Source organism: Nocardia sp. NPDC004860, assembly GCF_040609015.1.
Lineage (GTDB): Bacteria > Actinomycetota > Actinomycetes > Mycobacteriales > Mycobacteriaceae > Nocardia.
Genome location: NZ_JBEXJI010000006.1, coordinates 113809 through 169245 on the forward strand (window position 1 = coordinate 113809; position 55437 = coordinate 169245).

General features: G+C 68.8%; 56 protein-coding genes and 1 pseudogene (2 of these 57 cut by a window edge). 27 read left to right on the plus strand and 30 right to left on the minus strand.

The features are described 5' to 3' along the window. Positions 1 to 692, minus strand: partial view of an SDR family oxidoreductase gene (locus ABZV44_RS15055; RefSeq protein WP_354836221.1) — the 5' portion only. 127 nt of this gene lie to the left of the window's left edge; 692 of the gene's 819 nt are visible here — the first part of the coding sequence; its start codon is at positions 690 to 692; its stop codon lies beyond the left edge, outside the window. A gap of 182 nt (positions 693 to 874) precedes the next feature. Between ABZV44_RS15055 and ABZV44_RS15060 the strand changes: the two genes are divergently transcribed. From ABZV44_RS15060 to ABZV44_RS15070, 3 genes are all read left to right on the plus strand, one after another. Beyond that, the gene (locus ABZV44_RS15060) at positions 875 to 2278 is read left to right on the plus strand and encodes a lipase family protein (protein ID WP_354836223.1); all 1404 of its coding nucleotides are present in this window, start codon (positions 875 to 877) and stop codon (positions 2276 to 2278) included. A gap of 115 nt (positions 2279 to 2393) precedes the next feature. After that, positions 2394 to 3494 (plus strand): hypothetical protein, encoded by a 1101-nt coding sequence (locus tag ABZV44_RS15065; protein ID WP_354836225.1) that lies wholly within the window; start codon positions 2394 to 2396, stop codon positions 3492 to 3494. A 247-nt stretch (positions 3495 to 3741) separates the two neighbouring features. Next, a complete protein-coding gene (locus tag ABZV44_RS15070) occupies positions 3742 to 5391 on the plus strand; it encodes a cutinase family protein (RefSeq protein WP_354836227.1) in 1650 nt (549 codons plus the stop codon). Between the two features lie 91 nt (positions 5392 to 5482). On the opposite strand, the gene ABZV44_RS15075 is transcribed toward ABZV44_RS15070, so the two are convergent. Further along, entirely contained in the window at positions 5483 to 6439 is a 957-nt protein-coding gene (locus tag ABZV44_RS15075) for an undecaprenyl-diphosphate phosphatase (RefSeq protein WP_354836557.1), read from the minus strand. Between the two features lie 187 nt (positions 6440 to 6626). Between ABZV44_RS15075 and ABZV44_RS15080 the strand changes: the two genes are divergently transcribed. Further along, positions 6627 to 7502 (plus strand): alpha/beta hydrolase, encoded by an 876-nt coding sequence (locus ABZV44_RS15080; protein ID WP_354836229.1) that lies wholly within the window; start codon positions 6627 to 6629, stop codon positions 7500 to 7502. A 53-nt stretch (positions 7503 to 7555) separates the two neighbouring features. Further along, positions 7556 to 7819 carry a hypothetical protein gene (locus tag ABZV44_RS15085; protein ID WP_354836231.1) on the plus strand — a complete coding sequence of 88 codons (264 nt, stop codon included), beginning with the start codon at positions 7556 to 7558 and terminating at the stop codon, positions 7817 to 7819. Positions 7820 to 7893: 74 nt separating this feature from the next. On the opposite strand, the gene ABZV44_RS15090 is transcribed toward ABZV44_RS15085, so the two are convergent. From ABZV44_RS15090 to ABZV44_RS15100, 3 genes and pseudogenes are all read right to left on the minus strand, one after another. Further along, complete coding sequence (locus ABZV44_RS15090) at positions 7894 to 8289, minus strand: helix-turn-helix domain-containing protein (protein ID WP_354836559.1); 396 nt, start codon at positions 8287 to 8289, stop codon at positions 7894 to 7896. Positions 8290 to 8424: 135 nt separating this feature from the next. Further along, a pseudogene (locus ABZV44_RS15095) lies at positions 8425 to 8604 on the minus strand (helix-turn-helix domain-containing protein); the annotation flags it as partial. 235 nt (positions 8605 to 8839) lie between these two features. Beyond that, positions 8840 to 9922, minus strand: a complete 1083-nt coding sequence (locus tag ABZV44_RS15100) for a substrate-binding domain-containing protein (protein ID WP_354836233.1) — start codon at positions 9920 to 9922, stop codon at positions 8840 to 8842. Between the two features lie 132 nt (positions 9923 to 10054). Here ABZV44_RS15100 and ABZV44_RS15105 point away from each other — a divergent pair, with 132 nt between their 5' ends. Beyond that, complete coding sequence (locus ABZV44_RS15105) at positions 10055 to 10708, plus strand: TetR family transcriptional regulator (RefSeq protein ID WP_354836235.1); 654 nt, start codon at positions 10055 to 10057, stop codon at positions 10706 to 10708. On the opposite strand, the gene ABZV44_RS15110 is transcribed toward ABZV44_RS15105, so the two are convergent. Further along, a complete protein-coding gene (locus ABZV44_RS15110) occupies positions 10657 to 11607 on the minus strand; it encodes a hypothetical protein (RefSeq protein WP_354836237.1) in 951 nt (316 codons plus the stop codon). The genes ABZV44_RS15105 and ABZV44_RS15110 overlap by 52 nt on opposite strands. 78 nt (positions 11608 to 11685) lie before the next feature. Here ABZV44_RS15110 and ABZV44_RS15115 point away from each other — a divergent pair, with 78 nt between their 5' ends. Further along, positions 11686 to 13272, plus strand: coding sequence for a beta-N-acetylhexosaminidase (locus ABZV44_RS15115; RefSeq protein ID WP_354836239.1), 1587 nt, complete (start codon positions 11686 to 11688; stop codon positions 13270 to 13272). Here ABZV44_RS15115 and ABZV44_RS15120 read toward each other — a convergent pair whose 3' ends face one another. After that, on the minus strand, positions 13273 to 14181 hold the full coding sequence (locus ABZV44_RS15120; protein ID WP_354836241.1) for a C40 family peptidase: 909 nt from the start codon (positions 14179 to 14181) through the stop codon (positions 13273 to 13275). A 299-nt stretch (positions 14182 to 14480) separates the two neighbouring features. Here ABZV44_RS15120 and ABZV44_RS15125 point away from each other — a divergent pair, with 299 nt between their 5' ends. Both ABZV44_RS15125 and ABZV44_RS15130 read left to right on the plus strand, forming a co-directional pair. Then, positions 14481 to 15227 carry a ParA family protein gene (locus ABZV44_RS15125; protein WP_354836243.1) on the plus strand — a complete coding sequence of 249 codons (747 nt, stop codon included), beginning with the start codon at positions 14481 to 14483 and terminating at the stop codon, positions 15225 to 15227. Then, a complete protein-coding gene (locus tag ABZV44_RS15130) occupies positions 15227 to 16279 on the plus strand; it encodes a hypothetical protein (protein ID WP_354836245.1) in 1053 nt (350 codons plus the stop codon). The genes ABZV44_RS15125 and ABZV44_RS15130 overlap by 1 nt, the downstream gene beginning before the upstream one ends. Positions 16280 to 16502: 223 nt before the next feature. On the opposite strand, the gene glpR is transcribed toward ABZV44_RS15130, so the two are convergent. The 4 genes from glpR to ABZV44_RS15150 all read right to left on the minus strand — a co-directional run bounded on the left by glpR (position 16503) and on the right by ABZV44_RS15150 (position 20862). Continuing rightward, positions 16503 to 17609 carry a gephyrin-like molybdotransferase receptor GlpR gene (gene glpR, locus ABZV44_RS15135; protein ID WP_354836247.1) on the minus strand — a complete coding sequence of 369 codons (1107 nt, stop codon included), beginning with the start codon at positions 17607 to 17609 and terminating at the stop codon, positions 16503 to 16505. A gap of 273 nt (positions 17610 to 17882) precedes the next feature. Beyond that, positions 17883 to 18533: a GNAT family protein gene (locus ABZV44_RS15140; protein WP_354836249.1), complete on the minus strand. Its 651-nt coding sequence runs from the start codon at positions 18531 to 18533 to the stop codon at positions 17883 to 17885. A 9-nt stretch (positions 18534 to 18542) separates the two neighbouring features. Next, a complete protein-coding gene (gene glp / locus ABZV44_RS15145; RefSeq protein ID WP_354836251.1) occupies positions 18543 to 19802 on the minus strand; it encodes a gephyrin-like molybdotransferase Glp in 1260 nt (419 codons plus the stop codon). A 97-nt stretch (positions 19803 to 19899) separates the two neighbouring features. Beyond that, positions 19900 to 20862: a UTP--glucose-1-phosphate uridylyltransferase gene (locus ABZV44_RS15150; RefSeq protein WP_354836253.1), complete on the minus strand. Its 963-nt coding sequence runs from the start codon at positions 20860 to 20862 to the stop codon at positions 19900 to 19902. Between the two features lie 199 nt (positions 20863 to 21061). Here ABZV44_RS15150 and ABZV44_RS15155 point away from each other — a divergent pair, with 199 nt between their 5' ends. The 5 genes from ABZV44_RS15155 (at position 21062) to mscL (ending at position 24905) form a co-directional block, all read left to right on the plus strand. Continuing rightward, positions 21062 to 22717 (plus strand): metallophosphoesterase family protein, encoded by a 1656-nt coding sequence (locus ABZV44_RS15155; protein WP_354836255.1) that lies wholly within the window; start codon positions 21062 to 21064, stop codon positions 22715 to 22717. A gap of 23 nt (positions 22718 to 22740) precedes the next feature. Further along, positions 22741 to 23325: a 5-formyltetrahydrofolate cyclo-ligase gene (locus ABZV44_RS15160; protein WP_354836257.1), complete on the plus strand. Its 585-nt coding sequence runs from the start codon at positions 22741 to 22743 to the stop codon at positions 23323 to 23325. Positions 23326 to 23395: 70 nt separating this feature from the next. Beyond that, on the plus strand, positions 23396 to 23695 hold the full coding sequence (locus ABZV44_RS15165) for an FmdB family zinc ribbon protein (protein ID WP_354836259.1): 300 nt from the start codon (positions 23396 to 23398) through the stop codon (positions 23693 to 23695). Between the two features lie 87 nt (positions 23696 to 23782). After that, a complete protein-coding gene (locus tag ABZV44_RS15170) occupies positions 23783 to 24430 on the plus strand; it encodes an SAF domain-containing protein (protein WP_354836261.1) in 648 nt (215 codons plus the stop codon). A gap of 76 nt (positions 24431 to 24506) precedes the next feature. After that, entirely contained in the window at positions 24507 to 24905 is a 399-nt protein-coding gene (gene mscL / locus ABZV44_RS15175; protein ID WP_354836263.1) for a large conductance mechanosensitive channel protein MscL, read from the plus strand. An 89-nt stretch (positions 24906 to 24994) separates the two neighbouring features. Here mscL and ABZV44_RS15180 read toward each other — a convergent pair whose 3' ends face one another. The 7 genes from ABZV44_RS15180 to ABZV44_RS15210 form a co-directional block, all read right to left on the minus strand. Then, on the minus strand, positions 24995 to 25675 hold the full coding sequence (locus ABZV44_RS15180; RefSeq protein WP_354836265.1) for an MspA family porin: 681 nt from the start codon (positions 25673 to 25675) through the stop codon (positions 24995 to 24997). A 65-nt stretch (positions 25676 to 25740) separates the two neighbouring features. Next, entirely contained in the window at positions 25741 to 26418 is a 678-nt protein-coding gene (locus ABZV44_RS15185; RefSeq protein WP_354836267.1) for an MspA family porin, read from the minus strand. A gap of 403 nt (positions 26419 to 26821) precedes the next feature. Continuing rightward, positions 26822 to 27070, minus strand: coding sequence for a hypothetical protein (locus ABZV44_RS15190; RefSeq protein WP_354836269.1), 249 nt, complete (start codon positions 27068 to 27070; stop codon positions 26822 to 26824). Beyond that, complete coding sequence (locus ABZV44_RS15195) at positions 27067 to 27561, minus strand: MogA/MoaB family molybdenum cofactor biosynthesis protein (RefSeq protein ID WP_354836561.1); 495 nt, start codon at positions 27559 to 27561, stop codon at positions 27067 to 27069. The genes ABZV44_RS15190 and ABZV44_RS15195 overlap by 4 nt, the downstream gene beginning before the upstream one ends. A 98-nt stretch (positions 27562 to 27659) precedes the next feature. Beyond that, positions 27660 to 28844, minus strand: coding sequence for a trypsin-like peptidase domain-containing protein (locus ABZV44_RS15200; protein ID WP_354836563.1), 1185 nt, complete (start codon positions 28842 to 28844; stop codon positions 27660 to 27662). Between the two features lie 740 nt (positions 28845 to 29584). Beyond that, the gene (locus ABZV44_RS15205; RefSeq protein WP_354836565.1) at positions 29585 to 30970 is read right to left on the minus strand and encodes a HAMP domain-containing sensor histidine kinase; all 1386 of its coding nucleotides are present in this window, start codon (positions 30968 to 30970) and stop codon (positions 29585 to 29587) included. A gap of 89 nt (positions 30971 to 31059) precedes the next feature. Further along, entirely contained in the window at positions 31060 to 31749 is a 690-nt protein-coding gene (locus ABZV44_RS15210) for a response regulator transcription factor (protein ID WP_354836271.1), read from the minus strand. A gap of 330 nt (positions 31750 to 32079) precedes the next feature. Between ABZV44_RS15210 and ABZV44_RS15215 the strand changes: the two genes are divergently transcribed. The 5 genes from ABZV44_RS15215 to ABZV44_RS15235 are packed head-to-tail and all read left to right on the plus strand — an operon-like array spanning position 32080 to position 37390. Next, positions 32080 to 35040: an ATP-binding protein gene (locus ABZV44_RS15215; RefSeq protein ID WP_354836273.1), complete on the plus strand. Its 2961-nt coding sequence runs from the start codon at positions 32080 to 32082 to the stop codon at positions 35038 to 35040. Then, positions 35037 to 35444: a roadblock/LC7 domain-containing protein gene (locus ABZV44_RS15220; RefSeq protein ID WP_154789962.1), complete on the plus strand. Its 408-nt coding sequence runs from the start codon at positions 35037 to 35039 to the stop codon at positions 35442 to 35444. The genes ABZV44_RS15215 and ABZV44_RS15220 overlap by 4 nt, the downstream gene beginning before the upstream one ends. An 11-nt stretch (positions 35445 to 35455) precedes the next feature. After that, positions 35456 to 35833 (plus strand): DUF742 domain-containing protein, encoded by a 378-nt coding sequence (locus ABZV44_RS15225; RefSeq protein ID WP_040812792.1) that lies wholly within the window; start codon positions 35456 to 35458, stop codon positions 35831 to 35833. After that, positions 35814 to 36509, plus strand: coding sequence for an ATP/GTP-binding protein (locus ABZV44_RS15230; RefSeq protein WP_354836276.1), 696 nt, complete (start codon positions 35814 to 35816; stop codon positions 36507 to 36509). The genes ABZV44_RS15225 and ABZV44_RS15230 overlap by 20 nt, the downstream gene beginning before the upstream one ends. A 47-nt stretch (positions 36510 to 36556) precedes the next feature. Beyond that, positions 36557 to 37390, plus strand: a complete 834-nt coding sequence (locus ABZV44_RS15235; RefSeq protein ID WP_354836278.1) for a hypothetical protein — start codon at positions 36557 to 36559, stop codon at positions 37388 to 37390. Positions 37391 to 37402: 12 nt separating this feature from the next. Here ABZV44_RS15235 and ABZV44_RS15240 read toward each other — a convergent pair whose 3' ends face one another. Next, the gene (locus ABZV44_RS15240; RefSeq protein ID WP_354836280.1) at positions 37403 to 38203 is read right to left on the minus strand and encodes a VOC family protein; all 801 of its coding nucleotides are present in this window, start codon (positions 38201 to 38203) and stop codon (positions 37403 to 37405) included. Between the two features lie 217 nt (positions 38204 to 38420). Here ABZV44_RS15240 and ABZV44_RS15245 point away from each other — a divergent pair, with 217 nt between their 5' ends. After that, a complete protein-coding gene (locus ABZV44_RS15245) occupies positions 38421 to 39440 on the plus strand; it encodes a DUF1906 domain-containing protein (RefSeq protein ID WP_354836282.1) in 1020 nt (339 codons plus the stop codon). A gap of 294 nt (positions 39441 to 39734) precedes the next feature. On the opposite strand, the gene rpmF is transcribed toward ABZV44_RS15245, so the two are convergent. Genes rpmF through ABZV44_RS15260 form a run of 3 tightly spaced genes read right to left on the minus strand, consistent with a single transcriptional unit; the run spans position 39735 to position 41489 of the window. After that, entirely contained in the window at positions 39735 to 39908 is a 174-nt protein-coding gene (gene rpmF, locus ABZV44_RS15250) for a 50S ribosomal protein L32 (protein ID WP_354836284.1), read from the minus strand. Positions 39909 to 39910: 2 nt separating this feature from the next. Then, entirely contained in the window at positions 39911 to 40195 is a 285-nt protein-coding gene (locus tag ABZV44_RS15255; RefSeq protein WP_354836286.1) for a type B 50S ribosomal protein L31, read from the minus strand. Positions 40196 to 40199: 4 nt separating this feature from the next. Beyond that, positions 40200 to 41489, minus strand: coding sequence for a GTP-binding protein (locus tag ABZV44_RS15260; RefSeq protein WP_354836288.1), 1290 nt, complete (start codon positions 41487 to 41489; stop codon positions 40200 to 40202). A gap of 111 nt (positions 41490 to 41600) precedes the next feature. Here ABZV44_RS15260 and rpmB point away from each other — a divergent pair, with 111 nt between their 5' ends. The 4 genes from rpmB to rpsR are packed head-to-tail and all read left to right on the plus strand — an operon-like array spanning position 41601 to position 42614. After that, positions 41601 to 41837 (plus strand): 50S ribosomal protein L28, encoded by a 237-nt coding sequence (gene rpmB, locus ABZV44_RS15265; RefSeq protein ID WP_354836567.1) that lies wholly within the window; start codon positions 41601 to 41603, stop codon positions 41835 to 41837. Between the two features lie 11 nt (positions 41838 to 41848). Next, positions 41849 to 42019, plus strand: a complete 171-nt coding sequence (rpmG, locus tag ABZV44_RS15270) for a 50S ribosomal protein L33 (protein ID WP_354836290.1) — start codon at positions 41849 to 41851, stop codon at positions 42017 to 42019. A gap of 1 nt (position 42020) precedes the next feature. Next, on the plus strand, positions 42021 to 42326 hold the full coding sequence (gene rpsN / locus ABZV44_RS15275) for a 30S ribosomal protein S14 (protein ID WP_354836292.1): 306 nt from the start codon (positions 42021 to 42023) through the stop codon (positions 42324 to 42326). Positions 42327 to 42359: 33 nt separating this feature from the next. Next, positions 42360 to 42614 carry a 30S ribosomal protein S18 gene (gene rpsR, locus ABZV44_RS15280; RefSeq protein ID WP_040695439.1) on the plus strand — a complete coding sequence of 85 codons (255 nt, stop codon included), beginning with the start codon at positions 42360 to 42362 and terminating at the stop codon, positions 42612 to 42614. Positions 42615 to 42706: 92 nt separating this feature from the next. Here rpsR and ABZV44_RS15285 read toward each other — a convergent pair whose 3' ends face one another. Beyond that, positions 42707 to 43267, minus strand: coding sequence for a LysM peptidoglycan-binding domain-containing protein (locus ABZV44_RS15285; protein WP_354836295.1), 561 nt, complete (start codon positions 43265 to 43267; stop codon positions 42707 to 42709). A 215-nt stretch (positions 43268 to 43482) separates the two neighbouring features. On the opposite strand from ABZV44_RS15285, the gene ABZV44_RS15290 reads away from it, so the two are divergent. After that, positions 43483 to 43944 carry a hypothetical protein gene (locus ABZV44_RS15290; RefSeq protein WP_354836297.1) on the plus strand — a complete coding sequence of 154 codons (462 nt, stop codon included), beginning with the start codon at positions 43483 to 43485 and terminating at the stop codon, positions 43942 to 43944. A gap of 123 nt (positions 43945 to 44067) precedes the next feature. On the opposite strand, the gene purH is transcribed toward ABZV44_RS15290, so the two are convergent. The 6 genes from purH to sucC all read right to left on the minus strand — a co-directional run bounded on the left by purH (position 44068) and on the right by sucC (position 51455). Next, positions 44068 to 45642 carry a bifunctional phosphoribosylaminoimidazolecarboxamide formyltransferase/IMP cyclohydrolase gene (gene purH, locus ABZV44_RS15295; RefSeq protein WP_354836299.1) on the minus strand — a complete coding sequence of 525 codons (1575 nt, stop codon included), beginning with the start codon at positions 45640 to 45642 and terminating at the stop codon, positions 44068 to 44070. Beyond that, complete coding sequence (purN, locus tag ABZV44_RS15300; RefSeq protein WP_354836569.1) at positions 45639 to 46271, minus strand: phosphoribosylglycinamide formyltransferase; 633 nt, start codon at positions 46269 to 46271, stop codon at positions 45639 to 45641. The genes purH and purN overlap by 4 nt, the downstream gene beginning before the upstream one ends. Before the next feature lie 105 nt (positions 46272 to 46376). Then, complete coding sequence (locus tag ABZV44_RS15305) at positions 46377 to 47948, minus strand: DUF6350 family protein (protein WP_354836301.1); 1572 nt, start codon at positions 47946 to 47948, stop codon at positions 46377 to 46379. A gap of 123 nt (positions 47949 to 48071) precedes the next feature. Beyond that, positions 48072 to 49067, minus strand: a complete 996-nt coding sequence (locus ABZV44_RS15310; RefSeq protein ID WP_354836303.1) for a DUF5336 domain-containing protein — start codon at positions 49065 to 49067, stop codon at positions 48072 to 48074. A gap of 292 nt (positions 49068 to 49359) precedes the next feature. Next, positions 49360 to 50274: a succinate--CoA ligase subunit alpha gene (sucD, locus tag ABZV44_RS15315; protein ID WP_354836305.1), complete on the minus strand. Its 915-nt coding sequence runs from the start codon at positions 50272 to 50274 to the stop codon at positions 49360 to 49362. A gap of 14 nt (positions 50275 to 50288) precedes the next feature. Further along, entirely contained in the window at positions 50289 to 51455 is a 1167-nt protein-coding gene (sucC, locus tag ABZV44_RS15320; RefSeq protein WP_154789973.1) for an ADP-forming succinate--CoA ligase subunit beta, read from the minus strand. A gap of 510 nt (positions 51456 to 51965) precedes the next feature. On the opposite strand from sucC, the gene ABZV44_RS15325 reads away from it, so the two are divergent. Next, a complete protein-coding gene (locus ABZV44_RS15325; RefSeq protein WP_354836307.1) occupies positions 51966 to 53249 on the plus strand; it encodes a M23 family metallopeptidase in 1284 nt (427 codons plus the stop codon). Between the two features lie 385 nt (positions 53250 to 53634). On the opposite strand, the gene pgi is transcribed toward ABZV44_RS15325, so the two are convergent. Continuing rightward, the gene (gene pgi, locus ABZV44_RS15330) at positions 53635 to 55275 is read right to left on the minus strand and encodes a glucose-6-phosphate isomerase (RefSeq protein WP_354836309.1); all 1641 of its coding nucleotides are present in this window, start codon (positions 55273 to 55275) and stop codon (positions 53635 to 53637) included. A gap of 153 nt (positions 55276 to 55428) precedes the next feature. On the opposite strand from pgi, the gene ABZV44_RS15335 reads away from it, so the two are divergent. Then, on the plus strand, positions 55429 to 55437 hold the 5' portion of the coding sequence (locus ABZV44_RS15335; protein ID WP_354836311.1) for an NAD-dependent succinate-semialdehyde dehydrogenase. 1443 nt of this gene lie beyond the right edge of the window; only the first 9 of its 1452 coding nucleotides appear in the window; the start codon lies at positions 55429 to 55431; the stop codon falls past the right edge of the window.

The following is a 55437-nucleotide window of genomic DNA, read 5'->3' on the forward strand; positions in this document are numbered from 1 at the left end:
GCGTCGACGACGGCGAGGATCGCGGCGCCGGTGGCGCCCGGATTGCCGGAGCGGACCGCCGAACGCTGCGCGGCGCGGGCCGCGCGGGCGGCGTCATAGGCCGGGTTGGGCGTGGCGTGCCGCGAGGACGGCCCGGACCAGTCGGTGGCGAAGCCGCCCGGCTCGATGAGCGTCACGTGAATGCCGAAGGGCGCGACCTCCTGAGCCAGCGACTGGGACAGACCCTCGAGTGCCCACTTCGAGGCGTGGTAGGCGCCCAGATTCTGGAAGGCGGAGATGCCGCCGATACTGGAGACCTGCAGGATGTGGCCGCTGCCCTGCGCGCGCAGGATGGGCAGCGCGGCCTGGGTCACCCACACCGCGCCGAACACGTTGGTCTCCAGCTGATCCCGGAGCTCCTGTTCGGTGAGCTCCTCGATCATGCCGAACTGGCCGTAGCCGGCATTGTTCACGACGATGTCGAGGCGTCCGAAATGGTCGGCCGCCTGCCGCACGGCGGCGAAGTCGGCCGCGCGGTCGGTCACGTCGAGCCGCAGCGCCAGGAAGGTCTCCGGATACTTGGCGACCAGCTCGTCGAGGGTGCTCAGATCGCGCGCGGTACCCGCGACCCGGTCCCCCCGCTCCAGTGCGGCGAGCGCCCATTCCCGCCCGAAACCCCTTGATACACCGGTGATGAACCACACTTTGCTCATGTTCTCCGACCCTAGACAGCTGGAGTGCACTCCAAGCAAGGGCCGAGACGGTCGCGCCGGGATATATGCCGATTCCGCCACGCACGCATATTGCGAGCCGGGTCACAGCTGTGGCAAGGTGAGCTCGGCAATATTGAGACTAGATAGTCTCACAATGGGGATCAGGGTGAGGAAGTGGGTCGATGAAGACCAGACGATTGACCGGGCGGTTACTGCGGCTCGGGACGATGTCCATCAGTGCGCTGGTGGCGACGGGGCTGACCGCGGGACCGGCGCCGGCCGATCCCGCCGCGCCGGTCCTGCCCTCGATTCAGCCGGCGCAGATCCTGCCGCTGCCACCGGAACTCGATCCGGGCTTCTACCAGCCGCCCGCCGACGTGGTCGCGGCCGCCGCGCCCGGTGAGATCATCGCCGCCCGGCAGGTCAACCTCGCCAACTTCGGCCTGATCCCGCTCAATGTGGATGCCTGGCAGGTCTCCTACCGCTCCAACAACGGTCGCGACGAGGCGATCCCGGCGGTGGCCACCCTGATCAAGCCGCGCGGGGTCGCGCCGGCGCCGCGCAAGCTGCTCTCGGTGCAGATCGCCGAGGACTCGACCCAGGGATACTGCAGTCCCTCCTATGCGCTGCAACATCTTTCGGCCGCGCCGTTCGTCGGGCAGATCGTCGCGCCGGCCGAGTTCCTGTTCGCGCAGGCCGCGCTGCAGAAGGGCTTCGCGGTGGTGATCCCCGATCACGAGGGACCGAACTCGGCCTATGCGGCGGGCCCGCTGGGCGGCCGCATCACCCTCGACGGCATTCGCGCCGCCACCTCCTTCGCGCCGCTCGAGGTCGGCGCGGGCGCACCGGTGGCCCTCTACGGCTACTCGGGTGGATCGATGCCCACCATGCACGCCGCCGAACTGCGCAAAACCTATGCGCCGGAACTGAATATCGTTGGCGCGGCCTCCGGCGGCACCGGCGCGGATCTGGGCGCGACCCTGCTCATGGCCAACAACCAGGCGACCGCGGGCCTGGTGCTCGGCGCGGTGCTGGGTTTGTCGCGCGAGTATCCGGACTTCAACACCCTGCTCGATCAGAAGCTCAATCCGCTCGGGCAGTTGCTGCGCGCGGTGAAGGCCCCGTTCTGCGTGCAGTACCAGACGGCGTTGCTGCCGTTCCTGAACATCACCGGCATGATCAATTCGCCCGACCCGCTCCAGGAACCGGCGGTGCAGGCCATGCTCGAGGACACTCGTCTGGGTAAGAGCCTGCCGGATATGCCGCTGTTCATCTGGCACTCGCACTGGGACGAGATCCTCCCGCTGCCCTCGACCAACCAGCTGGTCGACACCTACTGCCAGCAGCCCGCCGCGCAGGTGACCTACACCCGGGACTGGGCCAGCGAGCACATCCTGGCCGAGGTCACCGGCGGGCCCGCCGCGCTCATGTGGCTCTTCGATCGGCTGAACGGCGTTGCGGCGCAACCGGGTTGCTCCACCACCGACATGCCGTCCATGCTCGGCACCCAGGGCGAGCTGCAGACCCTCGGCGACACCCTGGGCGAGACCTTCGCCTCCTTCTTCGGCAAGCCCATCGGGGCCTGATCGACCCGGCCCATCAGGGCCCGGCCGACATGGGCGATGCGGGCCCGGTCCAGGTGTAGCAACGTGTCAGCTACCTTGGACTGGGCAGAAGAAATCGACTTCGTGGAGGGTGAGCATGCTGCATACAGATATCCCCACGCGCGGCGAGATTCTGGCGCTGGCGTCGACCACCGGACCGTGGTGCGTATCCGTCTACACCCCGACCGAGGCGGACACCCCGACCCCGGACAAGAACCGGGTGGCCTTCGAGAACCAGGCGAAAGAGGTGCTCGACCGGGTCACCGACAAGCAGGCCCGGATCACGCTGACCGACGCCTTCGCCGACCTCGTCGACGACGAGGACTACTGGCGCTTCCAGTCCCGCACCCTGGCCGTGCACGCCACGCCCGAGGGCATGCGCACCTACCGCCTGCCCAACCGGCTCGAACCCGGCGCCACCCTCGGCGACCGCTTCTACATCAAGCCGCTGCTGCGAGCGGTGACTTTCCCGCAAACCGCCTTCGTACTGGCCCTGTCCGAGAACGCGGTGCGGCTGGTGGAGGTCGCTGCCGAGGGCCCGGCCGCGGAGGTGGCGGTCGCCGGACTCCCGACCGATCTGAACAAGTACCTGGATCTGCCGCCGCTGGGCCGCAGCCCGCACGGCCGCCTGCAGGGCAGCGAGGGCCGCAAGGTGCGGGTGCGGCAGTTCTGCCGGGCCGTGGACCAGGCGCTGCGGCCGGTGCTGGCCGGTCACGACATCCCGCTCATCCTGGCTGCCGCCGAACCGACGGATTCGCTGTACCGCTCGGTCGACAGCTACCCGCTGCTGCTGGCCGCGGGCATCCCCGGCAATCCCGAGCACCTCTCCGACGGCGACCTCGCAGCCCGCGCCCGGCAGTTGCTCGATCAGCACTACGCCGCCGAATTGGCCGATGTCCGAAGCGAATTCGAGAAGCGCCGCAGCGACGGCCGCGGCGTCATCGACCTCTCCGACATCGCCCGCGCCGCCACCTACGGCATCGTGCACACCCTCTTCGTCGATATCGACGCGTCGGTTCCCGGCGCCGTGACCCAGGAGGGCGCACTCGCCGCCGCCACCGGAGACGGCGAGTCCCCGGGCGTCCTCGACGAAATCTCCAGGCGGGTGCTCCTTTCCAATGGCCGCGTGCTGGCCGTCCGCGGCGACGACATTCCCGACGGCGCACACGCCGCGGCGATCCTCCGCTACGCGCCCTAGTCCACCCGGTAACGCCGGGATCACACCCGTCACCCGTACCCGACCGGTCCGCCGGAACCGGGTGCGGGTGACCACGTTTTCGCTGCTCCAGGACCTGCGCCGGGCCCCGGCCCAGGTCCTGGTGCGGTAACGACTCATTCGATCAAGTAACGTTCGAATCTCCTGTGACGACGTCTCCGGTGGTAGACGGCCCGGACGCGCGCAGGGCCTGACAGTTCACTTGTCGGGGTGAGATGGGGATTCGGGCATGGATATTCGTGGCTTCATGAAGCGACATAAGATCGCGTCGGCGGTGGCGGCGCCGGCGACGCTGGGCGTGGCGGTAGCGGTCGCGGCCACGTTCGCGATCACGTCGTCGCCGGACTCGAAGCAGGCCGATCCGGCGCTGAAGGCCTCGGTCACGGAATGTCACGACATGGTGACCATCTCGGTGGCCGGGCGCAACGACTCGCCGCAACAGGGCACCACGAAGATGCTGGTCGACGCCAATGGCAACGAGCTGCCCGCGGCCCTGTCGGACGACTACCAGAGCCACTGGGTGGATCCGGTGGTGAACGCGCCCGGCGGATCGGTCGACTCCAACTCGTACTGGGCCGTGTACGTCTCCTATCCGGCGAACCTGAACAGCTACGAGGACGCCGTGAACACCGGGGTCGCCAATACCGAGCAGGTGATGCGCGACATCTCCGCGGCCTGCCCCAACACCAAGTACGCCATCGTGGGCTACAGCGAGGGCGCGGACGTCGCGCGCCGGGTCGCCATGGATGTCGGGCACCAGAGCGCCGGGGCGGACGGCAAGTACGGGATCGTCGATCCGGGCAATGTGGCCGGTGTCGTCATTCTCGCCGACTCGGGCCGGACAGCGGGTGAGGGTCCGTTCCCGGGTGCGAAGGATCCCAGCCATCCCGACAACTTCAACCAGAGCTATCAGACCGGCAAGGACGTCGCCGGCGGTCAGGGCGCACTGCCGGACCAGTCCGGTGACTTCGGCGCACTGAACGGCCGGATCGCCTCCTTCTGCTCCGACGGCGACCTCACCTGCGCCGCGCCGAAGAACATCTCGCTGCTCCAGCTGGCCATCAATGTCGGCCGCCAGATCAATGCCGACCAGATGCAGAGCGACGGCCTCACCCCCACCACGGGCATCGATGTCGCGATGGTGCTGGGAAAGATCGCCGGTGACGCCTTCGCCGACATCGCGCACAACCCGGGCTGGTGGACGAGCAAGGAGACCTTCCTCGACGTCCTGCTCAAGGTCTCGCAGCCGGGCTACAAGCCGAATCAGGACAACCCGACCCCGGTGGCCGCGGATTCGATTCAGGCCGAGACCATGTCACCCCTGGCGTACCTGCCGCAGAAGGTCTTCAACGAGGTCGTCGGTCTGATCACCACCAACCAGAACACCATCCCGGTGCTCCTGAACGACCCGTACAACCTGACCCTCGGCCCCAACGGCACCGGTCACCACTTCGACTACTGGCGGGATTCCAACCCGGACAACGGCAAGCCCCTGACCTCCGCGGAGTACGCCGCCGCGTGGCTCACCGAGCTCGCCAAGGAGGCCCAGGCCGGCCAGCTGAACCCGAAGACGCTGACCCCGACCGCCACCACCGCCCCCAACGTGCTGGCCGCGGCGCCGAAGAGCGCCACGTCCGGAACCACCACTCCCGCAACCGGTTCCACGACACCGGCCGCCGGAACCACCACCCCGGGCACGACGACGCCCGCCACCACGACGACGCCGCCGACCACCACGGTCACCCCGGACGCGGCCACCCCGGCGACGACCACGCCGCCGGTCACGACCACCCCGCCGGTGACCACCACGACGGTTCCGGTCACCACCACTCCCCCGGTGACCACCACGACACCGCCGACCACCACGGTCACGCACTGACCCACCGGCGAAACGAGCATGCGCTGGGGCGCACCCGGAAGGGTGCGGCCCCAGCGCATGCTCGTTTCCGAAGGAGCTCGCCGGTTCCGGCTCAGCGGATGGTGAACCAGACCAGGCTGCCCAGGCCTGCGACCAGGCAGTAGATGGCGAACGGGGTCAGGGTCTTGGTCTCGAAGTAGGCCGTGAGGAACTTGACCGAGATATAGGAGAGGACACCCGCGACCACACTGCCCGCGAAGGCCGGGCCGAGGATGGCGTGGTTCTCGTGCTTGAAGAGCTCCGGCATCTTCAGCACGCCCGCCGCCAGGATCACCGGCGTGGCCAGCAGGAAGGCGAAGCGGGCGGCGTCCTCGTGACGCATGCCCTTGAACAGGCCCGCGACGATGGTGCTGCCGGACCGGCTGATACCGGGGAAGAGGGCGGCGATCTGCGCGGCGCCGATCAGGGTGGCGTCGCGCATGCCGAGGCGGGACAGCCGGACATCGGAGGCGCGGGCCGGGTCGGTCATCGGGAGCACGACGGTGTCCTCCATGGAGAGGTCGCCGGTGCGGCCGGTGGGGCTGGCGAGCTGGAACTCGGGTTCGTGTTCACGCTTGCGCATGAGCTCGGCCGACAGCAGCACGAAGCCGTTGATCGCCAGGAAGATCGATGTCGGAACAGGCGTGCCGAGATAGTTGCGGACCGCCTTCTCCAGCAGCAGGCCGGCCAGGCCGACCGGAATCGTGGCGATGACCAGCAATACGCCCAATCTCGCTTCGGGCGTTCGTATTTGGCGTGTCAGCGCCACATCCCACAGCCCCTGAACGATGCGCACCCAGTCCCGCCAGAAGAAGATCACCAGGGCGAGCGCGGTGGCGACGTGCATGGCCACCAGCAGCGCCAGATACGGGGAGTCCTTCGCGGACATGCTCAGATCGTCGGCCCATTTACCGCCGACCCAGGCGGGCAGCAGGATGCTGTGGCCCAGGCTGGATACCGGGAAGAGCTCACTCACCCCCTGGAGCGCGCCGACGATGATCGATTCCAGGTAACTGATGGCCATTCGAATTCCTGTCGGGGGCGGTGCGGGGATCCGAACACCCCGGGCCGATACACGGGCATTGCGTGATCGCGACGGGGCAGCTCGCTTGGCGAGGCTACTCGATGCCGTGTCGGCGTGCGCACACGTGGTGGATCGGCGGAGGATGCGGCAGGATGAGAACGATCGGTATACCGACGATGGGCGGGAGACGGAAATGCGAGCGGAACTCACGGAGTGGATGTCGCGGGGGAGCTACTTCGACTTCGACGGGCATCGGATCTTCTACATCCGGGAGGGGAAGGGACCGACGCTGCTGTTGATCCACGGCTATCCCTTCAACTCCTACGACTGGCATCGCATCTGGCCGGATCTGACCGCCCACTACGACGTGATCGCGCCCGACATGCTCGGGATGGGCTTCTCCGACAAGCCCATTCGCCACCACTACAGCGTGCTCGAGCACGCCGATATGCACGAGGCCCTGCTGCGGCGGCTCGGCATCGGCGAAACCCTGCTGCTGGCACACGATCTCGGCGTGAGCGTGGCGCAGGAGCTGCTGGCCCGCCACCTCGACGGCACCGCGGCGGCCGACATCCGGGCCGTGGTGTTCCTCAACGGCGGGCTGTTCGTGGAGGCGTATCGCCCGCGCCTGGTGCAGAAACTACTGGGCACACCCCTTGGTCACCTGGTGGGCCCGCTCATGACCGGCGGGGTCATCGCGCCCGCGGTGCGCGAGGTGTTCGGCCCGGACACCAAGCCCACCGACGACGAGATGCGAACACTGCAGGAGGTGCTGTTCTACGGCAACGGCCGCTTCGTCAATCATCTGGTCGGTCGCTTCGTGGCCGAGCGCACCACCTACCGCGACCGCTGGGTCGAACCGCTGCTGCGCAAGGAGATTCCGATGCGGCTGATCAACGGCCCGCTCGACCCGAACTCCGGTGCGCACATGGTGGCCCGCTACCGCGAACTGGTCGCCGACCCGGATGTGGTGAGCCTGGACCGGATCGGGCACTGGCCGCAGCTCGAAGACCCCGCCGGGGTATTCGATGCGGCGCACGCATTCCTGCGCGCCGCGAATTCGACCTAGACGCAATCCATTTGCGCGACGCGGAGCCCGGCTGCGTGGAATACTTCCGCGATATGCAGTACAGGGGATTCGACAATCCCGACGCCGGCGAGGATCCCGAGTTAGCTCAGGCCCGCATCTTCCTGGACGAATTGGAAAGGCATGTAGTCAAACTGACCCGGCGATTGCAGACCGCACCCACCCTCGAAGCCCGGCAGTCGATCAGTGCCGAACTCTCCACGGTGCGCCGGTATGTGGATCGCATTCACCACAGATTCCCGGGAATTGCCGTCGCGAATCCATTTCGCGGCTCACCACCCGGAGCACCCGCGCTCTAGGCCGGCTACCGGGCCGGATTCGATTGCGGCTCAACCGGCAGGCCTCGATTGCGGCGCACCGGGCCAATTGCGGCTCACCGGGCCAGGTGTGCGCGCCAGCGTTCGGCGGAGCGGACCATATCCAGGCCCACCCGCTCGAGATACTCGCTCATGCCCAGCAGCCGCACCCCGGCGGGCGTGGCCGAACCCAGTGCGTCGGCGCCGTCGCGCGCCGTGGCGGCCAGTCGCTCATTGGTGCGCGCACCCGCGAGAGTGGCGCGATACCAGGCGGATTCGTCGATCACATAGCGGTCGCGACGACTGCCCGGATCCCGGTCCCGCCGGATCAGCGCCTGCTCCTGCAGGTAGCCCACGGCCGCGGACACCGTCGCGGGACTCACCCGCAGCCGGGCCACCAACTCGGCGGCGGTGAGGCTGCCCGAGTCCGCGGCGTACAGGCGGGCCAGCACCGCCGATGCCATGCGCGGCATGCCGGACTGCGCGAACAGCGCCGCGAACTGGGCGCTGAAATCGGCCAGCAACACCGGATTGCGGCCGTATTCATCGACGGCAGCGGGCTTCTCGACGGGTCTGGGCCGGGATGCGCGACGGCGTGAGCGCACCACGGTGGCGGCCTGCGCCCGATCGGCGCGATAGCGACCGGGCCCGCCGTTGCGGGTCACCTCACGGCTCACGGTGGACGTCGGCCGTTCGAGGCGGCGGGCGATCTCGGCATAGCCGAGCCCATGGGCCAGCCCCGCGGCGATGAGACGGCGATCCTCCTGGCTGAGTCTTCCTCCGGGCATCGGAGCGGCTCCTTCATCAGATGCCGCCGAGGCGGCGCGGCTCACCCTATTGCAACACACCACGTGCGGAATCGGCCTGGAACACGGTCCCGGCGAAACATGAATTCCCTTGTGACACAGTTGTTATCCTGTTCATGACGGCATCTCCTCATTGCCATCGCTGTGAACGCAACGTAGCGTTCGCCCTCATTCGAACGAGCTGCCCGAGGGCGAACGGCGGACGAGGACAGCCGATTCAGAGCCCGGTCAGATCGGCGATCACGCTGAAGTCCATGACATCCGTCCCCGCCAGGTACACCGGCTGCGTCGTGTGCGCCCCGCGCACCCGTACCTCGCCGCGCGGACCCCCGTAACTCACCCGCGCCGCTTCGCGCTCGATGACCCGCACATCCAGGCTGCGCGCCGCCTCCGCCAGCGAGGCGAACAGCAGCAGGCCCTCGTAGCAGGATTCGCCGATATTGTTCAGCGCCGGGGCCAGCTGCCCGAAGCGGGCCGTGTAACGGCCACCGAACGCCATACCCTCGCGCGACACCAGACTCTCGAAATAGCCACAGGCCGTGAACAATCCGCGCGCGCTGTCCGGACCGCCCGCGTACAGCACGTCCTCACCGATCATCATGCTCAGCCGCAGCCGCCCGTCGTCCAGCCCGGCTGCCGCGAACGCCTGATTGAAGGCCGCGCAGTCCGCGCCGACCATGAACACCAGCACCCCCTGCGCGGGCGAGCGCCGGATCAGGTTCAGGGCAGCGGTGAAATCGCGGCCACCCAGCGGGACGAACACCTCGCCGACCACGTCGATATCGGTGCTGCGCACGAATTCCCAAGTGGCCCTGGATGTTTCACGCGGCCACACGTAATCGTTGCCGACGACGCACCAGCGCCGCACCCCCAGCTCGGAGCGGAACCAGCGCAGCGCGGGGAACAATTGCTGGTCGGGCGTCTCCCCCACCATGTAGACGCCGTCGGAATCCTCCCCGCCCTCGTAGAAGGTGGTGTAGACGTAGGGCACCCGGCCCGCGGTGTGCGGCGTGATCACCTTGCGGGCATTGGACAGGTGCCAGCCGACCACCCCGTCGATCATGCCCAGGCTCACCATCCGGTCGATCTGCGCGGCCAGCACCGGCAGCGGCGCACCGGCGTCCACCGGGTGCAGCCGGACCGGCCGGCCCAGAATGCCGCCGACGGCATTGATGTCCTCCACGGCGAGCGTCGCACAGGCCTCACAGGACGGCCCGAAGATGCCCGCGGGACCGCTCAGCGGCACCACCAGCGCGAGGTCCACCGTGGCCCGGCGCGACCGGAAATACCGTCGCGTCATCGAACATCACCACCGTCATCGCCGCCTGCGTCCGCCCGGTACGGGGCGGTACATGCCGAAGGGGCACGATAGTACCGTTTCGCCGCGAACCGGGAAATCGCTACAGCCCGGCCCCGCCCTATAGTGACCCCGGTGAACAGTCCTGACGCGCGCGAGCTGATCCTGCTCGCCGGTGAGCGCACCATCGCCGAACGCGGACCGGACGCCGCCCTGCGCGATATCGCGGTGGCGGCGGGACAGCGCAACAACTCCGCGGTGCATTACCACTTCGGTTCCCGGGACGGGCTCATCGCGGCCATCATCGAACGGCATCAACCGGCACTGGAATCCCGGCGCACCGAACTGCTGGCCGAGCACGAGGCCACGGGCGCACCGGACAGCGTGGCCGCGCTGGTCGCCATTCTGGTGCGGCCCATGTTCGACGTGCCCTACGCCGAGGGGTCGACGCACTACGCGCGATTCCTCGAGCAGGCGCGCGCGCATCCCGCCGTGACCGGACCGAACCTGCACGAGAAGCGCTGGGCCGCAACACGAGTCCTGGTGGCGCGGCTCTACCGCGCCATGCCCGACATCACCCCGGCGCAGCGCCGATATCGGCTGCAGGCCATGACCACCGTCATGTTCGCCCTACTCGCCGACTACGAACGCCAGGACCTGCCCACCGCGGCCGAGCGCGCCGACGCCCGGGACAGCATCATCGCCATGATCGTCGGGCTACTGACCGAACCGGTCGGTCAGGACGTCGCGGTCCGGGCATCCGAGTCGAAGCCGCCGGGGATCTCGTAGACCATCCCGCTGAAGGTGATGCCGAACAGCCGCCCGGCCGAGAAGCCCTGGCCGCCACGGCCGTACTGCACCTCACTGGTCAGCTGCGGTCCGGAGCCGAGCACGCAGTACTGCCCCGGCGCGTCGATACGGACCACCTGACCGGACGAATTGAACGGCAGCACCGGGCGTTCCAGCGAATCCAGCGTCAGCCCGTCGGGCGCGGCGAGCAAGTCACCGCCGGACAGGTCCAGCAGCGACTGCGGGGCCCACGGGGCATTGGTGGGGATCCGGCTCACGCCCGGGTTCACGAAGGTGCGCGACACGTAGAGGTACGAGTCGTCCGGGTCCAGCGCCGCGCCATTGGCGCTGGGGAAGCTCGCCCAGTTCGGCTGCACCGCACCGTTCGGCACCACCCGGCCCACCAGGGAACCGAAATCATTGGTGACATAGACGGTTCCGTCGTGCGCCACGTCCATGCCGTCGGCCGCCGAGAGACCCGTCGCGAAGGGAGCCACGGCCCCGGTGTCCGGGTCGACGGTGACGATCCCGGCCTGCCGCAACGCATCACCCACGAACACCCGGGGATCCGCGCCGTAGCCGACCAGCAGCCGGCCGTCCGGCAGCCAGGCCAGCGCGCCCGCCCCGCCACTGGGCACCTTGGCGATCGGCACCGCGGGCGCACCTGGCGCGTCGATGCGGAAGATCTGCCCGCTGACAAGATCGGTGACGAACGCTCGCCCGGCGGGGTCGATGGTCAGCCCCTCGAGCGCGGCACCCGGGAGCGCGGCCACCACCGCGGTCGGCTGTCCCGCGCCGGGACAGACCGGCGCGGCCGAGGCCGGCGCCGCGGCGAAAGACGACAGCGCCACGCAGGCGAGCATCGCGCCGGCGAGCGCAGCGGATTTCCTGATCCCCATGTCGTACCTCGTCCATGTCGGCCGGTAAATCCCAGCATCGTATGACGTATCAGGGGCCCGAAGGGTTCAATTGTGGCCGTGCCCGGGATTTCGATTCTCCCCAGTCGCCATTTCCGCCGCCTCGCCGCCGGTCTCGCGCTGGCAACCTCCTGGACTTTCGTCCATATCTCCGCGATTCACGCGGATTCTGTTGCAGCGCAACAGCTTCCAGCAACCATCCCGAGTATTCAGCATTGGACGCCGACCGGATCGGACGAGCCCGGATTCGTTCTCGGCTCCGAACCCCGCATTATCGCCGACGCCGGCTCCACCGAAATCGCGGAACACCTTGCCGAGGACCTGATCCGGGCCGGAAAACCGATCTCCCTGACCACGGGTAGCGACCGGCCGGGCGATATCGTGCTGCGCACAGGCGATATCGACGACCCTCCCTCGGAGTCGTATCGCATCGCCGTCACCGATCGGCTCACCATTACCGCCGACAGCCCGACCGGCATCGTGCACGGCACCCAGACCGCCCTGCAATGGCTGCGGCAGACCAGCACCCTGCCCCGCGGCGTCGCCGAGGACCGGCCGGACTACAGCGAGCGCGGGCTCATGCTCGACACCGGGCGCGAGTTCCTTCCCGCCGACTGGGTGAAGGCCCGCATCCGCGACGCCGCGTACCTCCGGATGAACCTGGTGCAGCTGCATCTGTCGGACTCGCAGGGCTTCCGGCTGGCGAGCGTCATGCACCCGGAGATCACCTCGCCCGAGCACTACAGCGCCGACGATATTCGCGAAATGGTCTCCTATGCACAGTCTTTCGGTATCGATATCGTGCCCGAAATCGACATGCCCAGCCACATGAACGCCATCCTGGCCCAGCATCAGGACCTGGTCCTGCGCCCGGCCCGCACCACACCGCAGGACGCGGTGCTGGACAGCGCGATCGGCGGCGGTGTCGGCGGCAAGATCGATCTCACCAATCCCGCTGCACGCCAATTGATCAGCGACATTCTGCACGAGTTCGTACCTCTGTTTCCCGGGCGCTACTGGCACCTGGGCTGTGACGAGTACATTTCCGACTACACGCGTTATCCCCAGCTGGGTGACTACGCCACACGGACTTTCGGCCCGGGAGCCGCACCCGGCGATATCATCATCGACTTCGCCAACTGGGCAGCGGATCTCGTCGAATCGCTCGGCAAGACGCCGCGGGTCTGGAACGACGGCTTCGACCATCCTGGAGTCCTGACACCGAAACCCGAACTGGTGGTGCAGTACTGGTCGGCCGGCGCCGGTGGGCTGCCGTGGCTGCCCGGCGGTCGCACACCCGCCGACTTCACCCGGGACGGGCATCCCGTCCTCAATGCGGCCTTCACGCCCACGTACTTCACGACCGGCGGGCCGGCCGCGGCGCTCAACGCTCCGCCGGAACTGCTGTGGGCCTGGGACCCGGGGCTTTTCGTGAACGGGCAGCGACTGCCCGATTCCGATCGCCCGCTGTTGCGTGGCTCCATGCTCTTCCTCTGGTGCGATGATCCTGCCGCCCTGGCTCCGGAGCAGATCGTCGCTCCGCTGCGGGCCCGGCTGCCGGTCATGGCCCAGCAGTTGTGGGCGGGCACCGGCGGGATCGGGTATCCGGACTTCCTCGGCCGCGCGTCCGCGGTCGGGTGGTCCTGATCAGAAGCGTCTGGCTCCGGCCATCGGCATGGTGGTCAGCGGTGAGACCTTCACCCCGGAACCGTAATCGCTGGCGTGGATGACCTTTCCGTCACCGAGATACAGAGCGGAATGGCCGCCGCCGTAATAGGAGACCAGATCACCCGGTTGCAGATCGTCCACCGACACCGGCGTTCCGGCGGCCAGCTGCGAATAACTGGTACGCGGCACTTCGACTCCGGCCTCACGATACGACCACTGCACCAAACCCGAGCAGTCGAAGGTATCCGGGCCATCACCCCCCATGACGTAGGTCGCGCCGAGCTTGGTGCGGGCGGCCTCCACGGCGCGTTCGCCGACGGTCTTCTTCGGCATGGCCGCGGGTACCGGCGCACGGGGCGCCGCGGGATCGGTCACGCCGGGGATTCCGACCAGCGGGGGCAGGCTGCTGGGCACCGCGAAGGTGCCGAGACCGGCCACCACCACCGAGCGGGATTCCGGAGCCGGGATCCCGGGGTACAGCGGTATGGGCGAAAGCGCCTGGACCGGAATCTGATCCGGTACGGGGTCGGCCGGGGCGATAGTGATATGTCCCGGAATCCCGACCATGCGCGAGGCATCCGCCCAGCCGACGGCGGAGGTCTCGCCGACCGCGGGCTGCGGCGCGATATCCACGCCCGGCAGCGTGATATCCACACTCGGCACGGAAGCGAGGCCGAACTGGGTCGCGATCTCGGTGGGAATCTTGATCTCGGTGGGAATCTCGATCTCCCCGATACCGGGGACCGAGACCGGCGCTGCGTGCGCGTGGCCCGCTGTGAACAGCAGGGCTGCTCCGACGGCTGCCGCGCCGAGGACTCCTGTCGCCAGGGTCCGCAGGCTCAGCCGCGGTAGCACTCGAACCTTCTGTCTATCACCGTTGGTTTCCATGAGCGGTCGTCCTCCGATCAAGCCGTGAAAGCTATTCGGTTTCCGTCCATCACACTCGAACTCTTCGGTCCTGCAGCAGATCCGAGAGTGCATATTTCGCCCGAATTGCACGGGGTGCAACAAGTGACATGCGTGTTATCGATAACGAAACAGTAACCATTGACGGCTGTGTCCAATTGGACACAGCCAATTTTCATCGAATTCGACGACATCGCGCGAGCCTTCACGAGCCCGGACGCGCGACCGTGTGAGACTGATCGACGGAAAAACAGCCCTCCCCATCATCAGGAGGATGATCGATGACCAAATCCGGTGCGCTACCGAATCTTCCCGAGCCCCTGGTTGTCACACTGGGGAATCTCAAAGGCGGCGTGGGTAAAACGACCTCCGCCTTCTTTCTCGCCTCGTATTTCGCCACGGTGCACGAACTTCGGGTGCTCGTGATCGACGCCGACCCGCTCAGCCAGACCGGTTACTCCTGGTATCGGCGGCTACAGCGGGCCGAGGTCGGCATTCCTTTCGAATTGCTCGCCTTCCCGTCCCGGCACGTGAACGACTGCATCACCGACAATTCCGCGAACTACGACGTGATCATCGTCGACGCCGGCGGCGAATCGGCCGACATCTTCAAGGCCGCCGTCACGGTGAGCGATGAGCTCGTTCTCGTCACCAGCGTCAGCCCGTCGGAGGTCAAACGCGTGCCCAGTACCTATCGCGCCGCGGAAGAGGCGGCCGCCGAACACGAAAAGGCCATCCGGGTGCGAGTGCTCATGACCAAGGTTCCGGTCACCATGAAGAACGGCGTCAATGTCTCCACCGAATACCGCACGCAGCGCGCCAATCTGGAGGACGCCGAATACGACGTATTCGAATCCTATGTGAGCGCCTGGAAGTGGTACCGCGAAGCCGCCGACGGTGAAGTCGGCGACGGCGCGGAGAATCCGATCGAGGATCTCGGCGAATACCGTTCCGTCGGTGACGAATTGATACAGCCCTATCTGGAGGCCGCGCAGTCCGGTCGCATGCCGGCGGAGGTGTCGGCCTGATGCCGCCCCAGCGCCGCAAGAGTTCCATCGGCGGGGGCCTGGGCCGCAACCCGCTCGCCGACGAGGCCGAGCACACTCCCCCGGTCTCGCCGCTGCGCGACGCCAAATGGCCGCGAACCCCGAAGCTGTCCCAGGCCGCGACCACCGTGCTCATGGCGCCCGCCAAACCCGCACAGCCGGAGGCGGACTCGGCGATATCCGCACCGGAACCAGCGCAGTCGACACCGGCTCGGGAGACGGCCGCACCCGCCCCGGCACCGCCCGAACCCGTGCCGACCGCACCCGAACCGGTTGCCGCCCCGGCCGCTTCGGCACCGCCCGGACCCGCACCGGTCCGGGCGGCCGCCCCGCCGCAGGTCGAGCCCGCGCCGAGCGTGCTCGACCTGCCGCTGCCCAGTGCGGGTGGCGAGGGACCGCTCAGCCGGACCGAAGCCGATCAGCTCGAGCTCTGCGAGTCCTCCATCGACGCGCTGCGGGTGGCCTTCTGGACCGCCGGGCGCGCCCTGCAGATCGTCCGCGACGGGCGGCTCTACCGCGCCGATCACGCCACCTTCGACGAGTACGTCGAGAAGCGGTGGGACATGCAGCGGTCCTACGCGCACAAGCTGATCCGGGCCTGGCCGCTGGCCTCCCGCCTGCACCCGCTCGCGCCCGCCATCAACGAGGGACAGATCCGCGAGCTGCTACCGGTGGCCGCAGCCCACGGCGAGGACGCGGCGGTCACCGTCTACACCACACTGGCCGCCGACGTGAAGGTCACCGCGGGCAAGCTGCGCGAAGCGGTCGCGGTGCTGCCCGACGATTACGACGAGGCCACAGTGGTGCAGCGGCTGCGGGCGTGGCTGCGCGGCGACCTCATCGAAGAGCAGACGCAGACACCCGATCTGTTCAGCTCGGTGGAGTCGCGCCTCACCGCGCTCACCCAGAAGGTGGTCAAGGGCTCCACCGACCATCCGGTCGCGGCCCGCGAATTCGCGGCCAAACTGCGGACGCTCGCCGAACTCATCGAGCGCCAGATTCCGCTTGCCGGGCGAATGCCCGACACCGAATAGCGTCCGCACCGTCACAGCGCTACTCCGCATCGTCGAAAGGGCCCGGCCGAGTGCCGGGCCTTTTCGATGTCCGCGCTCGCCGCCGGGAATTCGATAGGAATGCAATCTTTCTGAAATAGTAAAAACCTATCAGGCGAGGCTTTGCCCGCACGGCACGACTTTGCCCGCACAGCAAAAAGGCTCCCCGATCGCTCGGGGAGCCCTCGCACTGTGTCCGGTAGGTCTACTCGCCCACCACGCGGCGTTCGCGGGCGCCGGCGGCGCGCTGGCGGGTGGCGCGGGCGGCCGCGGCGTCGAACAGCTCCAGATGCTCGAACAGCGGGTCCTCGTCATCGGATTCGACCAGGACCGCCCGGCGCAGCTGGGTACGAGTCTGCTCGCGATCCGGGCGTGGGCGTTCGCGGCGGCGCGACTCCTCCTCGTCGTCCTCGTCGTCCTCGGCGCGCTTGCGGGCCAGGCGGGCGGCGCGGCGGCGGCGGATGTCCTCCTCGATGCGGACCTGTCTGCGTAGGTAACCCAGGTACGCCACCAGGACCGTGCCGGACAGGGCGCACAGCCACCACAGCACCGCCGAGACGGCGAGACCGGCGGCGGCCAGGATGAGGGTGAACAGCACCAGGCCCAGCACGGCGCGCTGACGGAAGGTGTAGCGGGCCGCCCGGGCGGCGGCATCGGCCTCGGGATCGAAACCGCCGCGGCCACGACGGGACGGCACGAAATCCGCGTCCTCGTCCTCGGATTCGAGCTCCGGTTCCGGTGCCGGATCGGGCTCGCGCAGCGCGGGGGTGCGGGCGCGCTGGGGCGCCTCCCGCCGTTCTTCGCGCTCGGCCTCGCGGTCGGCGTCGTCTGCCACCGCCCCATCGTTCTCGGGTTCGCCCTCGGCCGTGGCGGTTTCGGGGAGCGTCTCGGACTCGGCCGGCTCGGACTCGGATTCGGCCGCGATATCCGCCGCCTCGACACCGTCGGCCGAATCCCCCTCGGGCCCGGGCACTTCGGCGGGCGGCGTCTGCGCTTCGGCGATGGGCGCAGCCTCGGTGTCGACTTCCTTCTCGTCCGATGCAGCTGCGTCGTCCGATCTGGTCATCCGATCCTCCGGATCCTCGCTCGGGTGCTGAAGCTTTCTGCGAACCGGCACGTAATCCGGGTCGGTGTCATGTCCGGTCGCCGGACCTTTCCTGGTGCGCTGTGCGGCACCACCGCGATGCAGGATCCGCGTGGAGAGCGCGGCGTCGGTGTGCTGCCGGATACGAGGATGGCGGTTGGCCAGCATCGGAAACAGGACGAAGACCCAGAGCACCACCAAACCGATCCACAAGATCGAATTCGGCATTGCCGTCACACCTCCGTCCCGCCCAGCTCATAGTCCCTTCGACGTGCACCGCAGCGCCTACCGGTGGGTACCCAGACGCACCACCGGAACCCGTAGGTTAATTCCACACCGGGGTAATTCCCCACAGGCGCGCCGACCACACAAGTAACACTAGTAACAGCCGACCCCTCGGTCGTTGTCCGGGTCGGGCCCCGGAAACCCGATTCGGCGGGGCAATTCTGGTGAGCCGCAGGCAGAGGCGGTAATCGGGCCGCCGAAATACACAGCGAGTTATCAGGCTCTGGCGGCGCGTCCGGCGCGAATCAGCCTGTCCACCACCGTTCCTGAGACCTCTTCGACCGTCATGCCGACCAGCAGGTGATCGCGCCAGGCCCCGTCGACATCCAGGTAGCGCTCCAGCAGGCCCTCCTCGCGGAAGCCGACATTGCGCAGAACCGCCTGGCTGGCAAGGTTTTCCGGCCGCACCGTGGCCTCCACCCGATGCAGGCCCACCTCACCGAAGCAGTGGTCCAGCCCCAGTGCCAGCGCCGCGGTGGCCACGCCCTGCCCGCTCAGCTCGCTCGACACCCAGTAGCCGATCCACGCCGAACGCAATGCGCCGCGCACGATATTGCCCACCGTGAGCTGCCCGCTGAACACGCCGTCGACCTCGATGACCAACGGGATCATGGCGCCGCGCCGGGCCTCGGCCTTCAGCGCCGACCACAGCGCGGGCCAATTGCTCGAGTGGTTGCGCGCCTCCCACGGGCCGCGGCCGGTCGGCTCCCACTTCTCCAGATAGTCCCTGTCCCGGATGCGAATCCGGCTCCACGCGGAGGCATCACGCAAACGGATCGGACGCAGCGTGACGATGCCCGCGGCGACCCGCACCGGCCCCAGATGGGCCGGCCAGCCCGGATGCTGGGCGGTCCGGAAGACATTCATCTCCACGCCTCACCCTCGCTGCGCAAGGAACGCGACCTGCACCTCGTCACCGGTGCGCACCTCGGTGACCTCGGGATCGATCACGATGAGGCTGTTGGCCTCCGCCATGGTCGCCAGCAGATGCGAGGACGCCCCGTTCGGGCCGCCCAGCGGCTGCACCAGGTAGTCGCCGGTCTGCTCGTCGCGCATGAGCTGCGCGCGCAGATACCCGCGCCGGCCCGGAATCGAGGCGATCGGCAGGATGGTGCGCGCCCGCACCATGCGCCGCATGGGATGGCGGCGGCCCAGCGCGATCCGGATCAGCGGACGCACCATGACCTCGAAAACCACCAGCGCGCCAACCGGATTCGACGGCAGCAGGAAGGTCGGCACCTCGTCGCGGCCCAGCAGGCCGAAACCCTGCACCGAGCCCGGATGCATGCCCACCCGGGTGATCTCCAGCTCGCCCAGACCCTCGAGGGCCTCGCGCACCTGCTCCGACGCCCAGCCGCCGACCGCGCCCGCGATCACGACCACCTCGGAGCGAACCAGCTGGCCCTCCACCACATCTCGCAGCCGCTTGGGATCGGAGCTGACGATGCCGACCCGGTTCACGTCCGCGCCCGCGTCGCGCGCGGCGGCGGCCAGCGCGTAGGAGTTCACGTCGTAGACCTGCCCCGGTCCGGGGGTGCGGTCGATGTCGACCAGCTCGCCGCCGACCGACAGCACCGACAGCCGCGGCCGCGGATGCACCAGCACCTTGTCCTTACCCACCGCGGCCAGCAGACCCACCTGGGCCGGGCCGATGATGGTGCCCGCGCGCACGGCCAGATCGCCGGGCTGCACATCGTCGCCGATGCGGCGCACGTAGTCACCGGAGCGCACCGACTCGTAGACCTTCACCCGGGCCCGGCCGCCGTCGGTGTTCTCCAGCGGCAGCACGGCATCGGCGAGGGTGGGCAGCGGCGCGCCGGTGTCCACGCGCACGGTCTGGCGCGGCTGCAGCCGGATCGGCTGCCGCGATCCGGCGGCCACCTCACCCACCACCGGCAGGCTCAGGTTGACCGAATTACCGTCCTCGTCACGGATATTCGCGCCCGCGCCGGCCACATCCACACTGCGCACGGCGTATCCGTCGATCGCGGCCTGATCGAAGCCCGGCAGCGGCCGCTCGGTCACCACGTCCTCGGCACACAGCAGTCCCTGAGCCTCGCTGATCGCGACCCGGACCGGCCGCGGGGCCACGGCCGCAGCGGTCACCTTGATCTGCTGATCCTCAACCGAGCGCATGCCGCCCTTCCGTTGTCTCGCCCGCCGCCGTCGACGTGTCGCCCGCCGGGCCGCCCACGCGACCCCGGCGCCTGTCCTTCACTTCTGCCCGTTGCGGCTATTCGTACGAGGTCAGCTGGGGATTCCAGCCGGACCCGAGCCGCTGCTCGAGCCACTCCCGCAGGGCGGGACCGTATTCCTCGCGTTCCAGAGCGAAATCGACCGCTGCTCGAAGATAACCGCCCGGGTTCCCCAGATCGTGTCGCGACCCACGATGCACCACGACGTGTACCGGGTGACCCTCGGCGATCAGCAGCGCGATGGCGTCGGTCAATTGCAGCTCACCGCCCGCGCCGGGGGTGATGCGGCGCAGCGCGTCGAAGATGGCGCGGTCCAACAGGTATCGCCCGGCCGCGGTGAAGGTCGACGGGGCGTCGGCGATGGCGGGCTTCTCCACCATGCCGTTGACCTTGAGCACGTCCTGCGGGCGGCCGGGCAGCTCCTCGACATCGAAAACGCCGTAGGCACTGACCTCTTCCTTCGGCACGTCGATGGCGCACAGCACCGAGCCGCCGTAGGTGCTGCGCACCTTGGCCATCAGCTCGAGCACGCCGCCGGGCAGCACCAGGTCGTCGGGCAGCAGCACCGCGATGGCGGACTCGTCCGCGTCGAGCACCGATTCCGCCTGTGCCACCGCGTGACCCAGGCCCAGCGGCTCCTCCTGCACCACCGAGGTCACGTCCAGCAGCGCGGGCGCCTTGCGCACCTTCTCCAGCAGATGGAACTTGCCGCGCTCGGCCAGGGTGCTCTCCAGCACCAGGTCCTCGACGAAATGTGCGACCACACCGTCTTTTCCGGGCGAGGTCACGATCACCAGCCGATTGGCGCCGGACTCCGCGGCCTCGGCGGCGACCAATTCGATGCCCGGTGTGTCGACCACCGGCAGCAGCTCCTTGGGCACCGTCTTGGTCGCGGGCAGGAACCTCGTGCCGAGCCCCGCCGCGGGAACCACCGCGGTACGGAAGCACGACTCGGCTGCGCCGCCGTTCGACGACTCGGCTCCGCCGCCATTAGCTGTCATGAATTCACCCTATCCATCCGTCACACGCCCGAGACCGGCTCAGGGCCGCCTCGATATCCCCGAGAGCCTAAGGGGCGGGAGCGCCGGGAGCGCACCGAACGCCGGACCGGAGCGGAACTGGCAGACCGACCTGTTCATTTCATTTCAAGTTCGCCGCACTGTGACCTCTCACGTACCCAACGGTTGTTAGCTGACACCCATGACCGATCGTGAGGATTCCCACAGCCCCGATTCCACCTCGGACAACCCGGCCGCATCCGCCGCGAACTCGCCCGACGGCGCGCGCGGGCTGAGCCGCCGCCGGCTGTTCGGCGCGTCCGCGGTGGCCGGGCTGGCCGGGCTCGCGGTCGGCGCCGGCGGAGCGGTCACGCTGCGCGGCGGCGCATCGAACTCCGAGGCATGGCCGCGCTCGGCCGAACTGGTGACCACCCCCGACCGCGCGGCCGCGCCCCGGGTCGCGGGCCTGCACCTGCAATTCGGATCCGACACCACCCGCGAGGTGGTGGTCAGCTGGCACACCACCGGATCGGTCACCAAGCCCACCGTGCGCTACGGCACCGCCGACGCCGGCTTCGGCAAGAGCGTGCAGGCCGAGACCCGGACCTACCGGGATGCCAAGTCCGGCATCGAGATTCAGGCCCACCACGCCCGGATCACCGGCCTGTCCCCCGACACCGACTACGTGTACGCCGCCGGGCACGACGGCGCGCCGCCCGAACTCGGCACCATCCGCACCGCGCCCGCGGGCCGCGCCAAGTTCCGGTTCACCAGCTTCGGCGACCAGGGCACGCCCACCGTCGGCAAGATCGTCGACGGCAAGGCCCTCAACGACAACCTCGGCTCCCAGTACGCCGGCGACGTCACCTCGGCGGTGGAATCGCTGGCCCCGCTGTTCAACCTGGTCAACGGCGACCTCTGCTACGCCAATATCGCCACCGACCGCATCCGCACCTGGAACGACTGGTGGGCCAACAACTCTCGCTCCGCCCGCTACCGGCCCTGGATGCCCGCGCCCGGCAACCACGAGAACGAGCTCGGGAACGGGCCCATCGGATACCAGGCGTTCCAGACCTACTTCACCGTCCCGGAATCCGGTAGCGAGGACCACGCCAAGGGCCTCTGGTACTCGTTCACCGTCGGCGGCGTGCGGGTGATCGCGGTCGCCAATGACGACATCTGCCTGCAGGACGGCGGCAACTCCTACGTCAGGGGCTACTCGGGCGGCGCCCAGAAGCGCTGGCTGGAGGGCGAACTGGCCCGGGCTCGGGCCGATAAGGGCATCGACTGGGTGGTGGTGTTCATGCACCAGGTCGCCATCTCCTCGGCCGACAAGTTCAACGGCGCGGACCTGGGCATCCGGCAGGACTGGCTGCCGCTGTTCGACAGATACCAGGTCGATCTGGTGCTGTGCGGGCACGAACACCATTACGAGCGTTCGCATCCGGTGCGCGGGGTGACCGGGTCCGAGACGCTGACCCCCAGACCCGCCGACACTCGCAAGGACGTCGTCGACACCAGCAAGGGCACCGTGCACCTGGTGATCGGCGGCGGCGGCACCTCCTCGCCGTCGAATCAGCTGTTCTTCCCCGGCGACAAGTGCCGGGTCATCACCGCGGTCGGCGAGGTGGATCCGGCCACCGGCAAGAAGGCGCCGGTGTACGTCCTCGAGGACGCGCCCTGGTCGGCCTTCAAGGACGCCGAACACCCTTACGGTTTCTGCGCTTTCGACGTGGACCCGGGTCAGCCGGGCGGCAACACCACCATCACCGGCACCTACTACGCCCTCACCGGGCCGACCAGCGATCTGAAGGCCGTCGATACCTTCATCCTCACCCGGCCGCGCTCGGACCGCTGACCCGCCCGTCCTAGGGTGGAAGCGTGACCGACGAGCGGGACAAGCGCGCCTGGCGCGAGGAGATCCTCGCGCGGCGCCGGGCGCTGCCCGCCGCCGACCGGGAGCGCGAGGCGGCGGCACTGGCCGCGGCGGCCGGGGCGCTCGCCGCCGCGGAGTGGGTGTGCGCCTACGTGCCCGTCGGCGGTGAGCCCGGCTCGCTCGCCATGCTCGACGCGCTGCGGGCCGCCGGGGCGCGGGTGCTGCTGCCGGTCACCGGCGAGCCCGGTCCGCTGGAGTGGGCCGAGTACACCGGTCCGGCGGGGCTGCGGCGCGGGCGGTTCGGACTCCGGGAACCGGAAGGCGCGCCGGTCGCGAATGGGATCGCGAAGGCCGCGGCGATTCTGGTTCCGGCATTGGCGGTGGACCGGCGCGGGGTTCGATTGGGGCGCGGGGCCGGTTATTACGATCGAAGTCTGAGCGCCTGCCGCACCGACGCGCGATTGATCGCGGTGGTGCGTGACGACGAACTCGTGGAGCGTTTGCCGGAAGAGCCGCACGACCACCGAATGGGGTGGGCACTGACCCCGCTCGGGGGCCTGCGACGGCTCGAAGATCGGGTCGGGAATTGACACCCGATTGGCAGCGTTGGCACTGCCAGCTGTAGAGTGCTAATTCGACGAAGAGCGTGGAGGTTTCCCGATGCCTACTTACTCGTATGCATGCACCGAGTGCGACAACAAGTTCGACATCGTGCAGTCCTTCTCCGACGACGCGCTGACCACCTGCGACCAGTGCAACGGCAAGCTCCGCAAGCTGTTCAACTCGGTCGGCATCGTCTTCAAGGGCAGCGGGTTCTACCGCACCGACAGCCGCAACGGATCGACCTCCTCCGAGCCGGCCAAGTCCTCGTCCACCTCCTCGGAGAGCTCCAGCTCCACGGCCTCGAGCTCCTCGACCTCGGCCGCGTCGACCAGCGGCTCCAGCACCTCCGCCGCCTGATCCGAGTTTCTCCACAGGCTTTTCGTTATCCACAGCCCGGGTTCCGCCCGGGCCTGTCGGTACCGGGGCGACCGTACGCTGCCCCGCATGACGCGACCGTATCGAGCCATCCTGCAGGAGTTCCGTAGCCGCCTGATCTGGGCGGACGCGGTGCTACTGCGGCGGGCCGGGGCGGTCGCGCTGCTCGTTCTGGCGGGGTTTCTGGCCGTGCGCGCCGACCCGGCGGCCGGACACACCCCGGTCCTGGTCGCCGCCCGGGATCTGCCACCCGGACAGGTGCTCGGCGACGGCGATGTGCGGGTCGCGGCACGGGAGACAGCGACCCTGCCCGCCGGCGCCGTGCGGGAGGCCGCACGGCTGCGCGGAGCCACCCTGGCGGGCGCGCTGGCGGCGGGTGAGATCGTCACCGAGGTCCGGGTGGTAGGGCCGCGGCTGGCGGCGGTGGCGGCGCAGTCCGCCGATGCGCGCATTGTCCCGATTCGCTTGGCGGACAATGCCGTTGCCGAAATCCTGCGGGCCGGGGACCGGGTGGACGTGGTGGCCGGCGAGGACTCGGGCGGGGGCGGGCGTCCCGCGCGGCTGCTCGCGGCCGACGCGGCCGTGGTGCTGGTGTCGGGCACGGAGAACCCGCGCGGGCGCACCGACCGGATCGTGCTGGTGGCATTGGATTCCCGGCGGGCCGCCGCGGTGGCCGCGGCCTCGCTGCGGACGGCACTCACCGTCGTGTTCCACTGAACCGGCCCGCGGGTGAACTAGCATCCCGTATACCCCCATTACTGCGTTCGATCCCTCAGGTAGAGGAGCTTCCGCAATGCTCAAGGGTTTCAAGGATTTCCTGATGCGCGGCAATGTCATCGACCTGGCGGTGGCCGTGGTCATGGGTACCGCCTTCGTCGCCATCGTCACCGCGTTCAGCGACGGCATCATCACCCCGCTGCTCGCCGCATTGGGCGGCACCAGTCAGCTCGGCCTGGGCTTCCAGCTGGTGGCCGACAAACCGGCGACCTATGTGGCCGTCGGCCCGATCATCACCGCGGCCATCAACTTCGTGATCATCGCGGCGCTGCTCTACTTCGTCCTGGTACTGCCGTACAGCAGGGCCAAGAAGCTGTGGGGCACCGCGGAGGACCCGGTCACCGACACCGAACTGCTAACCGAGATCCGGGACCTGCTGGCCGCGCGCAGCGCCGGTGGCAAGCACGAGATGTGAACGGGGACATAGCAATATCGGATCGGGATACAGCAAACGGGCCCGGCGCGAAAAGCGCCGGGCCCGTTGCCATTACCAGCTAGCGGGTTTTACCCCAGGCTGAAGGGCTGGCCCCACAGGGTGACCCAGCTGATGACGTTGTCGGTCTCGACCTCGACGCTCACGAAGGAGCGCGCCTGGGCGTAACCGGCGCAGCCGTTCAGGCCGATGGTCTCATCCGACCAGGTCACCGAACCGTCGGTGCCCTTGAAGGCATTGCGGACCTTGTGGGCTTCCTTGCCGTAGTCGTCCGGCATTTCCAGGTCGAGGATGTAGAACGACTTGGCCTGGCCCGGACCCAGGGTCAGGTTGGCGCCGGAGTTGGCGCCGGCGGACGGGGTGACGTTCCCCGAGCTGTCCCAGCTCGCGCCGCCGTCGGCACCGCCGCTGACGTTGCCGCCATCGATGGTGACCTGGCAGCCGACCACGTAACCCGGGAAGATCTTGCCGCCGGTGGCGGTGGTGTCACCGGAGATGTGGACCTGCGCCGACGCCGAGACCCAGGCGTTGCGGTGCACGGGGGTGGCGCCCAGCGACGGGCTGATGTTGGCGGACTCGCCGACCAGCTTCACCGTGACAACGGTGCCGTCGGACAGGGTCTGGGTGATTTCGCCGCCCGGCAGCGGCACGAAGGTGTCGGCGTTCGCCGCACCGGTGGAGAGCAGGCCAAGGGCGGCGGTGGCAACGGCACCTACACCGGCCGCCCGCGCCACGGTCTTACGGATACTCATTTCTGTTGTCCCTCGTGGGTCGAATTCGCTTATGCGAGAAAGGATTTGGCGGGTCGAGACCACGGTCAGCCGATGCTGAACGGCTGTCCGTAGAGCGTGGTCTTCGAGTAGTCGTTGCCGATGACTTCGACAGTGGTGTACGCACGCGCCTGGGCGTACCCCGCGCAACCCTGAATCTGCATCTCCGCGTCCCGGTACTCGACCGAGTAGGTGCCGGACTTGGTGATGTCCTTGGAGTCGATCTGAACGAAGGCGACCTGGCCGGGGCCGAGGTTGACGCCGATGGAACCACCGACGCCCGCGCTGTTCAGGCTGACATTGCCGGAGATACCGGCGGAGATGGCGTCCTCACCGATGCTGATCTGGCAGCCGACGATGTAGCCGGTGCTGATGATCGACGAACCATGGGTGGACGAATTGTTCGAACCCGGGCTGTTGGTCGGGCCGTTCCACGGACCGACGGTGCCATCCGGAGTGTCGACGACGGCGCTCGCGGCGCCGCTGACCCATACGACACGACCCGCGCCATTGGCGGCGAGCGACGGCGACACGATCGCGTGCTCACCGGTGCGGGTGATGGTGACGGTGCCCGCCGGGTTCACCTTCTGGCCGTCCGGCAACGGCACGAAGGTGTCGGCGTTAGCGGCACCAGTGGAAAAAAGGCCGAAGGCCACGGCCGCAGCCGCGCCGATGCCCGCAATGCGGGCAGCGGTACGCGCACCGTGGGTGCGGTTCTCGCTCATACTTCCCCTCATCAGGTTTCAAGCAGTTCAACCTCGACCACCGAGGTTGAAATGGGACCCTTCCGAATCCCCGGTTGAGTTTGTCGCCACATTGTTGCCACCGTGTTACTGGTCACAAATTCTTTTGGCGTAGCGACGGAGGGCACTTTACATCACAGGAGTGGGCTCTGAGACGTGAGCGAACAGAGTTGACCACTGGCCAACACAAACCCGCAGGTATGTCGAGAAAGTCGCGGATAGCAAAAGGGGCCCGGAGCTAATCACGACGGGCCCCTTCGGATTCCGCTGGGCGGAAACTGATCAAACGAAGGTGACCTGACGGGGGCCGAGGTTCAGGCCGACGGCGGATCGCCGGGTATGAATACGTCGCGAGCGCGACTCGACCGCGATGCCGGCAGCAGACTCAGCCGTGATGCGGCGGAACTTGGGAGCGCAGCCAATCATCGGAGGATCGGCCGGATTCGGGCTCGGGAGTGCGCTCGTCCGTGGTCGTGGACGGCAGCTCGTCACCGAAGATGCGCGCCAGCCGGGCGCGCTCGGCGGGTGTCAAACGACGAGACCCCGCCCGGCGCTCGGCCGGACGGGGTGGTTCCGAGGTCTCGGATGACCCTGAGGTCTCGGATGACTCGGAAGGCTGCTCGGCGTCGATCATTCCGACAGACCGGACAGTTCATCGATGACCCGGCTGGCCAGCGGGCCCAGGGTGGCCATGCCGTCCCGGATCGCGGCGCGCGAACCCGGCAGGTTCACCACCAGCGTGCTGCCCGAGACCCCGGCCAGACCGCGGGACAGCCCCGCGTCCAGCGAACCCGAGGCCAGCCCGGACGAACGCAGCGCCTCGCTGATGCCGGGCAGCACCCGGTCCAGCACCTCCTCGGTGGCCTCCGGGGTCACGTCACGCGGCGACATGCCGGTGCCGCCGACCGAGATGACCAGGTCGACACCACCGATCACCGCGGTATTGAGCGCATTGCGGATCTCCACCTCATCGGCCTGCACCGACACCGAGGCGTCCACCAGGAACCCGGCCTCGGTGAGTAGTTCGGTGACCAGCGGACCCAGCGAGTCCACCCCGCCATGGGCGGTTCGATCGTCGACGACCACGACAAGAGCACGGCCCGCGACAGCGGTATCGATTTCCATGGTGCTCACCGTAGCGCCCTTGTCCGACAACAGCTCCCAGCCCCCGTCCCCGGTGACGCGAATCGCCGGGGTCGGTTCTCTACCGCTCTCGTGAATCATCATCGGCCGCCCTCCGCAGCTGCCTCGCCGAGGGTCACCTCGACGGTCTTGGGGTTCTTGCCCTGGTCGTCGGTGTAGGTCACCTTGACCTTGTCGCCGGGCCGGTGCGAGCGCACCCCGGCAATCAGCGAATTACCCGAATCCACAATCTGATCATCGATTTTCGTAATGATCGCGTTCTTCGGAATGCCCGCCTTGGCGGCCGGGCCGTCGGGCGACACGTCCATGACGCGCGCGCCGTTGACGTCGTCCTGCGCCCGCACGGTCACCCCGATCTGGGCGTAGGTGGCCTTGCCGTTCTTGATCAGCTCGTCGGCGACCCGGCGCGCGGTGTCCACCGGAATGGCGAAGCCGAGGCCGATGGAGCCGCTCTGCGCACCCGCCGACTCGGCGGTGCCCATGGTCGCGATGGCGGTATTGATGCCGATCAGCTTGCCGCTCATATCGACCAGCGCGCCGCCGGAATTGCCCGGGTTGATGGCCGCGTCGGTCTGGATGGCGTCGATGACGGTGCCCTGCGAGCCCGGCTCACCGCTGGTGGAGACCGGGCGGTTGAGCGAGGACACGATGCCGCTGGTCACCGTGCCCGCCAGGCCCAGCGGCGAACCGATCGCCACCACGCCCTGGCCGACCTGCAGGTTCGCCGACTGGCCCAGATCGATCGGCTGGAGACCGGTCTTGCCGGTGACCCGGATGACCGCGACGTCCGACACCGAATCCGCGCCGACCACGGTGGCCGGGGCGGTCGTGCCGTCACTGAAGGCCACATCCATCTTGGCGTTCTGGCCCGCGCCGCTGACCACGTGGTTGTTGGTGAGGATCAGGCCGTCCGAGGACAGGATCACGCCCGACCCCTCTCCCTCGGCCCGTGCGCCGGCGACCCGGATCATGACCACGCTGGGCAGCACCTTCTGCGCCACCGCCTGCACCGAACCTTCCGGCGCGGGCGCGGTCTTGCCATTGCCGAGCGGCTGATCGAGCGCGTTGGTCACCGTGGAGCGGGTGTCGTTGTGGTGGGTGGCCAGCGCGCCGACCGCGCCGCCGATCCCGCCGCTGAGCAGCGCCAGCACCACCGCACCCGCGACCAGACCGGTGCGCCCGGACCGCTTGGGCGCGGGCGCGCCCGCGTAGGGCATCCCCGGCGCGCCCGGCATGCCCGGGCCGCCCGGTGCACCCGGAATCACCTGTGTCGGATGCTGTCCGGTGGCGTACCCGGCCCCCGACGCCACGTACGCCTGCCCGTACAGCCCGGCCGGAATCTCCTCGGTCGGATGCTTCCCAGCCCCGTACTGCGCCGAATAGGGCTGTGCCCCACCGAAAGCCGCGCCGTAGGCCGGGGTGCCCTGCGGCGCACCGTAACCCGCGCCGGGCAGGATCTGGGTCGCCGGGTCCACGCCGTAGGCGGGGCCGCCGGCACCCGGATGGCCCGGTGCCGCGGGACCCGGAACCGATTGTCCGGCAATGCCGGGACCGGGTCCGGACGGGACTCCGGAGCCCGGTCCCTGGACGGCACCGGTGGAAAAGGATTGCGCCGCACCGAATCCGGCGGGAGCCGCGGAGGCGGGGGTGGCCGATCCGGGGGCCGCGGCCGGTTCGGCGGGGGCTGGATGGCCCGACTGCGCAGGTGGCGTCATTCCGCCAGGGGCGGGTGCGCCCGGCTGCGGGGCCGCGGAGGCGGCGAAGCCGTCGAAGGGCTGGGATCCGGCCTCGGGGGTGGCGGAGCCTGCGGGGTCGCGCTTGGGCAGGCCGGAGGCGGTGGTATCCGGGGCGTCGCCTTCGGGCTCGGGGCCCTGCCCGCCTGCGGGGGATACTGTCGAATCCTCGGTCATTTCTCGTTTTCTCCTCGAGTCTCGTCGCCAAGCCTGGCGGTAACGACTGAGAGTGGACTGAGACCGTGCTTGCTTTTCGCCGAGCTTTCCGGCGCTCAGTCCGGCGCCGAGTCGGGCAGCGGCGGTGCGCCTTCTCCAGGCAGCACGATACGGATCAAAGCGCCGCCGCGGTCGGAAGTATCGATGTTGATGGTGCCACCGTGTTTGGTCACCACCTGCTTGACGATGGCCAGCCCGAGTCCGGAGCCGGGCATGGAGCGCGAGGCGGTGGTCCGGTAGAAGCGTTCGAACACCAGTTCCCGCTCGGCGGGCGGAATGCCGGGCCCGGCGTCGTCGACGGCGAACTCCAGCAGCCCGCGTCCGCTCTCGCGCATGGCGACGAAGACCTTGGCGCCCTCGGGGCTCCATTTGGCCGCATTGTCGAGCACATTGAGCAGTGCGCGTTCCAGTCCCGGTTCGTCGCCGTAGATGAACCAGGGGCGCAGCTCGGCGTCGAATTCGATTCCGGTGCGCCGCCGCCGGACTCGTTCCAGCGCCCGCTCGGCCACGTCGCCGAGGTCGATCTGCTCGTAGACGGTCTCGGGCGCGTCCTCGCGGGCCAGGTCGACCAGATCGCCGACCAGCGTGGACAACTCCTCGATCTGGGCCATCACGTCGGAGCGCAGTTCGGCCATGTCCTCGTCGGGGATGCGGGGCGCGCCCGGCCGGGAGGAGGCGATGAGCAGTTCCATATTGGTGCGCAAAGAGGTCAGTGGCGTCTTCAGCTCATGGCCGGCGTCGGCGACCAATCGGCGCTGTCGTTCCCGGGATTCGCCCAGGGCCCGCAGCATGGTGTTGAAACTGTCGGTGAGCCGGGCGAGTTCGTCGTCGCCGGTGACCGGGATGGGGGTGAGGTCGTCGGTGCGGGCGATGCGCTCGGTGGCGGCGGTGAGCCGGGCGATGGGCCGCAAGCCGGTGCGGCCCACGGTGGTTCCGGCCGCCGCGGCCACGATGACCCCGCAGCCGCCGACCACGAACAGCAGCCAGGCCAGCCGGTCCAGCACCTCCTTGGTGGGCTGCAGCCGCTGCGAGACGACCAGGGTGGATCCGGAGTGCGTGCGCCGCGCCAGTACTCGCTGATCCTCGACGGTGCGCAGCGAGAAGCCGATCTCGCCGCGGGCCACCGCGCGCTCCTGATTGCCGATGGGCGGAAGCGTGGTCTGCGGGGGCACGTATTGCGACTGATCCGGGAAGACCAGGGCGACGCCGACATCGCTGGAGTACAGCCCGGCGAACACCAGCGACTGGAAACCGAGGCTGTCGAGGTTGTTGTCGATCATCACCGAAGCCCGCGCCCGCAGTTGCGAATCCACGTCCGCGTACAGCGAGCGCGCCACCATGGCGTAGGCGGCGATGGAGGTGAAGGCGACCGCGACGGCCACCACGGAGGCGGCCAGCAGCGTGACCCGCCAGCGCAGCGAGACCGACCGGGTCAGCGGCATGGGCGGCCGCAGCTCGGCCGACTCCGGACGCGACCCGAGTCCGGCGACCACCGGCCGCCGGGGAACGGTTCTTCCCACGAGCACGGCTCCTACGGCGGGGTCTCGCGCAGCACGTAGCCGACGCCGCGCACGGTATGGATGAGACGCGGTTCACCGTCGGCCTCGGTCTTGCGGCGCAGATAGCCGATGTACACCTCAAGCGCATTGCCGGAGGTGGGGAAGTCGTAGCCCCACACCTCCTCCAGAATGCGGCTGCGGGTGAGCACACGACGGGGGTTGGCCATCAGCATTTCCAGCAGCGAGAACTCGGTGCGGGTCAGGCTGATCTGGCGTTCGCCGCGGGTGACCTCGCGGGTGACCGGATCCAGCGACAGGTCGGCGAAGGCCATGGCCTCCGAGAAGGCGTCGGCCGGATCGCCTGCGGTGCGGCGCAGCAGCGCGCGCAGCCGGGCCAGCAGTTCCTCCAGGGCGAAGGGCTTGGGTAGGTAGTCGTCGGCGCCGGCGTCCAGTCCGGCGACGCGTTCGGAGACCGAATCCCGTGCCGTGAGTACCAGAATCGGCAGATCGTCCCCGGTGCTGCGGAGCCGGCGGCACACCTCGAGCCCGTCGAGCCGGGGCATCATGACGTCCAGGACGAGGGCGTCGGGTCGCTGACTGGCGGTCTTCTCCAAGGCGTCCAGACCGTCGACCGCGAGGTCGACGGTGTACCCGTTGAAGGTCAGCGAGCGACGCAGCGATTCCCGGACCGCGCGGTCGTCGTCGACTACCAGAATGCGCATGGCAACCAGTCTGCCCACAGCGACTGAGAGGTGACTGAGAAGGTCCCCTTCGACACGCCGGACGAGTGAGGCAGATGACCTGCGCGTTTCACGGAGGGCCGACGCCAAGTGGTTGCGGTGTCACCCAAATTCGCGCGAAACCCGTTGCGGGAAGGCCGCATTCGGGAACTAAACCTCAAAGTCCTACGAATTGCCGTTGGACAGCTCACGCGGTATGTTGCAGGCCGTAAAAGAAGACCCTTAGTTGGTTCCGCGCGGGTTCGACCCCAAAGCCGTACAACCGCATACGTACCCGAGGGTCAATCGTGAAGCGGAGGCGACGGAAGCGGGATGGAAGCAGCACCCCGGTCCTGGCAATTCAGCCTGTCCAACTGGCCCGTTACCCGCAAAGTCGGGATCGTGCTGGTGCTCCCGGTGCTCCTCGCCGCGACGTTCGCGGTACTGCGCATCAACAGCGAATTGCAGACCATTTCGAAACTGAGCGCGGCGAGCGAGCAGATGGACGTGCTCCGCCCCACGATCAAATTCCTCGTCACCAGCAACGAACTCGCGGTCGCCGCGATCACCGGCGGCAATCAGGACGTCGACCCCGACCTCGACGCCGCCACGGCCAAGTTCGATCAGGCCGAGGCCGAACTCGAAACAGTCCTCAAGTCCTCGAACGCCGATCCGGGTGTCACGAAGGAACTCGGCGCCTCCATCGCCGTCGCCAAGACCATGCGCAACAGCCTGCGCACCAGCTCCCCGCAGACCATCGGCGATCAGGTCGACGAGGTGCAGACCCGGGCGCAGAACGCGCTCGCGGGCGCGCCCACCGTCGGCGACCTCCGGGTGCAGCAGTCCTTCCTGCAGTTCGGCGCCGCCGAGACCGCCTCGCGCCTGCTCACCCAGGAGCGGATCATGCTCGCCGCGCCCGGGGCGGGTTCCAATCCGGCGCTGCGCACCAAGCTGCTCACCGCCATCGGCGCCGAGATCACCATGATCGAGGTGTATCGCGGCATGGCGCCGGACGCGGCGCAGAACGCGAACACGCTGAAGGACAATGCCGGCGCGCGTGTCGGCATCCTGATGCAGAACGTGCCCGATCCGGGCAGCCTGCCGGCCATGCAGGACTCGTTGCGCGGCAGTGCCGACGCCTACGAGAAGGAAGTGTCCACGGTCGCGAACTCGATGGACTCCAAGCTGGCCGCCCTCACCACCGAGGCGCGCAACAACGTGCTGCGCGACACCTCCATCGTGATCGGCATGCTGCTGGCCGGTCTCGCGCTGGCGCTGGTGGTGGCCCGCTCGCTGGTCGTCCCGGTCCGCCGCCTGCGGCGAGACGCCTTGCAGGTGGCCCACATCGACCTGCCGCAGGAGCTCGAGGTGGTGCGCGCCGGCGGCGCGACCCCGGAGATCTCGCCGGTCGACGTGCACACCACCGAGGAGATCGGCCAGCTGGCCCGAGCCGTCGACGACATCCACTCCCAGGCCCTCCACCTGGCCGCCGAACAGGCGCGACTGCGCCTGCAGATCGGCAACATGTTCGAAACCCTCTCGCGCCGCAGCCAATCCCTCGTCGAACAGCAGCTGTCGCTGATCGAGGAGCTCGAGCGCGACGAGGACGACTCCGAGCGCCTGCAATCGCTGTTCCGCCTCGACCACCTCGCCACCCGCATGCGCCGTAACGGCGACAACCTGCTGGTGCTGGCCGGAACCGCGCTGCGCCGTGGCCATCTCGCGCCGGTGCCGCTGTCGGACATGCTGTGGTCCTCGGTCTCCCAGGTGGAGGACTACCAGCGCGTGGAGATCGGCACCGTGCCCGACGGCATCGTCGCCGGTGAGCCCGCCGTCGACATCGAGCACCTGCTGGCCGAGCTGATCGACAACGCGCTGCGCTACTCCCCGCCCACCACCCCGGTGGCGGTGTCGGTGGCGCGCGCCGTGGACGGCGGCTACCTGATCGAGATCACCGACCGCGGCCTCGGCATGAACGCCGAGGACCTGCAGGGCATCAACGACCGCCTGGCCTCCGGTGGCGAGGTCAATGTCGAGACCGCCCGCCGCATGGGTCTTTTCGTCGTCGGCCGCCTGGCCAAGCGGCACAACATCACCGTCAGCCTGCGCCGCACCTCCGCCATGGTGCAGCAGCCGGGCATCACCGGCAGCGTGCACCTGCCGGGCAGCCTGGTCTCGCCCGCGCCGGAGCGCGTCGGCGACCCCACCGGTCAATACCCCGTCGCCTCCCCGCTGCCGGTGCCCCCGGCGGCCCTGGCCTCCGGCCCGATCGCGATGCCGTCCGGGCCGATTCCGGTACCGTCCGGCCCGATTCCGGCGCCCTCGGGCCCGATCACGGGCCCGCAACCCGTGCTCGCCCCGCCGCGGCTGACCCCGGTGCCGAACCTGCCCGAGCCCGCCCCGGCCACCACCACCGCGCGTTTCACCAGTTCCGGCCTGCCACAGCGCAAGCCGGGCCCCGACACCGGTGAGCAGCCGATCGTTCCTACGTTCGCCGAGCCCCCGCCGGTGCAGGACCGGTTCTCGGACGGCTTCACCGACGCCTTCACCGAACCCGAGGACGCGCGTGCCTACAGCGTGTCCGCGCTGCGGCCGGAACCGGCTGCGCCGCAGCAGAGTCCCGCGCCGGTGCACTACTGGGGCGAGGCGCGCACGCCCGAGCCGGAGCCGGCTCCCGAGTCCGTCTGGATGCCCGAGACCGTCGCGCCCGCCCCCGAGCCGCAGATCGCGGAGCCGGCGCAGGGCTGGAATCCGAACGGGCCCGACACCGGCAGCTACTTCGGCAACGGGTACAGCGCGTTCGGCGACAACGATCGGCCCACGATCCCGGCCGCCGACACCAGCGGCAGCACGAACGGCAACGGCGGCACGAACGGCAACGCCGACACCAATGTTCGCGGCGACGAGGCCGCACCCGCCGCCACGCGCCCGGTCGCTCCCCCGCCCGGCCTGCGTCCGGTCGGCGCGGCCCCGACCCCGATCTATCAGCGCATGGTGTCCGAGTGGCTGGTGGAACCGGCCGACGGAAACCAGAACGGCGCTGCCTGGTCGTCGAGTTCGGACACCGGCTGGGCCGCGGCCGAAGAGGCGGCCAATCCGACCACAACCAGTCGCACCGAGGGCGGCCTGCCGATTCGGCGACCCGGCGCCCAGCTGGTGCCCGGTGCCGTCGCCCAGGAGGACGACGGCAGCGGCCGCAATCCGGACGAGATCCGCGACAGCCTCGCCAGGCATCTCAGCGGCGTCCGCTCCGGGCGGGCCGACTCCCAGTACAACGACGGAGGGCATGCATGACCGACACCCAGCGCACCACCACCGATGAGAATCTGAACTGGCTGGTCACCCGCTTCACCCGGGAGGTACCGGGCGTTTCGCACGCCGTCCTGGTCTCCGCGGACGGTCTGCTGCAGGCCACCAGCCCGCACCTGCCGGCCGACCGCGGTGAGCAGCTGGCCGCGGTGACCGCCGGTCTGGCCAGCCTGTCCGCCGGGGCCGCACAGCTTTTCGAGGGCGGCAAGGTGATGCAGTCCATCGTCGAGATGCAACGCGGCTACCTGCTGGTCATGAGTGTCGGCAATGGCTCGCACCTGGCGGTGCTGGCCAACAAGCAGCACGACATCGGCCGCATCGGCTACGAAATGGCCCTACTGGTCGACCGGGTCGGGTCCGTGGTCTCGGCCACCGCCCGCACTGCCTAGATGAGCTGCGCATGACCAATCCCCTTGGCGGCGGCGGTAACCGGCCACCGACCACACGTGTTCGTCCCTACGCACTGACCTCCGGCCGCACCGAGCCGGCGGTGGAGCTACCGCTCGAGGCGGTCGTCGAAACCCTGTCCTACACCGCCCATTTCGACTGGCCCGCCGGTGACGTGCGCACCGAGATCCTGCGACTCGGTACGGCGCGGCTCTCGGTCGCCGAGATCGCGGCCCATCTGGGCCGGCCGCTGGGTATGGTGCGGGTCGTCATCGGCGATCTCGTCGTCGCCGGAACCCTGCGTGTGCATTCGACTTTGAGCGATCAGGCGACCTTCGACGAGCGCCGGTCACTAATGGAGAGGACACTGCATGGACTCCGCGCCCTATGACGGCGGAGGCTACCCCGGTGGCCCGCACGGGGCCCCCGGGTACACGACCGGGCAGTTCCCGAACCTGGCGCTGCAGTACCCGCCGCGACCGGGTGAGGAGTCGCGCACGGCCTCGACCAAGATCGTCGTAGCCGGCGGTTTCGGCGCCGGCAAGACGACCTTCGTGGGCGCGGTCTCGGAGATCGTGCCGCTGCGCACCGAGGCCATGGTGACCGGCTACTCCGACGGGGTCGACGACCTCGCCGCCACGCCGGGCAAGGAAACCACCACGGTGGCCATGGATTTCGGCCGCATCATCCTGCCCGGCAACCTGGTGCTGTACCTGTTCGGCACGCCCGGGCAGCGGCGGTTCTGGTTCATGTGGGACGACCTGATCCGCGGCGCCATCGGCGCGGTGGTGCTGGTCGACACCCGCCGCATCGAGGACAGCTTCGCGGCCGTGGACTTCTTCGAGGCCAAGTCGCTGCCGTTCCTGATCGCGGTCAACCGCTTCCCGGACGCGCCGCGCTTCCCGGTCACCGAGCTCCGTGAGGCGCTCAGCGTGCGCGAGGGCGTGCCGATCGTGGACATCGACGCGCGCGATCCGGCCGAGGTGCGCCGGGCACTGGCCGCCGTCACCGAGTACGCGATCGAACGGCTGACGGCCGCACAGCGCGAAACCGCGCAGCACGGTTAGCGGTTCGCCCGTCCAGGGTCGCAGCAGACGAAGACAGAGGTGTCGGGATGATCTACTTCTCCATGGGCTACTGGGTGCTGGCGCTGGCCTTGATCGTGTCGTTCGCGGGCGCGGCGTGCGGTCTGGCCTGCATTCGCCAGTCCACCAAGTCGGTGACCCAGCGGTTCCGGATCGTGTGGCTGTTCGTGGCGGCGGTGTCCATCGGCGGCGTCGGCGTCGCCATGCCGGTCTTCGTGTCGATGCTCGGCTTCGACGTGCGGGGCAGCCAGCTGCGCTACGACAACGTGTCCATCACCCTGTTCTCGGTGCTGTCGGCGGCCACCGTGTTCGCCTCGCTGCTCATCAACGGCCGGCGGCTGGTCTGGTGGCGGCTGCTGGTGGCGGCGGCTGTGATGGCCTTCGGTTTCGGTGACGTCCACCAGTTGCTGCTGGGCGCCATCCGGATTCAGGGCAGTGTCGATCGCAGCCTGGTGTCCTCGGTGGCGGTGTACGTGATCGCCTTCGTGCTCTCGGCGCTGATGCTGTGGTTCAGCCTGTGGGTCGGCTCGGTGCCGATGGTGCTGGCCGGCGCGGTGCTGTACGCGATCCTGGTGATCGGCATGCACTACGCCGGGCTGACCGGGCTCGAGGTGCACGTGGACCCGGCCGCGCCCACTCCGCACGGCAACGTGCTGTTCAACTTCTTCGTGCCGACCTTCATCATCGGCACGCTGTCGCTGGCGATTCCGATCACGGCCATTCTGGTCGCGCCGGACCGGCGCGCGGCGCGGACCCCGATGCGGACCGCGGATCCGCAGGCGGCGCACGGCACTTCGCTGCAGGCGGCCTCGCAGCAGGCCGCGGCGCAGCAGGGTCCGCGGCGGCCGGAATCGGTGCGCTGAGCGTTCTCCGGATCAGTCTGCGGCCGCGGGCGGCTCGGCGGTGGTGGGATCGAGCAGGCCGAACAGTTCACCCTGCGGCGCGGCCATGATGGCCATCCGGCCGAAGGGTCCGTCGGTGGCGGACATGAGCACGGTCGCGCCCAGCTCCACGGCCCGGGTGAGGCCGGAGTCGATGCCCTCGAACTGGAACCAGGTCAGCCAGTAGGGCTGGGCGGCGGCGACGCCGTTGACGCTGTCGTCGTTGATGCCGCCGACCGACTCGGTCCCGCCGGGCGGGGTGAAGGTGGCGTAGCGCATGGCCTCGTCGTCGAATTCGGTGAAGGTGAAGCCGAAGACCTCGCCGTAGAAGGCCTTGGCGGCCGCGAAATCGCCGGTGTGCAGGTCGTTCCAGACGTAGGCGCCGTGTTCGTTGTACACCGCCGCGCCGTCGTGCGCGCGGGCCTCCCAGACCGCGAAGGGCGCGCCGGAGGCGTCGGCGGCCACGAACATGCGGCCGGACTCCAGCACGTCGAAGGCCGGCACCAGCAGGCTGCCTCCCGCCGCGGTCACCTGCTCGGCGGTCTTGTCGGCGTCGGCGACCGCGAGGTACGTGGTCCACACCGACGGCACCCCGCCCTCCGGCTTGGGCCCGATGCCCGCCACCGCCTGCCCGTCGCGCAGGGCCATGAGGTATCCCCCGGCGTCCTCGCCGCCGCCTTGCATGTCCCAGCCGAAGAGCGCGGCGTAGAACTCACCGGCCTTCGCCGGATCGTCGACCTGACAGTCGACCCAGCACGGTGTTCCCGGGGGCCAGGCCTCATTGCGTATCGGCATCGGTCATCACCTTTCCGCCTCTCCGCGACTTCAGCGCCCGGCTGAGAGCCGTTGACAGGCATGCATGCGGAGTGAAGTTGAGAGCCAACCCGACTCTGGACATCCCCGGCGAGTTACCCCGATCGTGCGAAATCAGTTGTCGCGTTCGCTCATAGCCGACCAGTCAACCACCGCAATCCGGCACAGTCGGCGTGTCCGCCGAATTACAGTGGGAACCATGCGTTTCGGGCTGGACTACGCCGCAGGTCGTCCCGCGCCGAGTGCCATCAGGGCGGCCGGATACGACTTCGTCATCCGTTACCTGTCCGAGGGCGGGCCCACCCTGCCGGGCAAGCTCCTCACTCCCGCCGAGGCGGACGGCCTGCGCGCACAGGGCATCTCCATCGTCTCCAACTGGGAGACCACCGCCGCCCGCATGCTCGACGGCTACGGCGCGGGCGTCACCGATGCGCGCGCCGCGCTGGCCCAGGTGCTGCGCTGCGGGGGCCGGGCCGACCGGCCCATCTACTTCTCCGCCGATTTCGACGCCACCCCGCAGCAGCAGGTGCCCATCGACGCCTACCTGGACGGCGCGGCCAGCGTCATCGGACGCGCGAATGTCGGGATCTACGGCGGATATTGGCCGGTGAGCCGGGCACTGGACAGCGGGACCGCGACCTGGGCGTGGCAGACGGTGGCCTGGTCCGGGGGGAATATCGATCCGCGTATCGCCCTCTATCAGACCGGCGAGCAGGTCACGGTCGACGGCGTGCAATGCGATGTGAACCAAACCGACCGAGCCGACTTCGGCCAGTGGGATGTGGAAACGGAGGAACCCGACTTGACTCCCGAACAGGACGAGGTGTTGCGCGACATCCAGACTCAGCTGCGCGGTCCCGGTCTGCAGGGCTGGCCGCAGCTGGGCACCGACGCCCAGGGCCGCGACCGGACGGTGGTGGACGGGCTGGCGGCCGCGCTCGCGCAGATCGACGAACTGCGCACCGAGATCAGCGATCTGGAGACCACGACGGCCGAGCTCAAGGACGAGGTGGCGCGGCTGTCGGGTCAACATCGCTGGCCGTTCCCCTTCTCGCTGGTGGAGGGTCCGGCCACGGCGATCGCCGATCAGCTGGCAAAGCTCGAGCAGTTGCTGCCCGGAGTGCCGCTGCCCGGCTGGGGCACCGGCCCGAACGGCCATCCGGCCGCCGCGGGACAAGCTCCGGCGGAGCAGCAACCGAAAGTGGTATCCGACAGTTGATTTGGCCGATTTGTCGGATTTGTTCCAGCACCCGGCCGGCGACCGACCGGACCGCATGGTATTGCGGAACAGTGCGTGAACTGGCGTGAAAGCGAGCCTGAACGGGCCCTGAAGTGGCGATGAGCGGGTTCTTCTGTGATCAGAAGAACCCGCCCTCAAGGCACGAGAATACCGTCGTCAGGCTACGAGTTCACAACTTCGGGGAAACTTTTTCGCACCCACGCCACATTCGGACCACCGAACACGGTAGGGGCAACACTCGAGCAGATACCCGGCGGGACAGCAACTTCGGGGCTATTGTCGGAATCGTCCGATCAGGCCGAGCTCCACCGCCCGCGCGAGCCGGCGCGGCACCTGGTACACCACTCCCCCGACCTCGACCGGAATCAGATCGGGCGGAGTCGCCTTCCACTGCGAACGCCGGCTGTGGGTATTGGCCCGCGACATCCTGCGCTTCGGAACGGCCACGGTCAGTTCTCCTCATCCCTGGTCGAATTGCGATTGCCGCGAACGCGTTTGCCGTAGCGGCGCTCGAACTTCTCCACGCGGCCGGCGGTATCGAGCACACGCTGATTCCCGGTCCAGAACGGATGCGAATCCGAGGTCACATCGACCACCAGCAGCGGGTAGGTATTGCCGTCCTCCCACTCGATGGTGCGAGTGGAGACCGCGGTGGAACGGGTCAGAAAGCACTTTCCCGTGCTCACGTCCTGGAAGACCACCGGATGGTAGTCGGGATGAATTCCCTGTTTCATCACTTCACCTTTCGTTGTCGCGAGTGGCGCCGTCCCCGGCGATGGGCACGGATCGGGTTGTGTCACACGGCTCTTCGTGCTGATCGCCGAACGGGTCCGGCCACAGCGCGACCCGTTCGGGCGCGAAGCGCACCTGGCGCAGTTCGTCCTCGTCCACCAGTGCCCAGTGCAGCGCGTGGCGGACCTCCTCGGGATCGGCATCGGCGACCAGGATCACCAGCGAGGTGTGGCGGTCGCCGAAGTGCTCGTGCCAGCGCAGCGAGGCCAGCGCGCGCCGCTCCGGATCCACCTCGTCCAGTTCCCCGGATGCCATGGCCGCCAGCCACTTTCCCGCGCCACCGACCCGCAGTCCGCCGCCCGCCGACTCCAGCCACACCACCTCGTCCGGCTGGGTGGCCAGCCACACCCGGCCCCGGGCGCTCACCACGCCGTCCAGCAGCACATCGATGGCCGAGTGCAGCCGATCGGGGTGGAAGGGGCGGTCTGTGGCGAACTCCACCAGTGCCACACCGCAATCCGGCTCCAGCGGCGGACCGCCGGCCAGCAGCGAGGCGTGCGGATCGAAGGGTGCCCCGCGGCGCGCCTCCGCGGGTATCCGGCGCAGCAGCCAGGTCAGGTCGTCCCCGCCGAGCGCGGGCGGCCCGGCCACCCAGGCGACAGGGGCGCGCGGGGCCAGCCGGGCCAGCACGGCGGCGGTGCGCTCGCGGTCCAGCAGGTCGGCGTCGCCGTCGAAAACCACCAGGGCATCGGCGAATTCGACCTGACCGACGGCCAGTTGCGCCACCGTGCGCTCGTCCTCCGCGGTGGCATGGCCGCGTTCGGACAGCGTCTCGTCGCCGGTGGCGTCGGCCAGCCAGTCGCGGGCGTCGACACAGGTGAGGACGGCGTCGATGCGCACGCTGCGCCCGACCGGCCCGTCCACCCGGCCGACCACGCCGGTCACCGTCACGTCGGCGATGGCCCGGCACACCGCCTCCGCCTCGAAGGCCGGATCCAGCGCGAGCACGATGCGCCGCACCGAATCCCGCTCGGCCAGCAGGCACAGGTAGGGCAGCAGGTCGGCGCGCAGGGTGCAGGAGACGCAGCCGTGCGCGAGTTCCAGCACGGTCGTGGTCTCCCGGCCGTCGATGCGGACGATGCGCCGCACCACGCCCTGGCGCAGCTCGCTCAGGTCGTGCCGGACCACGACCGTGCCGGGCTTCCCGCCCAGCAGGCGGGCGCCCTGCTCGACACCCTCGGCGGCGCGTCCGGGGAGTCCCGCGAGGACGAGCACTGGCTTGCGTTGGGACGGCACCGGTCCCCCTTTCGACAATGATTTTCAATTACCGAGGACCGAGGGTACCGTGGAATAGATTCATTGTCGAAAACGATTGTCATGTACATCTACCACCGGAAGGGAGTGCCCATGTCGGCCATCTGCCAGGTCACCGGCCGCAAGCCGGGCTTCGGCAAGTCCGTATCGCACTCGCACAAGCGGACCAACCGGCGCTGGGACCCCAATATCCAGCGCAAGACCTACTACCTGCCCAGCGAGGACCGGCGCATCACGCTGACCGTCTCCACCAAGGGCATCAAGACCATCGACCGCGACGGCATCGAGGCAGTGGTAGCCCGGCTGCGCGCCCGCGGCGAGAAGATCTGAAAGGGAGAGCAATGGCATCGAAATCGACCGACATCCGGCCCGTCGTCAAGCTGAAGTCCACAGCCGGGACCGGCTACACCTACGTCACCCGCAAGAACCGGCGCAACGATCCCGACCGGATGATCCTGAAGAAGTACGACCCGGTCGCCCGCAGGCACGTCGACTTCCGCGAGGACCGGTGACGTGGCCAAGAAATCGAAGATCGCCAAGAACGAAGCGCGCAAACTCGTCGTGGCACGGTGGGCGCAGCGGCGGGCGGAATTGAAGGAGATCATCCGCAAACCGGCGAGCAGCGATACCGAACGGGCGGCCGCGCAGGCCGCCCTGCAGAAGCTGCCGCGGGATGCCAGTCCGGTACGATTGCGCAATCGGGACGCCGCGGACGGACGCCCGCGTGGTCATCTCCGCAAGTTCGGTCTCTCGCGCGTGCGCGTTCGCGCGATGGCCCATCGAGGAGAGCTGCCCGGTGTGCACAAATCGAGCTGGTAAGCATCCACGATTCGTGAGTGAGGAACCGCTGACATGGCAGTGAAGCGAGCACCGTCGAAGAAGGTCCGCGCCGAGCAGGCCCGCCGCCCGAAGAAGAATCCCCTGATCGCCGCCGGCGTCGAGACCGTCGACTACAAGGATGTGAACCTGCTCCGCACGTTCATCTCCGACCGCGGCAAGATCCGCAGCCGCCGCGTGACGGGGCTGACCCCGCAGCAGCAGCGCCAGGTCGCCGTCGCCGTCAAGAACGCCCGCGAGATGGCTCTGCTGCCCTTCACGAGCCGATAGCGATCGCCTGAAACGACGAAAAGAAAAGAGGCTCCGATGCTTTCGCATCGGAGCCTCTTTCTTTGATCCCAAAATCCTTGGCGGAGCCGCGATTACGGGATGGTCAGCACCTGGCCGGGCTGGATGAGGTCGGGGTTGTCGATGCCGCTGGCGTTGGCGATCTCCTGGTAGCGGTTGCCGTCGCCGTAGAAGCGCTCGGCGATGGCCCACAGGGTGTCACCCGGCTCGACGGTGTAGGTCTGGGCGGCGGGCGGCGGCGGGGGCACGTCCTCGACGACCGCGGCGGCCTGGGCCTGGACCGGCTCCGGTGCGGGGAGCGGGTTGTCGGTGTTGGTGCCCGACGACCAGACGGCGCCTTCGGAGCCGTACAGCACCACATTGCGGTCGGGCTGGACGACCAGACGGTCCACGTTCTTGCCATTGGTCTCGGTGGACCAGGCGGCGCCGTCCTCCTTGTAGAGAACGAAGTTGCCGTCGTCTTGCAGGGTGGCCCGGACGACGCCCTGGCCGTTGGTGCCGGTGGCCCACACGACATTGCCGCTCGGTTCGGACAGCACCAGGTTGCCATCATCTTGCAGAGTCAGGGTGTAGGCACCGCCTTGCAGCGCCTCTCCACGACCGAGTTCTTCGCCGACCTTCAACGAGTCGCCCACGGTGCGTCCTTTCGGGAGGGGGTGATCATGAGATAAGCCGATGGCGCGGAACTGCATTCGCACATCTGTCACGACACTACCGATCCCGCGCCGGTCACCGCACGGTTACGCGCCGGTTCTGCGAAGATTTCGGCGTGTCTTCGCCAGAAATTCGCCAGGGGGCCGAATCCGGCGCGTGCGCCTGCTGTGCGGTCGCGGACACTAGGGTGTCAGCCATGTACGGGACACGGGGACGCCGCCTGATCGCTGCCGCCGCAGCCACTCTGATCGGGCTCACCATCACGGCGTGCGGAAGCACGGAAAGCACTGGCGACCAATCGAAGAGCGGCGCCGCCGCGACCAGCACCAAGACCACGCCCACCGAGGCGCCCAACGGGCAGATCGGACGGGCTTTCACGGCGGATCCGAGTATCGTGAGCCCACACGGCATTTCGTTCGACAGCTGGACCCGGGTCGCACCCGACCGGATCGCGGTCAACTTCCAGACCGGCTCCCCCGAGTGCTACGGCGTGAACGCCACCGTCACCGAAACCTCCTCGACCGTCACCGTCGACCTGAAGTCCGGCACCCTGCCCGACGCGGTCGGCAAGATGTGCACCATGATCGCCGTCTTCGGCACCCTCGAAATCCAGCTGAAGTCCCCGCTGGGTGATCGAAAAGTCCTCAGCGCCACCTAGTTCCCGGCACTGCGGCGGAGGCGGTCCGCGCACGCGACAGGGGCCCGGATCGATGTACGATCCGGGCCCCTGCCCCTGATGTCGTTGTCCCGCTACATGACTCGCGTCAGCAGTGGCTCACGCTCAGTGCGCGAAGTGCCGGGAACCGGTCAGGTACAAGGTCACTCCGGCCTCACGGCACAGCTCGATGGTGTCCTTGTCACGGATCGAACCGCCCGGGTGCACGATGGCGCGCACGCCGGCGGCCACCAGGATCTGCGGGCCGTCCGAGAACGGGAAGAACGCGTCCGAGGCCGCCACCGACCCCTTGGCGCGGTCACCGGCGCGCTCCACCGCCAGCTTGCAGGAATCGACCCGGTTGACCTGACCCATGCCGACGCCGACGGCCGCGCCGTCATCGGCCAGCAGGATGGCGTTGGACTTCACGGCACGGCACGCGCGCCAGGCGAATTCGAGATCGCGCAGGGTGGCCTCGTCGGCGGCCTCACCCGCGGCCAGCGTCCAGTTGGCGGCGCTGTCACCCGCGGCGTCGAGGATGTCGCGCTCCTGCAGCAGCACACCGCCACTGACCGGACGCAGCTCCGCGCCCTTGCGCTGGGCCGGCTCGGCCACCAGCACGCGCACGTTCTTCTTCCGCTGCAACACCTCGACCGCGCCATTCGCGTAGGACGGGGCCACGATGACCTCGGTGAAGATGTCGGCGACCTGCTCGGCCATCTCCACGGAGACCTCGCGGTTGGCCGCGATCACGCCGCCGTACGCGGAGACCGGGTCGGTGGCGTGCGCCTTGCGGTGCGCCTCGGCGATGTCCGCGCCGATCGCGATGCCGCACGGGTTGGCGTGCTTGATGACCGCCACCGCCGGCTCGTCGAAGTCGTAGGCGGCGCGCCAGGCGGCGTCCGCGTCGGTGTAGTTGTTGTACGACATCTCCTTGCCGTGCAACTGCTGCGCCTGCGCCAGCCCGACCGGGCCACCCTGGTTGGTGTACAGCGCGGCCGCCTGATGCGGGTTCTCGCCGTAGCGCAGCACATCCGCGCGCTGCCAGGTGCCGCCGATCCACTCCGGGAACTGCTGCGCGCCTTCGGATTCCGTCGCGACGGCCGGGACCGCCACACTGGTCATCCAGCTGGCGACGGCCACATCGTAGGTGGCGGTGTGCTGGAAAGCCTTGGCGGCCAACGCGGTCCGCTCGGCCAGGGTGAAACCGCCCTGCTGCACGGAGGCGATCACGTCGGCGTAGTCACCGGTGTTCACCACGACCGCGACCGACGGGTGGTTCTTGGCGGCGGCGCGCACCATGGACGGGCCGCCGATGTCGATCTGCTCGACGCACTCGTCGACGCTCGCGCCGGACGCGACCGTCTGGGTGAACGGGTACAGGTTCACCACGACGAGCTGGAAGGCCTCGACACCCAGCTCGACGAGCTGGTCGACGTGCTCCTCCTTGCGGGTGTCGGCCAGAATGCCGGCGTGCACCCGCGGGTGCAGCGTCTTGACCCGGCCGTCCAGGGTCTCCGGGAAACCGGTCAGGTCTTCGACCTTGGTGACCGGAATGCCGGCGTCGGCGATCTTGCCGGCGGTCGAGCCGGTCGACACCAGCTCCACGCCCGCACTGTGCAGACCGGTGGCCAGTTCGATCAGACCGGTCTTGTCGTAGACGCTTACGAGGGCCCGCTTGATCGGCTTGCGTTCACTCACCGGAGAACTCGCTCATCTGGGATAACTGCCTTTCGTCCATCGGAGACAATGCCTCGGGTAGCGACAGCGGCGACGACCTCCGCCAGCAGCCGGCGCTCCACGACCTTGATGCGCTCGTGCAGGGTGTCCTCGTCGTCATCGGGCAGCACCGTGACCGCCTCCTGCGCCAGGATCGGCCCGGTGTCGACACCCGTGTCGACCAGATGCACGGTGGAACCGGTCACCCGCACGCCGTAGGCGAGCGCGTCCCGCACCCCGTGCGCGCCCGGGAAGGCGGGCAACAGCGCGGGATGGGTATTGATGATGCGACCGCCGAAACGGTCCATGAAAGCGGGGCCGAGAATCTTCATGAAGCCCGCGGACACCACCAGATCGGGTTCGAAGGCGGCGACCACCTCGGTGAGCGCGACATCCCATGCGGCGCGGTCCGGGAAATCGCGCAGCGCGACCTTGAACGACGAGACATCGAAGGCCGCGGCGTGCTCGGTGGCGGCGCAATCGCGATCCACCCCTACGGCGACCACGGTGGCCGGATAACCCGGCTGCTGCGTCGCTTCCAGCAGCGAACGCAACAGGGATCCGGTGCCGGAAGCCAGCACCACGACGCTCGCGGGCGCGGTCGGCGGCAGCTGCGGGGCGGGCGTGGACGTCAGCGCACTACTCCCTGTCGATCGGAGCGGGATGGGGACGGCGGAAACGAACCCGCCGCCTCAAGCCTAACGACCGTCCACTTGCTACTTGTCCGGCAGGTCTCCCTCTACCACTTCCGCGTCGACGATGTCGGGGTTGTCGGTGGATTTCACAGCGCCATCGGCGGCGTACTCGTCCTGGTCGTCGACCAGTTCGGCCTCGAGGGCGCCGTCGAGATCCTCGTCGCCGTACCAGCCGCCCTCGTCGTCGTGGCCGGCGCCGGGCTGGGCGTCACCGGCGGCCTCGTCGTCGAAATCCTCGTCGTAGTCGTCGTACTCGTCATCGTCGTAGTCGTCGTCCGCGTACTCGGCGTCGTCGTCCGCGTAGTAGTAGTCGTCCTCGTACTCGTATTCGTCGTCATAGGCGTCGTCGAAGGCCGCGGGGGCCACCACGGCCGGGCCGCCGAAGAACCGGGCGCCCAGCATGCCCACGTATCCGGCGACGGCCAGCCAGACGAACACCAGCGCCGCGCCCACCGCATTCGGCGCGATCCGGCCGAAGGTGCCCAGCTCGCCCCCGGCCACCACGCCCAGCAGCGCCACCACGACGGCCGCCACCCCGGCGGCGGTCAGCGTCGCCCAGGGCGCGGTCGCCCGATCATTGGAGGTGCGACCACAATCCAGGCCCGAGAGCACTCCGATCGCCGCGGGCGCCAGGAGCAGCACCAGCCACCACACCGCCACCGGACCCGACGGCACCGCGGCCGCCACCGGCACCGCGGGCACCGGCGCGCCCTGAATCGCGAACAGGCTCAACGATCCCGGGCCGATCTGTACCTGCCCGCCGGCCAGCACGCTCACCGCGTCGACCGCGACATTCGGCAGGTAGGCCAGCGAGAGCAGCGTCAAACCCAGTGCGCCGACCGCGTTTCCGGCCGCGTGGTAGGTGTCGCCGAGGCGGGACCAGTGCAGCAGGAACGACACCACGGTCACCGCGGTCGCCGCCAGCAGCAGGCGACCCACCGCCCACAGCCCCGCCCGGAAACCGGGAAACACCCAGTCCGGCAAGGGAATCGGCAGTATATCGGCGAAGTCGCGCCAGCGTCGCGCACCGATGCCCACGAGCGCCGCCAGCAGATTCAGCCCGAGCACCCAGGCGAAGGCGGCCAGGGTGTCCGGCGGCTGCAGCGACACCACCGCCGCCGCGTCCTCGGCCACCGCGAGGCACACCGCGGTGATCAGCAGCGGGCCGCCCACCGCGGCGCCCAGCACCCAGCCCAGCTCGGCGGTCTCGCACTCGGGCCCGGCCGCCTGCGCGCTGTCCCGCGCCACCAGCCACAGCATCAGCAGGGTCGGCAGCAGCGGCCACAGCCCGATCCCGGTCTTGCCGATCACCAGCGGAACCTGGTGCACCGCAAGCCAGCTCGCGGCGATAGCGCCCGACGAACCGCTCATCCCGCTACCCGCCGCGAACAGGGTGGCGTACACCAGCACGAAGATCGCCAGCAGTGTGATGGCCGAGGCGCGCGCGGCGACCAGCATCAGCACCCGGGCGCGTTCCGGGGTCAGCGATCCGAAACCCCCGCCGCCCCCGCCGCGCCGCCGGACCGGGGGCCGCCGCGGCTCCCGGAGATCGGGGTCGCTCAGGCGAGCCAGGGCAGTTCTGGGGGCATTCATGGACATCCAGCGTGGCAGCATCTCGGAAACCGTGGGGTCAGGCGCGCCGGGACGACCGGCGCGCTGGCAAAAGAGAACGGCCCCCGGTCACATACCGGAGGCCGCTCCTGACGGGAGGCGAAACTACTTGTCGTCCTGGCCCGGCCGGAAGGCACGGGTGGCGTCCGCCGACGGATCCGCCGCCTGCTCGCCGCCGAACGGCTGCGCCGGGCGCTGCGCCTGGGCGCCGAAATGCTGGGTCGCGTCCGCACTCCCGGCCGGCTGCTGCGGCGTGCCGTACGGCGACTGCTGACCGTAACCGGGCTGGGCGGGCTGCTGGCCGTAGGACGGCGGCTGCTGACCGTAGGTCGGCTGGGAACCGGTGCCGTAGCCTGCGGGCTGCTGACCGTAACCGGCCGGCTGCCCGTAGGGCGGCTGCTGCGGCTGCTGGCCGTACCCCGCCGGCTGACCGAACGACGGCTGCTGACCGTAGCCGGGCTGCTGACCGAATGCCTGCTGCTGGTACTGCGGCCCGGTGGAGCTGAACGGCTGCGGCGGCTGCTGACCGTAACCACCCTGCGGCGCGGCCGGTTTCGGCTCGGGCGCCTTCACGATGCCGAGCTCGAACAGCAGCGCCAGCACGGCCACCACGGCCTGCACGAACGACAGGAACAGGATCACCCAGCCGCCCCACTTCAGCGTCACGCTGTCGCCGAGGTCGAAGGAGCCGAACAGGATGCCCAGGAACGCGCCGAACGAGGCGGCCGCCACGATGCCGGTGTTGCCGCTCTGCTTGGGCAGCAGCGACAGGCCGGCCAGCAGACCCGCGATCAGCAGGATCGTCACCAGCGCCGCGGAGCCGGTGCTCTCGAACAGGCTGAAGCTGGTGTCACCGCCGACCCGGGTGTTGCCGATGTCGACGGCCTTGGTGCCGATATAGGGCGCGAAGCCGAGCAGGAAGTTGATGACGCCGAGCGCGGCCACGCCCACGGCGAGGAAGAAAGGCAGGCCCTTGCCCGCGACGGGCGACGTTCCCGAACCGGCAGCGGGAGCGCCTGCGGGCTGCGAGCCGTATCCGAAAGCGGAAGAGGGCGTCGGCTGGGGCGCGTTGTATCCCGAGCCCCCGGTCGGGTATGACATGTCGTCGTCTCCTATCGAGTCGTTCACGAACCTCCACCGACGCTACTGCACTCGACGGTCGCGGGCACCATCTACCACCAGCCGTGGCCCGACCGCAATACCCGAATCGGCGCAGGACACGATCGCCTTACCCGGACCGTCGCACTCGCAAACCCCCGCCCCCGGCCGGGTTCGTCACAGTCCCGCGAATCACGAAGGCCGCCTGTCGAATTCGACAGGCGGCCTTCGTACTCAGCCAATCAGATCTCGCCCTGTGCCCCGCTTCCGCCAGGAAGCGGGGCACGAGAACTCATCAGGCGCTGATGCTCGCCTGCTCCAGGATCTCGCGCGCCAGGGCGGCGGTCTCGGACGGGGTCTTGCCGACCTTCACGCCAGCGGCCTCGAGGGCGTCCTTCTTGGCCTGGGCGGTACCGGCGGAGCCGGAGACGATGGCGCCGGCGTGGCCCATGGTCTTACCCTCCGGCGCGGTGAAGCCCGCGACGTAGCCGACGACCGGCTTGCTGACGTTGGCCTGGATGTAGGCCGCGGCCCGCTCCTCGGCGTCGCCGCCGATCTCGCCGATCATGACGATGAGCTTGGTCTCCGGGTCCTTCTCGAACGCCTCGATGGCGTCGATGTGGGTGGTGCCGATGACCGGGTCGCCGCCGATGCCGATGGCGGTGGAGAAACCGAAGTCCCGCAGCTCGTACATCATCTGGTAGGTCAGGGTGCCGGACTTGGAGACCAGGCCGATCGGGCCCTTGCCGGTGATGTTGGCCGGGGTGATGCCGACCAGCGACTCACCCGGGGTGATGATGCCGGGGCAGTTCGGGCCGATGATGCGGGTCTTGTTGCCCTTGTCCACGTTGTAGGCCCACGCGTAGGCGGTGTCCTGCACCGGGATGCCCTCGGTGATGACCACGAGCAGCGGGATCTCCGCGTCGATGGCCTCGATGATGGCGTCCTTCGAGAAGGCCGGGGGAACGAACGCGATGGAGGTGTCCGCGCCGGTCTTCTCCATGGCCTCGGCGACGGTCGCGAAGACCGGCAGCTCGACCTCGTTGCCCTGGGCGTCGACGTGCTTGACGGTGGTGCCCGCCTTGCGCGCGTTGACACCGCCGACCACGTTGGTGCCCGCCTTCAGCATCAGCGCGGTGTGCTTGGTGCCCTCGCCGCCGGTGATGCCCTGGACGATGACCTTGTTGTCCTTGTTCAGGAAGATAGACATTGTGGTTCGTGTCCTTACTTGGCCGCAGCCAGCTCGGCGGCCTTGTCGGCGCCTTCGTCCATGGTCTGAGCGAGGGTCACCAGGGGGTGGTTGGCGTCGACGAGGATCTTGCGACCCTCCTCGACCTTGTTGCCGTCGAGGCGGACGACCAGCGGCTTGTTGGCCTCGGCGCCCAGGATCTCCAGGGCCTGCACGATGCCGTTCGCGACCGCGTCACAGGCGGTGATGCCACCGAAGACGTTCACGAACACCGACTTGACCTGCTCGTCGTTGAGGATGACGTCCAGGCCCGCGGCCATGACGGCGGCCGAAGCGCCACCGCCGATGTCGAGGAAGTTGGCGGGCTTGACGCCGCCGTGGTTCTCACCGGCGTAGGCGACGACGTCCAGGGTCGACATGACCAGGCCGGCGCCGTTGCCGATGATGCCGACCTCGCCGTCGAGCTTCACGTAGTTGAGGTCGTTCTGCTTGGCCTTGAGCTCGAGCGGGTCGGTGGCGTCGATGTCCGCGAACTCGGCGTGGTCGGGGTGGCGGAACTCGGCGTTCTCGTCCAGGGTCACCTTGCCGTCGAGGGCGAGGATCTCGTCGTTGGGGGTACGCACCAGCGGGTTGACCTCGACCAGGGTCGCGTCCTCCTTGATGAACACCTCCCACAGCTTCTGGATGGTCACCGCGGCGGCGTCGAGGATGTCGGCGGGCAGGTGGCCCTGCTCGGCGATGGAACGGGCGAAGGCCAGGTCCACGCCCTTGACGGCGTCGACCGGCACCTTGGCCAGGCGGTCCGGCTTGGTGGCGGCCACCTCCTCGATCTCCATGCCGCCCTCGACCGAGCACATGGCCAGGTAGGTGCGGTTGGAGCGATCGAGCAGGAAGGAGATGTAGTACTCCGAGGCGATGTCCTTGGCCTCGGCAACCAGGATCTTCTTGGTGATGTGGCCCTTGATGTCCAGGCCCAGGATGTTCTGCGCATGGGTGAAGGCGTCGTCCGGGGTGGCGGCGTACTTCACGCCACCGGCCTTGCCGCGGCCACCGACTTTGACCTGCGACTTGATCATCACCGGCTTGCCGATTTCTTCCGCGATCGCACGGGCGTCCTCGGCCGAGTCCGTGACGCGGCCCTCCGACGAAGGCACTCCGTGCTTCACGAAGAGTTCCTTCGCCTGATATTCGAAGAGATCCATGTACTCACCGTCTCGTCTGCGTTGTTGTGACAACGTCTTGGTTGGCGGCCCGTCGTCGGAGGCGGGTTGGCTCGGACTCTAATCAGTCACATGGAGCGGAAATCAGCCGCATACAGCCTAAGTGGCGCAGGTCACGGTACTGTCTCCGCAATCCCAAAACCCCTCGTCAATGCTACTCATCGGTAGCTTGTTGACACCGCGCCAGGTGGGACACACGAATCCCGGACAGTGATACCGGCTACTACGTTGCGTCGTCGAAAAACCTCACCCGGTTACCCCAAGCACAGTGAGCGCATTCCTGCTCAGAACGTGATCAATATCACAGCAGCGTGTCGAACCAAGTCCATCGCTTGCTGAGCCGCAATCGTTTCGTTACCGTCGTTGCGGTCGATGTCACAACCCGGTCACGGACAGGAGGACGGCAGGCTTGACGCAGCACAGCGCTCCCCAGGAAATGAGCCGCTCCGCAGGCGACTTGTCAGCCACGCAGCACTCTCCGGACCGGCGCAAATGAGCGACGGCCCCTTCTCCTCGCAGCCCCGCGCCCGCCGCGGACACCGCTATCGCGAGGACGCAGAGAACTACGGCGGCGCGACGACCTTCGATGCTCCCGCTCCGATGCACAGCGGGGTCGCCCACGGCGACTGGGACGCCACTCAGGCCTGGAACGGCGACACGCAGTGGGATTCCGGCTCGCAGTGGAATTCCGAAGCGGACTGGAACGGCGGTCAGCAGTGGGGTGAGTCCCCGCAGTGGGACGAATCCGCCGATTGGCAGCCCGAACCGAACTGGGACTACAACGCCCAGACCACCGTGAACGGCTGGGCCGCACCGAATCCGAGTGATTGGGCCCCGCAGTCGCGGACCAATTGGGATCCGACCGCGGACCCGACCCCCTCCGACGAGTACCGACCGGTCTACACGTTCAAGACCGCGTCCGGCGAGAAGCTCCAGTTCTCCGGCGACGGCGCCCGCCTGAATCGCAGTGCGCGGGAAGCCGAAGCCGAGCACGACGCCGAGTACGACGACGGGCCGCGCCCGACCCGCTCCGGCGGCAAGCGCCGCTCCGGGGGCACCCACCGCCTACCCGCCCCGCCCACCGCGCTCAAGGGCCGCGCTGCGGTCGTCGCGGTCGCGGCCGGTGCGGTCGTGGCCGCGGGCCAGGCCACCATCGAGTCCACGGGCCATGACAACAGCAATGTCGACTACCAGGCCGCCAATCAGGTCAAGGAGGTCGCGGCGACCTCGGTGGTCGGCGACGGGGCCCCCGGATCGCCCCAGGTGGTGAGCCCGAACGCGCCCGCGAGCCTGGACCAGTTCAACGACATTCTGGCCAAGGGCAAGCAGTTCGCCGCCGACATGGCCAACCAGGAGGCATTGAAGAACCGGCCGTTGTGGACCAAGTTCACCGCCGCCGGCACCTTCACCTCCGGCTTCGGCATCCGCTGGGGCGTCGCCCACCAGGGCGTGGACATCGCCGCTCCGATCGGCACCCCGATCTACGCGGTGGCCGACGCCACCGTGCTCGAGGCCGGTCCCGCTTCCGGTTTCGGCATGTGGGTGCGGCTGCTCCACGATGACGGCACCGTCACCATCTACGGCCACATCGACACCGCGACCGTCTCGCAGGGCCAGCGCGTGCTGGCGGGCGACCAGATCGCGACCGTCGGTAACCGCGGCTTCTCGACCGGCCCGCACTGCCACTTCGAGGTCTGGCTGAACGGCGTCGACAAGATCGACCCGCTGCCCTGGCTGGCCTCGCGCGGCATCTCGCTCGGCCCCGAACGGGACTGACCCGCAACCGAATCCGATCCGAAAGGCGCGCCCGGCAGGGCGCGCCTTTCGGCATTCCGGGCGGCTCCCGGCGAAATCGGGCGGACCGGCGACCGGATCGAATCCGTCATCCGGACCGTACCGATCGACGCGGAGGCGTCGCCGCGGACCGGCCCCATCGCGCGGCCCCGACGGCCCCGGAGCGAGTCCGGCTGCGCGCGCCGAGGTCACTCGGGGTGATTGGATCCCGTTGCGGTAGGGGAGGTTCTGGACGCCGCGGGGCATCGTCCGCCCCGCCGGGTCGAACGGGGTGGCGGCGACGAATCGACACCCCGACCTGCTCTGCTCGGGCCGGCAGACGGGCCGCGCCGGCCGGTGAGACCCGAGCAGCGCGGTCCGGGCCCGATCAGCCGCGGTTGGAGCGGTACCAGCGGATCAGCGCGTCGGTGGACGAATCCGATTGCGGCGCGGGCTCTTCCGCCGCGGTCAGCAGCGGCTCCAGGGCCAGCGCCTGCTGCTTGCCCAGTTCCACGCCCCACTGGTCGAAGCTGTCGATGCCCCAGATCGCGCCCTCGGTGAACACCTGGTGCTCGTAGAGGGCGATCAGCTGGCCCAGCACCGACGGGGTCAGCTGCGGCGCCAGGATCGCCGTGGACGGCCGGTTGCCGGGCATCACCTTGTGCGGCACCAGATTCGGGGCGGTGCCCTCGGCCGCGATCTCCTCGGCGGTCTTGCCGAAGGCCAGCACCTTGGTCTGAGCGAAGAGGTTGCTCATCAGGATGTCGTGCATGCTGCCCGAGCCGTCCATGGTGGGCAGATCGCTGACAGGACGGGCGAATCCGATGAAGTCGGCGGGCACCAGCCGGGTGCCCTGGTGCAGCAGCTGGTAGAAGGCGTGCTGGCCATTGGTGCCGGGCTCGCCCCAGAAGATCTCGCCGGTGGAGGTGGTGACCGGGGTGCCGTCGGCGTGCACGGACTTGCCGTTGGACTCCATGGTCAGCTGCTGCAGGTAGGCCGGGAAACGGGCCAGGTCGTTGGAGTACGGCAGCACCGCGCGGGACTGCGCGCCGAAGAAGTTCGAGTACCAGACGCCCAGCAGCCCGAGCAGGATCGGGCCGTTCTCCGCCAGCGGCGCATTCGCGAAATGCTCGTCCACGGCGTGCATTCCGGCCAGGAACTCGGCGAAGCGCTCCTTGCCGATGACCGCCATGACCGACAGGCCGATGGCCGAGTCCACCGAGTAGCGGCCGCCGACCCAGTCCCAGAAGCCGAACATGTTGGCGGTGTCGATACCGAAGTCCGCCACCCGCTGCGCGTGGGTGGACACCGCGACGAAATGCTTTGCGACAGCGTCCTCGCCGAGCGCGGCCACCAGCCAGCGGCGGGCCGCGGTGGCATTGGTGAGCGTCTCCAGGGTGGAGAAGGTCTTGGAGGCGACGATGAACAGCGTGGTGGCCGGGTTCAGGCCGTCCAGCTTCGCCACCAGATCCGACGGATCGACATTCGAGACGAACCGCGCCGAGATGCCCGCGTCCGCGTAGTGCCGCAGGCCCAGCGTCACCATGGCCGGGCCCAGATCCGAGCCGCCGATGCCGATGTTCACCACCGTGGCGATGCGCTCGCCGGTGGCGCCGCGCCACTGCCCGGAGCGCACCTGGTCGGTGAATTCGCCCATGCGCCGCAGCACTTCGTGCACGTCGGTCTCGACGTCCTGGCCGTCCACCGTGAGCGGCTCGCCGGCGGGCCGGCGCAACCACACGTGCCCGACCGAGCGGTCCTCGGAGGTGTTGATGCGCTCGCCCGCGAACATGGCGTCGCGGCGCTGCTCGACCCCGGCGGTCTGCGCCAATTCGGCCAGCAGGTCCAGGGTTTCGCGTGTCACCCGATGCTTGGAGTAGTCGATATGCAGGTCGGCGACCTGCACGGTCAGCTCACGACCACGCTCGGGATCCTCGGCGAAGAACTCACGCAGATGCCGCCCGGCGAGAGAGGCGTGGTGATCGTGCAGTTTCCGCCAGACCGCCGATGCGGTGATGTCGCTGCTCACGATCGCCGAGGTTACAACCTTCACCTTGCGACGCGCAGGTAACAAGACGTCGTTCGCGGGATTCTCCCAGCGCAGAGCGTTTTCGGCCGGCAGCGGGGGTGCGGATTCCACGGACTCCGGCGGCTCGGGCGCACACGCGCCTAGGCTCGTCTCATGGTGACC

Excerpts from the sequence above, each read along its gene's own strand:
- ABZV44_RS15100 (WP_354836233.1), bottom strand. The coding sequence starts at position 9,922 with ATGACGCGACGGTATTTCCGGTCGCGCCGGGCCACGGTGGACCTCGCG.
- mscL (WP_354836263.1), top strand. The coding sequence starts at position 24,507 with ATGCTCAAGGGTTTCAAGGATTTCCTGATGCGCGGCAATGTCATCGAC.
- ABZV44_RS15090 (WP_354836559.1), bottom strand. The coding sequence starts at position 8,289 with ATGCCGCGCATGGCATCGGCGGTGCTGGCCCGCCTGTACGCCGCGGAC.
- rpsR (WP_040695439.1), top strand. The coding sequence starts at position 42,360 with ATGGCAGTGAAGCGAGCACCGTCGAAGAAGGTCCGCGCCGAGCAGGCC.
- ABZV44_RS15085 (WP_354836231.1), top strand. The coding sequence starts at position 7,556 with ATGCAGTACAGGGGATTCGACAATCCCGACGCCGGCGAGGATCCCGAG.
- glpR (WP_354836247.1), bottom strand. The coding sequence starts at position 17,609 with ATGCCGAATTCGATCTTGTGGATCGGTTTGGTGGTGCTCTGGGTCTTC.
- ABZV44_RS15070 (WP_354836227.1), top strand. The coding sequence starts at position 3,742 with ATGGATATTCGTGGCTTCATGAAGCGACATAAGATCGCGTCGGCGGTG.
- ABZV44_RS15225 (WP_040812792.1), top strand. The coding sequence starts at position 35,456 with ATGACCAATCCCCTTGGCGGCGGCGGTAACCGGCCACCGACCACACGT.
- sucD (WP_354836305.1), bottom strand. The coding sequence starts at position 50,274 with ATGTCTATCTTCCTGAACAAGGACAACAAGGTCATCGTCCAGGGCATC.
- ABZV44_RS15180 (WP_354836265.1), bottom strand. The coding sequence starts at position 25,675 with ATGAGTATCCGTAAGACCGTGGCGCGGGCGGCCGGTGTAGGTGCCGTT.
- ABZV44_RS15195 (WP_354836561.1), bottom strand. The coding sequence starts at position 27,561 with ATGGAAATCGATACCGCTGTCGCGGGCCGTGCTCTTGTCGTGGTCGTC.
- ABZV44_RS15305 (WP_354836301.1), bottom strand. The coding sequence starts at position 47,948 with ATGAATGCCCCCAGAACTGCCCTGGCTCGCCTGAGCGACCCCGATCTC.
- sucC (WP_154789973.1), bottom strand. The coding sequence starts at position 51,455 with ATGGATCTCTTCGAATATCAGGCGAAGGAACTCTTCGTGAAGCACGGA.
- ABZV44_RS15245 (WP_354836282.1), top strand. The coding sequence starts at position 38,421 with ATGCGTTTCGGGCTGGACTACGCCGCAGGTCGTCCCGCGCCGAGTGCC.
- ABZV44_RS15220 (WP_154789962.1), top strand. The coding sequence starts at position 35,037 with ATGACCGACACCCAGCGCACCACCACCGATGAGAATCTGAACTGGCTG.
- ABZV44_RS15155 (WP_354836255.1), top strand. The coding sequence starts at position 21,062 with ATGACCGATCGTGAGGATTCCCACAGCCCCGATTCCACCTCGGACAAC.
- rpmB (WP_354836567.1), top strand. The coding sequence starts at position 41,601 with ATGTCGGCCATCTGCCAGGTCACCGGCCGCAAGCCGGGCTTCGGCAAG.
- ABZV44_RS15140 (WP_354836249.1), bottom strand. The coding sequence starts at position 18,533 with ATGAATGTCTTCCGGACCGCCCAGCATCCGGGCTGGCCGGCCCATCTG.
- ABZV44_RS15060 (WP_354836223.1), top strand. The coding sequence starts at position 875 with ATGAAGACCAGACGATTGACCGGGCGGTTACTGCGGCTCGGGACGATG.
- ABZV44_RS15230 (WP_354836276.1), top strand. The coding sequence starts at position 35,814 with ATGGACTCCGCGCCCTATGACGGCGGAGGCTACCCCGGTGGCCCGCAC.
- glp (WP_354836251.1), bottom strand. The coding sequence starts at position 19,802 with ATGCGCTCGGTTGAGGATCAGCAGATCAAGGTGACCGCTGCGGCCGTG.
- ABZV44_RS15130 (WP_354836245.1), top strand. The coding sequence starts at position 15,227 with ATGCCGCCCCAGCGCCGCAAGAGTTCCATCGGCGGGGGCCTGGGCCGC.
- ABZV44_RS15080 (WP_354836229.1), top strand. The coding sequence starts at position 6,627 with ATGCGAGCGGAACTCACGGAGTGGATGTCGCGGGGGAGCTACTTCGAC.
- ABZV44_RS15255 (WP_354836286.1), bottom strand. The coding sequence starts at position 40,195 with ATGAAACAGGGAATTCATCCCGACTACCATCCGGTGGTCTTCCAGGAC.
- ABZV44_RS15150 (WP_354836253.1), bottom strand. The coding sequence starts at position 20,862 with ATGACAGCTAATGGCGGCGGAGCCGAGTCGTCGAACGGCGGCGCAGCC.
- ABZV44_RS15215 (WP_354836273.1), top strand. The coding sequence starts at position 32,080 with ATGGAAGCAGCACCCCGGTCCTGGCAATTCAGCCTGTCCAACTGGCCC.
- ABZV44_RS15235 (WP_354836278.1), top strand. The coding sequence starts at position 36,557 with ATGATCTACTTCTCCATGGGCTACTGGGTGCTGGCGCTGGCCTTGATC.
- ABZV44_RS15110 (WP_354836237.1), bottom strand. The coding sequence starts at position 11,607 with ATGGGGATCAGGAAATCCGCTGCGCTCGCCGGCGCGATGCTCGCCTGC.
- ABZV44_RS15240 (WP_354836280.1), bottom strand. The coding sequence starts at position 38,203 with ATGCCGATACGCAATGAGGCCTGGCCCCCGGGAACACCGTGCTGGGTC.
- ABZV44_RS15185 (WP_354836267.1), bottom strand. The coding sequence starts at position 26,418 with ATGAGCGAGAACCGCACCCACGGTGCGCGTACCGCTGCCCGCATTGCG.
- ABZV44_RS15210 (WP_354836271.1), bottom strand. The coding sequence starts at position 31,749 with ATGCGCATTCTGGTAGTCGACGACGACCGCGCGGTCCGGGAATCGCTG.
- ABZV44_RS15205 (WP_354836565.1), bottom strand. The coding sequence starts at position 30,970 with ATGCCGCTGACCCGGTCGGTCTCGCTGCGCTGGCGGGTCACGCTGCTG.
- ABZV44_RS15310 (WP_354836303.1), bottom strand. The coding sequence starts at position 49,067 with ATGTCATACCCGACCGGGGGCTCGGGATACAACGCGCCCCAGCCGACG.
- ABZV44_RS15165 (WP_354836259.1), top strand. The coding sequence starts at position 23,396 with ATGCCTACTTACTCGTATGCATGCACCGAGTGCGACAACAAGTTCGAC.
- ABZV44_RS15065 (WP_354836225.1), top strand. The coding sequence starts at position 2,394 with ATGCTGCATACAGATATCCCCACGCGCGGCGAGATTCTGGCGCTGGCG.
- ABZV44_RS15170 (WP_354836261.1), top strand. The coding sequence starts at position 23,783 with ATGACGCGACCGTATCGAGCCATCCTGCAGGAGTTCCGTAGCCGCCTG.
- ABZV44_RS15190 (WP_354836269.1), bottom strand. The coding sequence starts at position 27,070 with ATGATCGACGCCGAGCAGCCTTCCGAGTCATCCGAGACCTCAGGGTCA.
- ABZV44_RS15125 (WP_354836243.1), top strand. The coding sequence starts at position 14,481 with ATGACCAAATCCGGTGCGCTACCGAATCTTCCCGAGCCCCTGGTTGTC.
- ABZV44_RS15290 (WP_354836297.1), top strand. The coding sequence starts at position 43,483 with ATGTACGGGACACGGGGACGCCGCCTGATCGCTGCCGCCGCAGCCACT.
- rpmG (WP_354836290.1), top strand. The coding sequence starts at position 41,849 with ATGGCATCGAAATCGACCGACATCCGGCCCGTCGTCAAGCTGAAGTCC.
- ABZV44_RS15325 (WP_354836307.1), top strand. The coding sequence starts at position 51,966 with ATGAGCGACGGCCCCTTCTCCTCGCAGCCCCGCGCCCGCCGCGGACAC.
- ABZV44_RS15120 (WP_354836241.1), bottom strand. The coding sequence starts at position 14,181 with ATGGAAACCAACGGTGATAGACAGAAGGTTCGAGTGCTACCGCGGCTG.